The organism is Enterococcus sp. DIV0682, assembly GCF_051712685.1.
Lineage (GTDB): Bacteria > Bacillota > Bacilli > Lactobacillales > Enterococcaceae > Enterococcus > Enterococcus faecalis.
The window spans coordinates 2,090,515-2,148,185 of sequence record NZ_JBIOPK010000001.1; the positions used below are offsets into that span (position 1 = coordinate 2,090,515).

Genomic DNA, 57,671 nt, shown 5'->3' on the forward strand with positions numbered 1-57,671 from the left:
CTTAATTACCGATGAGCGGATTATCGAACAAGCAGCTAACGATGCCAAAAATGGGCATACAAAATATACCGCTTCTGATGGTAGCGAGGCATTCATTGAGGCGGTCATTCAGTTTTATCAGTCACATTATCAATTATCTTTTCAACCGAATCAAGTCCGGGCCACAGTTGGCGCTCTGCACGGAATGTACCTTGCCTTACAAGTGATTCTAAATCCTGGAGATGAAGTGATTATTCATGAACCTTATTTCTCTCCTTATAAAGACCAAGTTCTTTTAGCAGATGGCGTTCCGGTCTTTTTGCCAACCTATGAAGAAGATGGTTTCCAAATTGATGTAGCTCTTTTGAAAGAAAAAATCACGCCTAAAACCAAAGCGATTATTCTTAATTCACCGAATAACCCGACAGGCGCTGTTTTCTCTGAAGAAACTTTCAGAGAAATTGCACAGGTAGCGATTGAACACAACTTATACATTCTTTCAGATGAAGTTTATGAAGCCTTTTGTTTCCAAGAAACGTTTACTCCCATGGCTACGTTTGCTCCAGAAAATACTATCACTTTTGGTAGCTTTTCAAAGGCCTTTGCAATGACTGGTTGGCGTATTGGTTATATGATTGCCCCAGACTATATTAACGAAGTAGCCAAATTAATTAATGAAGGCGTTACGTATTCTGCGCCTACGTTGTCACAGCAAGCAGGAATCTATGCGTTACAACATTTTGACGAATTTGTAGACCCAATCGTTGAAGTGTTCCAAACACGTTTAGAGTATGTGGCCCAACGAGTAGCAAAGATCCCTTTCCTTTCGCTTCATCCAGTCAAAGGAAGTATTTACGCCTTCATTAATATTCAAAAAACTGGACTAACTTCCGTCCCTTTTGTGGAAAAGCTTTTAAAAGAGACACAGGTATTAGTGATTCCTGGAAAAGCATTTGGTGAAACAACGGGCGATGAGTACATTCGCTTAGCCGCAACACAAAATTTAGATTTATTAAAGGAAGCGTTCGATCGAATTGAAAGAATGACCTTTGAATAAAAAAGCTTCTGCATTAGCTAATAATCATAGCTAATGCAGAAGCTTTTTAGATTTCTTCTATCAATTCAATCGCTTGCCCACCAACATGCGGTGGAATCGACATAGTCATCGGTGGCAAGCCCACGACTGTGAAACGGACTTTGGTTCCTTTTTTCAAGTGAGACAGTGGGATACTTTCCTCTAACTGTTCAACAAGTATGTTTAAAATTACCCCATGAGAAAATAAGGGAACAATGGATTCTGGATCACTTTCTGCTTGGATATTTTCTAAATGTAATCGCATTGACAATGGCTGCGTCTCATTTAACACACCAGCCTCTGCTAATTTCCCTGTAAAAACAGCAATTTTTTCAGTCATTTGTTTGCCTCCTTTTTAAACATCATATTGAAGAGAATTAATTCCATCCCCTAAAAATTCTGAAGCGTTGTTAAATTCGGCAGGATCATATTTGGTATAGGAAATTTGTAATGTCAAAGTAATATTCCTTAAGGTTTCAGAATGGGCAAATTTCTCTTGAGCTTGTTGTTTGAATTCTTTTCTAGTGGTGTATCCGTCATCCCCATCGCGGAAAATTAATAACGCCCAAGTCGGCGGTGTGCCGTCGATAAAGTATGGTAAGAAGCGATCATCCGTTGTCTCTTTAATCGCCGCTGTCACGATTTGTAGCAATTCATTCTTTTGTTCAGGACTTAATAAGTTACGAATACTTTCCCAATAGGCCACTCGGATCACGACTAAATATAACGGCGCTTCATAACGTGTAGAAATGTCAGAAAATAAATCGAATCCTTCTTCATACATTTTTGCTGTTCTTAAATTAGTTACTGCATCTAACGCATTTAACCGTGAAGTTTCTTTACGTAAGCGAATATTTTCTTCTTCAATCGTACGAATTTGATAAGTCACTGCATAGATTGTTAAACAGTAGAGCGGCGGCATGATTAGCCAAAATAATGAGCCATAGCTAAACAAATCATGATAGACATACTGATATACAACATAGGTCAATTGTAGAAAAATAAATATAAGCGAAAATGTTAACCCCGCTGTAATTCCTACAAAATAGGTAACAATAATTAAGATAACTGAAATTAATAGACAACTTAAGTCCACAAAGAAATCATTCGTTCCTAAGGCCATAAAGATGGTTGTGCCGACAACCAAAACAATTCCTACCAACAAAGTTAAATCCAAAAGCAAGGTCACTCGTTTTTGATTCACTCTATTCCCCACCTTTCAAATTCTTCTTCACGATGAAGAACGCACTTAATCCAATAATGGTCATACCAATTAAGAAGACAAATAGATAAATCATTAATTTATGATTATTGACAATTCGTTTACCTAATGATTCGTTGCTAACGTTGCTTACACGTTTTTTGAAACGATAATCATAGCGACGATAGTTCGGATCGACCACAATGGCATCTCCTTTGTACATAGAAGTATTCTTCTCTGTGTTCACTTGTGTAGAGGCTAAAAAGACACCTTGTGATTTAGCTCCTGTTAAGATTAACGCCGCGGCTTTCGCATTATATGGAGAAAACATTAACTGCGCCGTACCGATTTGTTTACCATAATCTTTTTCGATACTCAGTTTCTCGTTTGAAACAAAACGTGTGAAGTCCTTATCATAATGGAAATATAACTGATCGTTTAACTTACGAATCATCGGATTATCCTTAGGCGTACCAAAAATAATCAAGTTATGATTTTCTAATGCCGCATTTTTAGGCGCTTTTTTATAATACGTAATCTCACCGACATTACTTTCGGCATAATTACCAATTAAGTTAAATAAATTGGTCAACACTTTAAAATAGTTGTCGTCCATTTTTTCTGGTAATAAAATCGCTAAATCAGCAAAAGAACGGCTTCTGATAAAAATGTTCGGATAGTTGTTAAATAATATGTCATTCAGTTCTTCTGTTTGAATAAACGCATTCGAATTATTTTCAATAAAGGCCCATGGAGTCTGACCATTTCGCAAAACTTCTGGTGATTTAACATTCAAATCAAAAGCAACTTTTAAAACAAAACTATCAGCAATTTCTAAGTTCTTTGGAAATTCGAGATTTAATTCATCACCGTTCGCACGAGCAGCGGTTAATTTCTTGCTGCCAATTGGTTTATCATTGGCATAGACCGTCACTAAAGAAGAATCAAAATCTAAGTTTTCAGCGTATTTAAAATGTAAATGCACGCGACTTCCATTGGCATTGTTTCGATCCACTGGTAAATTGACAAAGTACGTTTGTTCTTGGTGATAGGCCCCTTCTAGTTTGTCCCCCGTTGAGGTTAATGGATAATTTCCATCAAATTCTAAAGTTGAACTAAACGTATCGGTATTCTCATCAACTGTTGTCTCTTCTTTATCTGTTTGGGTCATTAATTCATAATTGGCTAAATAACGTCCCGCACGAACAAGTAAGTCCTCATCTTTAGAAGTAGCTACTAAAACATGCTTATCTGGTTGATTGAAAAATTTTAAGACAGCCTGGTCCTCCACGCGTTTGCTATCAATTTGACTTTTATACTGATCTGGTAATTTATCATAGCTGGCAATAATCAACTGATAGGGTGCTGACTGTTCTTTGTTCAAAGAAGCCATTGGCAACAATTCTTCTGAGGTAGTAATCAAACGAGCAGCACCAGCTAACGCATGGGTCGCTGCAGCTAATTCTTTTTCCGATGCATTTTCTGGTGTCAAAATAACACTGTGTTTATTCGCAATCGTGTCTGCTCCCACAAAATGATTATAAAAAGAATGAATCGTATTCTCTGGTAATTGTAAATCGTATTGGAAGTTTACGTTAGATCCTTCATACATCGTTAACCAATTTGCTGGAGTTTCAATTAAATTATACATGTCGTTTCCTGCCTGATTAATAATTTGGCCTTCAACAGTCAATGTATTTGTCTCTTTAATCAGTTCCAAAGGGATTTCAATCGTCTTTTGTTGAATACCAGTCGTATTTTCAGGACGTCAAGAATAAAACTTCACACCATTAACTGCCACAGTTAAATCTGAGGTCTGATTATTTTTTAATTGTGTGATTTGGTAGGTCATATTGAATGATGCTTTTTTTACGTCCCAATAATCAATTTTTGTAAAATACATGGTGCTACGGACAGAAGTACCTGTTAAAGAGATTGTTTTATTTTGAAAAGGTTGTGTAAAGGTATGGTTGTCTTGTTCTTTGTTTTCGGCGTATACGGTCGGACTTGCGACACCAATCAGAATTGCCAGAAAGAACAACCCTATTAAAGTGACTGTTTTTTGTTTCATTGCACGTTTCCTCCTTATTTAAATCGTTCAGTTTTGTACCATTTTGTTTGTGTTTGTTTATGAAAAACATTTTCTTTAATATACATCACCATGCCATAAGCGGCGACTACTAGCCACATCTGACTGTATGTAATATACATCAAGGCAATAATTAAGATATTCTCTAAAGTCATTTCGCCTTTTTCGGTCGTAATACTGACAAAAGTACTGAAAATAAATAACAAAATCGCTAACAACCATAAGGAATTGCTAAATCCTTGCAGGGTCGTTGTTAAGTAACCAGACATTGATAAAACTAACATGATGTCTGACAAAACGAGCGATGTCATTAAGAGAAAATAAATGGACAAGAAATATAAAATATCAAAACGGATCCGACTCGCTTTAGGATTAAACAATAATTTAGCATTTTTAACAATGACATAAATATTGCCTTTGACCCATCGCGTCCGTTGTCGGAACCAAACTGACAAAGTTTGTGGCTCTTGCTCCCACGTCACTGCTTTTGGTTGAAACTTAATTTTATAGCCCATCATATAGATGCGGAAACTGATTTCTGTATCTTCGGCTAACGCTTTGTCATCCCAGCCGCCAATGGCTTCAATAATACTACGACGAACAATGAAATTTGTGCCAGGAATCGTGCATAACTTAAATAATTGAAAACGACCGGCTTGTGCCATCCATTGAAAGGCCAGTGTCTCGATATTAATAAAGCGTGTCAACAAGCTTGCATTGCGATTTCTCGTTCTAAATTTACCAATAACCGCGCCGTATTCCTCACTAGCGATTAACTCTCCAACTAAATAACGGAGTGCATTCGGTTCAGGTGTATTGTCCGCATCATAAATGGCAATCACGTCCCCCTTGGCTTGCTTGAAACCAATGTTTAAGGCATTAGACTTACCTTTCCCACCTGTTATATTGTCTGTATTAATAATCTGCAAATTTCGATTAACCGCCTTTTTTTGGACGTTAGCTAAAAGCTCAGCACTATTATCACTTGAGTTGTCATTAATCACAATAATTTCATAGCGATCTTGCGGATAATTAAAATTCAATAACGCTTCAACTGTCCGCACAATGACAATTCCTTCATTATGGGCCGGCACCATAATTGAAACAAACGGCGCGTCTTCGTCCTCTACAGGTGGTGGTGCGACAGGATCTGTTTTTAAATAATAAACATAGCCAAAAATAACTAAGAGAATATTTACAATTAGTAGACTCCAAATAATGATAGTTGCTGTTAACATTACAATGTCAGCAATGGTCATTTGTCTTCCTCCTTATTAATATATTTCGACCGATAATTCTTTCGTCCAATCATAAACAAAATAATCAGGATGATTAAAGTCAGTGTCACAACGCCAATCAAAATATTGTTTGTGATACTGAAAAAGAATGAAAATAACCCTGTAAATCGTTGTTTTTCAACTGTTGAGCCCCCTGTATCAGCCAAACCATTGACAATTTGATTGTTTAAGAAGAACCGATTATTCCGAAATTCGATTTTCTGCGTTTGTGTTTGAACAGTGAAATGTTGATCCGCTTCTGAAACACTAAACACTATTGGTGCTTCCTTGACTTCTTGAATTAGATGATCCACTTCTTTTTTAGAATTTGGAAATGAAAAACTAATGGTGGTCGGCATTGGAAATCGATAGTCATTCGGATTATCTTTATCCGTCCATTCAATCCCCGATAAATAATCATACGGTAAATCAAACAAAGCATTCTTATAAGTGATTGATTCTCCCGTTTGGTTCCGATAAAAAACGCGTTCAATCGGCGGATTTTCTCTTAGAATCACTGTATCACTAATTGCTAGACCATCCTCTTGGTATTGAAGGTCTTGATTCCAGTATCCTGGAGCAGAAATGCCTACTGGATAGACATGTCTGTCGACCAATAAACTAATCTGCTGCTCCATCAATTGTTTCAAGGCACGTTGGTCATTTAAATCAACATTGTTAACGACCGGTGTTTCTAAGAAAATAACCCCCGTCGAAGCAAACGCACGTAACGCATTCGTAAATAGTTTATAAGGTAAAATCGTATTGTTTTGTGAAACGCTCGTACTGGATAAAATATAAGGATACGTGGTTTTAACTAATTCTTCTTGCAAATAGGTTGCCACAGACATATCTCTTAACGGGTTAAAATCAGAAATCGTCAAAAACGGCCGTGACATTTTTTCACTTTCCAGCCATTGACTAATTACGTCCAAGCTTTCTAAAAAAACAGCGCCTTTGCGTTCAAACATTGGGAGAAAAGCATGCCCATTCTCAATTACACCAAATGGATATTCTTCTGGTGCTAATTCTTGTGTTTTTAATCGACCAACTGTCTGACCTTGCGTATTTTCCAGCACAACTGATTGATCTTGAAAAGGCAATACTTGAGAAAAGCGGTTTTTTTCATCTTCTAACCGATATTGACGATGACTTAATTCTTTCCATGTACCGCTAAAATATTGTTTTTCATCGTCACGCATGTTTCGACCAATGTGTAATTGTTTACCTTTAAAATGAACTCGATCTGCTAGAAAATCAGAGGCAATAACGCCGGCTTGTTCAGGCCAATTCACCATAGAAATCAAACTGTCATAGCCATCATTTAGCAATTCGCCAGGTACATAATCTGATACCGCCACACTCTGAACTTCTACTCCAAAACTCGTCAACACTCGTTGTAAAGCATCCACATCATTTTCTTTTTTTCCAGCAATATTCAAGCTGTCATAGACAAGTAAGACATGTTTACTTGGTGCAGCCAGCGCCGGTTTAGCAAAGCCGCAAAAAACGAAAAAGAGTAAGAAACACACCCAGCCAATAAGATATTGTTTATTTTTCAATTCCCTCTACCTCCCCAATGACTTGTGGTGTTGTATCTTGCCACATTCGTTTACCAATAATATCAGAAACAATTTGTAACAAGAGAAAATCTAAAAATACTGAGACTAAAAACAAATGACGTACTAAGTCACTATCCCCATCAATAATAATTGTTGAAATGAAAACAACTAATAAATTTAGATAAATTCCTGTCATTAAAAAGAAGCGAAAAACTAATCTGGGTTCGTTTCTCTTGAGTCCTCTGTATAAACCAACGCCATATAAACCAAACAGAATCACGCCTAATAATAGATAGAAAGCAAAGTTTTTAGGGAAAAAACTGGCTTTAATACGGTTATACACCATAAAAAATTTAGATTGTTCCAGCGGTGCACGCCCCGTTGTTTTCTCAAAATTCCCCACATTATTAGGCTTTACTAAGTAAACATTTGGGACCGCTGAATTCAGTCCTTGCCATAATTCAGATGGATAATTTAAATAATTCAATAACACCCATCCAAAACTCGTTTTATCAAAAAAATCTTTTTTCATTTGTTCAGAAGTTGGTGATACAGGACTGTATTCTTCAAAGTAGGAACGTCCCTTTTGCAACCCATATTGCGGGTTGATTCCGCCCTCTGACATCCGTTTATCTGGAACCTTACTATCCTTCATTACACCGCGCGTCATACTGTGGTAGACATCACGTTCATAGATATCGTTAGGAACGATAAAAGCTGCTAACGTTGTAAAACCAATCAACGCAATTAAAAAGGCCGTCATTGACAATCGTTGGTAACGTTGTGACAAGTAGACAAAAAATCCTAATCCAGCAATAATTACGCCAATAATCAGCAAATATTCTTGGCGTGTTGTTCCTATTAAAAGTACTACTGCTTGTGCCAAGATAACCAAAACTATTCTTCTGAGCCAAGTTCGTGGTTTCGTCACCCGATAAAAATAGACTGAAAATGCTAAGACACTCACAGAAAGTAAAAAACTCGTCGCTTCTGTATAAAAGGAATTAAAATAAATCGTATAGGAGGTATCCCCCAAGATGAAAATAACCAACAAGGAGATAAGATAACTTTTTTTCAAAGATACGCCTTCGGTTAAGCCTCGTACCAGAATATAAATTGACACTAAAAAACAACTAAGATAAACGAAACCTAAGAAACGAATATCGAAAAGTGTTTGACTATAAAAAAGTTTATTAAGCCAAATGGCAACGGTAATGAAAAATTGTTGAGTGGAAACAAAGTGCGTCGTTGTTTCATTAAAATAACGCATAATTGAAAAGTCCTTAACAAAATAGGCCACATTGTCGTAGCTATCACCATTGACACGATAAAGACTATTTGAATTTAACACACGAAAATACTCGCCATTATCTCCCAAGCCATTAATCGGATAAACAAATAACAAAATGCTTGTCACTAACCCAATCCCTAAAACGGCCAAAAGACTTGGAGAAATATAACGACTCAACCATTTAAAAGCCGAGTTCATGTGTTTTTTGATCTTTTCCATGCTTTCACCTCATCTAGAAATCATAGGCCAAAAGAGCCATTAAGTTATTATAGGAATAGACTTGTTTCGTAACTTTATCACCAAATCCTCCATAAATCGGACTGCTTGAATCCATAATTTGAAAATTATTAAGTACTGTAATTGCCGCACGATACAACTCTTTGTCATTTTCGGCAACACCAATTAAAGCCGCTATCGCATAACTAGCTGCAGATTGATTTTTATCCACGGGCGATCCATTTAAATCATACGAGTTAAAAAGCGTCCCTTGCTGAACTTGTTTTCGCACAAAATCAATACTAGTCTGCTTCGCCATACCCACTTCACTTAAATGAACAATCGTTAATAAAGATTCAATAATATTAAGTGTTCCGTTGTTTTCGTATTTATTTGTTTGATGATTAAACTTCGTTTGATAAAGAGGTAAATCATCAGAAATATAGCCATCGTCTATTAATTGGTAATGATACTTCAAGTAGTCTGCTGAAATCCCAAATTCTTTGTATAAATAACCCAGCGTAATTAAGTCAATATAAAACAAAGAAGTTTCTGAAGACTGTTGTTTTGATTTACTATCGTAAAAATCAATTAGAATATTATCTTTCATAGAGGTTTCCATAAAACTCTTGCCTAATTTTTTAATTTCTTGATCGTACTGATCTGTTTTAAAATGCCCCCCTGCTTCAATTAATGAACGAATGATCCGTAAATCATCAATCGAGGCATTGACATTGTATTTATTGCCTTGCTCGTCAATTCGGTAACTAAATTGGACGCCGTCGTAAAAGGTGTCTTTCGTCTGCTTGTAAAAATTATCAAAACGTCCCTGCGTATCAAAAGCTAAATTACGCAAATATAGACCCGAAGACTCACTTAGCAACTCATGTCCTGTGGCGACATCTTTGCGTTCAGCATCTGGTAAATAATTGGTTAAAAAGCCGCCGTCTGTTTTGAGCCGGGTTTCAATAAAAAACTTCAACAAATCTTTGCGCTCAGCTGTTTCTTTTGTGTGAAATTCATGTTTTGTTAAAAAATGTTGTTTGTCTGTCGACATTAAGCGTTGAATTTTTGGATTCACTTTTTCCACCTCTACTTTATAGGATTTTTCTCTAAACAAAAGAAAATATCCTCCCAGAAGCACCACGAATACCCCAATAAAAATCCAAAGTTTTCTCTTCATTGTTACGCCTCTTTTCCTCACTTCTTTATTGTCAGTGTACACAAAAGTACTTGTTTTTGCGAAACTTACGCTACCTCTTCAAGCGCAAGAAAAAAAGCAATCCATAAAAATAAAAGGATTGCTTTAACCGTTTCGTCGATCATTTCCTGTCATCGTAATCTCTTTTGACAGATAACGCACACGTTCCATAATTCGTCTGGCTTTTAGCGGCTCTTGTTCTCCTCGTTGCGTCACGGTTAAATGCTCTTCTAAAGCTTTTAAATCTAGATTGGAAGAGAAAAAAGTAACTAATTGTTCTTGCATTCGGTATTGCAAGATTACGCTTAAAACGTCGTCACGAATCCAACTAGTCATGGATTCCGCACCAATGTCATCAATCATTAATATAGGGGATTTTTTTACTGCATCGAGCTTTTCACCAACTTGATCGCGACCAATGGCTTGCTTCATTTCTACTGTAAATGTTGGAAAATGAACAATTGTCGTAGTAAATCCACGTTCTGCTAAAGCATTAGCCATCGCACCTAATAAGAAAGATTTTCCTACACCGAAGGGGCCTTGTAAATAGAGCCCTTTATGAAATTCTTTTGGTGTCGCAGGATATTCTCTTAAAAATTGCATTGCTTCTGCTAACGCTTTGGCTCGACCTTGAGAAGATGGATCGAAATCTCGTAAATTTGCTTCTCGGACATCTTTTGGCATGTCCATTGCCCTTACTCGATTACGAATTTCTTCTTCCTTCTGACGGGCGATTAAATCAGCCGTTGGGACATATGTTACATCAATGTAATGAAAATTCAACATTAATCTTGGCTCATAGCCGGGGGCAATCATTGCCGGATCGTTTAATTGAAATTTCTTTTTTTCTTGAACAAATTCATACAGCTTAGCATAACTTTTACGAATATCTTCATCGGTTAAACGCTCTCGGTTTGCTTGTATAAAGGCTTGAACATCTTGATCTTTCAATACTTCGTTAACTAGCTCTTCATATCGTTCATTGATGTCACGCTTCTGGATAATTTTTGACATTTCTTTTCCTACGTCTTCCATCATTGGTCACCTCCTTGGTTTAAAAATTCTTGAATTTGTCGATCTAACTCGGCTTGTTCTTCTGGGGAAAGTTTTGTTTCATCGTTTGGCTGATCGGCCCATTCTGGCAATCGCTCTTGTCGAACAGTTTGGCGTTTCCCTGAATAATTTTGTTGTCGCTGTTTTTGTTTGTTTTGGCTTTGTTTAGCCAATTCTCTGACATGTTCAATTGCTTTTTCTGGTGAATGAATGCCACTTTGTCCCCATTCATTCGCAATTCGATTCACATACTCCGCTTTTAAAGTCGGTTGTTGTTGAATATTGTAAACATAGTTAATCAAAATATTAATCACACTAGTCGGTAAGCCTGATTTAGCAACCAAATATTTCACTAATGAACGTTCTTGTGGTGTCGTATAGCCGCCTCGACTATTTTTTAAAGCTTCTAAATATTGAATAGGCGGATTCTTTTCACTATCCATAATCATTTGAATATCCAGTTCAGAAAAACCATTCATTTTTAATGCGTTATATCGATACGTTTGTTGCTCTTCCACCGTCAATTGTACTTGCTTGTTTGTCACTATGTTTGTTGGTTGTGGTTTTTTATCAGGATCAAACGCTTGATGAATCGTTCGCACTAATTCCTTAGGCAAAATTCGACTTGTATAATAGTCAAATGATTTCGAAGCAAAGTCTACCATATCTAACTCATTGATGCCATATAATTGATGAAAAACATAGACTTCTTCTTGAAAACTAGCCTCATCTTCAGGCAATTGTAAACCTAAGCGGTGCAAACCTTCCACAAAATAGTGCCAATCAAAAGAATCTGTTGATACAGAAATTTTCTTCGCTTTTTCTTGTTGAGAAAAAGTTTCTTGAATCGTTGTCAATCGGTTCGCTTCGGAAACAATTTGTTCTTCTTTAAAGGCATAAACCTCTTGAAAGCTAGCGGAAACATTTTGATAGCCCTCTGTTTTGGTAGGATGCGGTTGGAACTTTTGCACTAATTGATCAAATTTCCGTTGTCCAACCCGATTAAATAACACTAAAGCTAACACTTCATCTTTAAAAAAACGAGCGGCTGTTTCAGGTGCTTTTAAATAATATAAATAACAATCTCCTAATTCCCGATCTGTTTTTTTATACGTTTCTAGCAACCCAATGCCTTCTAATTTGTAGCAAGCTTCTTCTAATTGTTGACAACTCAAGTCCAGCAAACTAATTAAATCTGCATGAAACAGCGAGCCATTCTCCTCTGAGTCTGTTGTTTCAGATAACAAAAGCCAATATAAACTAAACGCATTGGCGCCGACAATTGGTTGATATAAAAAGGTTAAAACCTCTTTCTCTTGATCAGAAAGCGGTGAATCAATAACCGCTTGAAAAATATTTTTTGGTTGGATTCTTTGCCGATTTCCTTTCAAAGAAAGACCTCCTTTTTAATTTTCTGAGTCAGGAGAAGAAGATTTTGCTTTGTCGACAATGTCCTGTAACTCTTTCAAAAACACGCTCATATCTTTGAATTGTCGATAAACACTCGCAAAGCGGATGTAGGCAATTTCATCTAGATTGACTAAATCTTCCATCACATATTCACCGATAAGCGTTGTAGAGACTTCATTTTCCCCTAAACTACGCACTCGATTTTCAACATTATCGACAATTTGAACCATTTGTTCCATAGCAACAGGTCTTTTTTCCGCAGAGCGAATGAGCCCACGCAAAATTTTATCACGATTAAATTCTTCACGATCCCCATTTTTCTTGATTACAAGTAATGGCGCCGCTTCAATTCTTTCAAATGTAGTGAACCGATAACTGCAATTTTCACATTCACGACGACGGCGAATTGCACGTCCATCATCTGCTTGACGGCTATCAATAACACGGGAATTATTATGATGACATCTTGGACAACGCATAACGTTCACCTCTTCTATTCTGTATAATTTTTGTTGCCTATATTATAACATGAAATTGCGCTATTACTAGGTCTTTAGAACTGGTTCTTAGTTGAATCTTTGCCATTCTTTAATAAAAACAAAGACTTTCACTGTTTTTTCTGAAATTTTCAAAACATTTTACGCCATTTAAAAAATATTCACTTCTTTCCAGTTTGTTTCTCTAGCCACTTCTTCACTTGCTGTTCCGTTTCTTCTCTAGTTCCTTGGTTATCAAACACGATATCTGCTCGTTCTTTTTTCATTTCAATCGGCCATTGGCTAGCAATTCGTTGTTGCGCTTCTTCTTCTGTTAATTGGTTTCGGGCCATCAGACGCTCTTTTTGAATCTTTTCTGGTACATATACCACAGCAACTTGATCCATGATCGCCTCATAATGAGCTTCATAAAGCAGAGGAATATCAACAATAACCAGGGCGGCTTTCTTTTTAGCTTCTTCAATTTGACGTAAAATTTCTTTTCTTAAAAAAGGTTTCAGCGTTTCATTTAACAGCTCTCTTTTTTGAGGACTAGCGAAAATTAATTGTCCTAACTTTTTCCGATCCAATTCACCAGTTGTTAATACTATTTCTGGTCCGAAAGTTTCAACGATTGCGGCTAAGGCTGGTTGCCCTTTTGCAACAATTTCTCGGGCGATAATGTCGCCGTCAACAATTGGATAACCCGCTTTTTTAAAAAGAGCAACAACCGTACTTTTACCTGTCGCAATCCCTCCTGTAATGCCTAAAACTTTTGTCATTTCAATCGACGACCTTTCAATTGTTGGCATTGTGGACAATAATGCGTACCACGTTGTGCCACTTTTGTTTTAACAATTGGCGTACCACAACGATTGCAAGGTAAGCCTGTTTGCCCATAGACATTCAACGCTACTTGAAAAGTCCCTGCTTCTCCTAACGCGTTTAGATAGGTGCGAATGGTGGTTCCACCTGCTTCAACAGCGCGTGCCAAGACGTCAATGATTGCTTGATACAACGTAGCAACTTCCGCAGGTTTTAAGGAATCTGCTGGTTGTTCTGGATGGATTTGCGCTTGCCAAAGTGCTTCATCTACGTAAATATTCCCCAAGCCCGTCACTAGCTTTTGATCTAACAGTAATGGCTTAATTGCCTTATGATGCTTTTTCAATCCTTGTTGAAAAGCAGCTAATTGAAAAACGTCTGGTGTTGGCTCTGGGCCCAAAGCTAAAATCCCTTTATATTGATGACCTTGATTCTTAGGAACCAATGTCATACGGCCAAATTTCCGTACATCTAAATAACGTAATTGCGTGCCATCTGTAAAAGTAAACATTACATGGGTATGTTTGGCAATTTCATCATCAGCCTGATGAAACTCATATTTTCCTTCCATCCGTAAGTGAGAAATCATATCATTATCAGACAATTTAAAAATCAGAAATTTTCCTCTTCGCTCAATCCCTTCAATCGTTTGACCAGCTAATTGACCTTGAAATACATCAACTTCTGGTGATTCAATAATTCTTGGCCAAAAAACAATGACTTCTTGAATGGTTTTTCCTACAACAAGTTTTTCAAGTCCTTTTCGCACTGTTTCTACTTCTGGTAATTCTGGCATTATTTTTGCTCCTTTATATAAAGAGGTCTGAACGCTTAGATATCAACGTCCAGATCCTACTTATCCTTATTTTATTCATCGTTCTTAATGGGTAAGCTATTATTTTGCTTCATACCATGTTTTTCCCCAACTGCTATCGGTGATAAGTGGCACATGTAAGGAAACTGCGTGCTCCATCACTTCTTTGACGAGTTGATTTAATTGTTCTAATTCTGATTCTGGTACTTCAAAAACTAATTCATCGTGCACTTGTAATAACATTGTCGCTTGTAATTTTTCTTCTTTTAAACGACGCGCCATTTCAATCATCGCAATTTTTAAAATATCTGCGGCACTTCCCTGAATCGGTGTATTAATCGCTGTACGTTCAGCGAACGAACGTAGATTAAAGTTTCTTGAATTAATATCACTTAAATAACGACGGCGATGATACAATGTTTCCACATAGCCTTTGTCTTTGGCATCGCGGACTATCTCTTCCATATACTGCTTCACGCCTGGATATTTTTCAAAATAGGTGTCAATATATTGTTGTGCTTGCTTCCTAGTAATGCCTAAGTTTTGGGACAAGCCATAATCACTGATACCATAGACAATTCCAAAATTCACTGCTTTAGCTTGACGACGCATGTTAGGTGTGACATCTTCTGCTTTTTCAACACCGAAAACTCGCATTGCAGTGCTGGCATGGATATCTTGTCCTTCCACAAACGCTTCTTTTAAATGCTCATCATTAGAAATATGCGCGAGCACACGTAACTCAATTTGAGAGTAATCAGAAGAGAAAATCAACCAATTATCCTCTCTTGGTACGAAGGCTTCTCTAATTTTTCGGCCTTCTTCTAAACGGATAGGAATGTTTTGTAAATTAGGATCTACTGAGCTTAGTCGTCCTGTTTGTGTCAGTGTTTGTACATACCGAGTATGAATTTTATTATCTGGCTGAATTACTTTTAAGAGTCCTTCAACATAGGTTGATTGAATTTTGGCAATTTGACGATAAGTTAAAATATCTGCTACAATTGGTGCTTGTTCTTTTAGTTGTTCTAAAACATCCACCGCTGTTGAATAACCAGTTTTCGTCTTTTTGATCACAGGTAAGCCCATTTTTTCAAATAAAATAACGCCTAATTGTTTAGGTGAATTCAAATTAAATTCTTCGCCAGCTTCTGCATAGATTTTTTCTTCGATTTCTTTCAAGCGTTCTGAAAATTCTACTTGCATTTCTTTTAAGCGCGTGGCATCAACACGGATCCCAGTTATTTCCATATCGCCTAAAATACGAGAAAGTGGTAATTCCATTTTATAGAATAAATCAGCTTGATTCTTTTCTGTTAATTCGCTATCTAATTTGCTTGTTAAAAATTGAATTGCTTTAATCTTACGTGCTAAATGACCAAAGAAAACTTCTTCGTCCTCTGGCAAGCCTTTTTTGGCCCCTTTTCCATAAATCGCTTCATCAGATTGAATCGCATCATATCCGTAATGTTGTGCTACACCTTCAATATCAGCGTTATTGTCATTGGTATCAAGTAAATAAGCAGCCAATAAAACATCAAAGGCAATCCCTGTCATTTTTCCTACATAGCGATTTAGTGCAACGTACGTCCGTTTTGCATCGTAGACATTTTTTTTACGTGTCTCATCCATCAACCAATCGATAAATGGCTGACTTTCAAAAACAGCTAAATTATTCGTGGTATAAATCTTCTTGTTGTTGCCCCAAGCAAGGCCGACAATCGGTGACGTATGATAGTTATCTTCCATCATCTCAACATAAAGAGCCATATCGTCTGTAAACATTTCATTGGTTAACTGATCTTCAACTACTTCAAATAAAATATCTTCCATTTCAACAGGTTCTTCTGTAATGTCCAACTTAGCTAAAAATTGTTTAAAATCCATTTCTTTATAAAAAGGAACCAATTTTTCTAAGTTTTTCCCTTCATATGCCAAGTCTTCCACATTGACTTCGACTGGTGCATTGACTTCAATTGTCGCTAAGCGTTTAGAAAGAAAGGCTTGCTCTTTATCATTAATCAAGTTTTCTTTCATTTTGCTTTTTTTCATTTCATCGATATTCTCATAAACCCCTTCAACTGAGCCATATTGTTTTAACAGCTTAATCGCAGTTTTCTCACCGATTTTCGTTACACCTGGAATGTTATCCGACGTGTCGCCAGCCAACCCTTTCATATCAATAATTTGCTTAGGCGTTAACCCATCATATTTTTCAGCAATATGCTCAGGCGTATATGATTCAATATCGCTAACTCCTTTAACAGTGATATCTACTTTGACAGTGTCCGTCGCTAATTGCGTCAAATCTCGGTCCCCTGATAACACAACAACATCAAATTCATCTTTATCAACTTTGTTGGCTAATGTACCAATAATATCATCTGCTTCATAGTTAGGTAGTTCATAATATTTTACGCCTAAACCTTCTAAAAGTTCACGAATATACGGCATTTGTTCTTTAAATTCCCCCGGTGTTTTTGAACGTCCGGCTTTATATTCTGAATAAAATTCTGTTCTGAATGTGGTTTTCCCTGCATCAAAAGCGACTAAAACATGAGTAGGCATTTCTTTTTGCATTACATTTTCAAACATATTGTTAAACGCATAAATAGCATTTGTATGCAAGCCGTTCTTATTTTTGAATCGTTCTAATGAGTTATGTAGCGCAAAAAATGCACGAAAGGCTACACTGTTTCCATCAACGAGTAATAATTTTTTTTTGGTCATTTTTTTCCCCTCATCTTTAGCAAACTAGTTTCCTTTCTATTTTAACAAAAAACTACAGAATTTGCAGTAGACGGCGATTGCAGAATGAAAGAAAAAGGTATTTGACATAGTTCCTTAGTGACAACTATATCAAATACCAAAATCAATCAGCAATACAGGCTGGATCTTCACAAGTATGAAAATCTTTTTACGGCAAAACATTTCCCGCTGCACGATAAATATCGTACCAATCTTCGCGACTAATCACAATGTCTGCTGCTTTAGCAATTTCTTCAATTCTACCAAGATTCATACTTCCTGCGATGACCTGCATATTAGCAGGGTGGCGCAGAATCCAGCTGCTGGCTAAACCAGTTGGCGTTGTTTGATATTTTTCAGCCAATTCGCTTAATTTTTGATTTAACTCAGGGAATTTTTCATTTCCAATAAAGACACCTTCAAAATAACCATATTGGTACGGTGACCATGCTTGAATAGTCATTTGTTTCAACCGTGAATAATCTAAAATACCATGATCATAATCAATGCTTCCTGATATTTCCATATTTGTTTGTAAGCCTTGATCCACCATGCCAGTATGCTTGATGCCAAATTGTAATTGATTGGCTAATAATGGTTGTTTAACAGCTGTTTTTAAAAGTTCAATTTGTCCTGGCGTTTGGTTACTTACACCAAAATAGCGAACTTTCCCTTGTTTTTCTAATAAATGAAAAGCCTCAGCTACTTCTTCTGGTTCCACTAAAGTATCTGGACGATGCAATAATAATGCATCGACTGAATCTACACCTAAACGCTGTAAACTCCCTTCGACCGCTTCTAAAATATGAGCTTTTGAAAAGTCAAAAAAGCCTTGACGAATCCCACATTTTGTTTGTATAAAAATATCTTCACGACGAATGGTACTTTCTTTTAAGGCCTTACCAAAAATGGTTTCGCAGTCGCCGCCACCATAAATGTCGGCGTGATCAAAAAATGTAATGCCATGATCATAAGCAGTTTCAATTACCTGTTGAGGATTTTCAGCACCATTTAAGCGCATACATCCTAAGATAACCGAAGAAACTGTTTCGTCACTTGTACCAAATTGCAGTTGTTTCATTTTAATATCCTCCTCATCCATTCCTCTTACTTCTTCATTTTAACACTATTTAGACAAAATTGGACTTCTTACGATAGATTCGCTTCGACTTTTTCAAAAAAAGCAGGAGATAATTCCTCTGGCAAATAAACAACTGTCTCAGAAGAAAGCGCTACGTTCATCTGAAACAAATGATTGACAATTAAGAGATGTGCTTGGTGAAGTTGATGCGTTGGTTTTCCATGAATAATTGTAATATTCTTTTTTTCACTGAAATAGCTTTTTATAGATTGTCCCAACGCTTGTTCCTTTTCTGGAGGAAAGTCCGTCAATAGGCAAATAATATATTTTTTTTCATATAAAATCGGGTTAAATAAATCTAGGATGTGATAAAAATAGCAACTCGTCAATTCCCGTTCTTTTACTGAAGTAAAGACTGGATATAGGCGCTTTAAAAGCCTAATTAGTTTTTGTAATCTGTGCCAAGTTTGATGATAACGTACAGCGAGTGTTTGTTCCTGTTTATGAGCTGGCAACCATGCTTGTCCGTCTAATAAACTATTCATATGCGTACTTAAAAATCGACATAAATGAATTTCTTGATAATTAAAATGATGTTGTGTAAAATTTCTCCTAATTTCTTTCATAATAAAAATAGCTGTTTTTAAGCATAAACTTTCTATTTTCATTTGCTCATGAATAAAATACTTTCGCGCTCTCTTGCCAAAACAACCACCAAAATGTGCTTCAAGAATCACAAATAACGCTTTTTGTTCTTTAAGAGACATAAAAGAAGTGCTCAACACTTCCAGACGAAATAAATAAAAAAAAGCACTTGTTTGTTGAAATAAATTAGCATTTGGCACTGAAATTTCATGCCCGCCTCTATATCGTTTCTCCCAAATATAAATTAGCCAACTAAGATGATTCTGTTGTGCTACATTTAAATCCAACTCAAAAAAGGTAATGATTTTCCGAGTCATTTCTCTGTTTTCTTCCAGACAGCTTTCTTGAAAAAACAAATAAAAACAAAGGATTAACTGTCGAATTTGCCATTCATTGCCAGTTAAATCGTAATGTTTTTGACGTACAATAATATCAAAATTAACTAGCCAACGTCGAATATTAGAAAGTTTCTTCCGAAGAGTTGATTCCTGTAATCCCAATACCTGGGTCAATTGCGCATAATTGATTCGCTCTTCAATTAGACAACGTAAAATATAAAATTCGGGAATAAAATAACAAAATTTTTGTCTAAATCGAGCCAAGCCACAAACGCATAATTCACGATATTTTACAATTCCTTTGGTCGTTGTATAAATCTTACAAAGCCCTTCTATCTTATACGTTTCCTGCTTTTTTTCAAAACGTTGAATGTAACAATGGATGGTTTTGTCGCTCACCTTTAGTTTTTCTGCAGCCATCAAAACAGAAAATGTCTGCTCTTGTTGCAGTAAATCCAACAATTCCAACATATTTTTATGTTCAAAAGACAATAATTCCTTGAAATCCATATATCGTCCCCTTTCACTCCCTTGTTATAAGAATACGTCAAATAAGGCAAAAATTTTTTTAAGAAGAAAAAAATAGAGAACAAAAAGTATTGATTACTTTCCGCTCTCTACAATTATATCGAATTATTTTTTTGAAATATGCAGTGTCATAGCATTTGCTGCTACAATAATTGTACTTAATGACATCAAGACAGCACCTACAGCTGGATTTAAAACAATCCCAATTGGTGCAAGAACCCCAGCCGCTAAAGGAATGGCGACAATATTGTACCCAGCTCCCCACCAAAGATTTTGGATCATTTTACGTCGTGTTTGTTTGGCTAAATCTAAGAACCTTAAAATATCTTTAGGATCACTATCCGTCAGTACAACATCTGCCGAATCAATCGCTACATCTGTACCAGCGCCTATCGCAATGCCGATTGAAGCACGGGCTAAACTTGGTGCATCGTTAATACCGTCTCCTACCATCATGACCTGATGCCCCTCAGTAAGATACTGTTGCACAATTTTTTCTTTATCTTCTGGTAAGAGCTCTGCGTAGTATTCCTTCATTCCTAAATAATTAGCAACTGCACTGGCAGCTGTTTGATTATCCCCTGTTAACATGACTGGCGTAATTCCTTGCGCTTGTAACTCTGCAATAAATGTTTTAGCTTCTGGTTTGACTTTATCTCCTAAAGCAAGCAGTGCGACTAATTGACCAGCGATGATTAAATAGCTCAAGGTATTTCCTTGCTCTTGATAGTTTGTTTTAATTGTTTCATCGAAGGTTAACTGTAACCGTGCAACTTCTTTTTCATTGACTATTTTGACTTCTTGGTTTTGAACAGTAGCAACCAGTCCTACGCCTGATAAAGCTTGCAGATTATGGGCTTCATAAGGTTGAACGGCTTGTTTATTTAAATAGTTCATGATTCCAATTGCCAACGGATGATTTGCATTTTTTTCCAATGCCCCAATATATTTAAGTGCTTCTTCTCTAGTAAACTGCTTACTCATTAATTCTAAGCCAGTAACTGTAAATTGTCCTTCTGTTAAAGTTCCAGTTTTATCCAGCAACACATATTCAACCTTATTGGCTTGTTCTAATGCATTCCGATTTTTTAAAAGTAAGCCATTTTTAGCAGCAATGGAGGTACTTCTAGCAATCACTAAAGGAATTGCTAAGCCTAACGCATGGGGACAGGCAATAATAAAAACTGTAACCATTCGTTCAAATGCTAGAGACAAATCTTTCGTTACGAGTAACCAACCGATAAATGCTAACACACCTACGAATAAGGCAATATAGAATAACCACTTGGCTACACGGTCTGAAATGGATTCTAGTTTTGATTTTTCCGACTGCGCTTGTTTAACCATCTCCATAACTTTTGACAGGTAACTATTTTCACCCGTGCCAGTTACCGAAATTTCAATCATTCCGTTGCCATTGACAGCTCCACCAATCACGGAGTCGCCAATGTTTTTTTCTACTGTTTTTGATTCCCCTGTAACCATCGATTCGTCGACTGTTGTGCTTCCTTTCAAAATTTTACCGTCTGTCGGAATTTTATCTCCCGAACGAACAATCAAGCGATCGCCTTCTTGAACATCTTGCAAAGGAATTTCTTCTTCCCCATGTTCAGTCATTCGCTTGACTGTGTCAGGCAACAGTTCAGCCATTTTTTTCAAGGCATCACCAGCATTAGAAATAGCATTCATTTCAATCCAATGGCCTAAAAGCATAATAACAATCAGAGTGGCTAATTCCCAGAAAAAGTCCATCACGTGGGCCTGATTCGTAAAATGATTCATGTAAAACGCATATAGGCTGTAAAAATATGATACCGAAATCCCCATCGCAATTAACGTCATCATTGCTGGACTCTTTTGCTGTAATTCCATTTTAGCGCCACTTAAAAATGGTTGTCCACCATAAAAAAATAGCACAGTTGCTAAAATTAAGACCAACCAATCAGAACCTGGAAAAGTAAATTGAAAAGGTAATTGAAAACCCATCATTGGTGAAAGAACAATAATCGGAATAGCTAAAATCAATGACAGCCAGAATTTTTGTTTAAAATTCCCCATATGCATTGAATGGTCCATTCCCTTCATTCCTTCATGTTGGTGTGACATAGCCATTTGTTCATGCGCCATATCATGATTCATGTGATTCATTTTATCGTGGGACATTGTTGGCTGTTTTTCCTGATGTTGTTCATGATTATGTTTTGCTGACATATGATCCCTTCTCTTCTTAAGTATTTTCATCTTAAGCATAGCACAAGATGAAAATTGTTAGAAATAATTACTTTTTTTAGTTTAGAAAAAAAAAGAGCCGAATTTTGCGTATGTATATTTTAAGAACACCTTATCCTCATATTTATTACAAAAGGAGTGTTTCAATGAAAATTACTACAAAGCAAGTCGGGGCGCGCATGCGTGAAGCTCGAAAAAAGAAGAAGTACACTTTACGTTATTTAGCCAATAAAATTGGTCTATCTAGTGGAAGTACAATTAGTAACTGGGAATTAGGTTTGAATTTACCCAATAAACGATACTTAAAAAAAATCGCTAAAGCCTGTGACACAACAGTAGATTGGCTACTTTATGGTGATTTCGATCGATTTGTGCGCCAGCTATTAAAAGAAAATTTTCAAAATAAACAACTACTAAAACCACCTTTTTTTACTCAGTTGATGGTACGTTTATCTGAAGAACAGCTATCCTATCACGATTCATTAAAAATTATGATTCAAGCGCAAAAGTTACAGCAGTCCTTTTATGCTTTTCCTTTAACAGTAGAAGCCCCCTCTCATTCCCAAGAGAGTATTTCTATTTATGAACCAACAACTGCAGAAGAACAGTCTGACCAATCTTATTATCATCCGTTTATTTTGTCAGAACTCCATGAATTATTTACACATTCTCAAAATCCAGAATTGGATTATTCTCTGATTATCGCTTTTCTTCCTTTGTTAAAAGTAGATCAATTAACTGAACCTCAAAAAGAAGTCTTACTGGCCATCTTTAAGCGGATGAATTCCTTTAAAGACCAAACGCTTTTAAATGAATTCTTTGTGGAATTACAGTATTTACTCTGATTCTACAAAAAAGATTGAGCCATGTATCTCAAGGACTTAGGCTCAATCTTTTAGTTAAATTTCTTCTATTTATGAACGATTCTTTCGTTCGACTAAGTGCGTTTTCCGTTGTGGGCCAATGATTAAAGGAACGGATTCATATTTGACTTCACTGTATTCCAAGCCAAACCAACTTTCAGGAGAGGTAGTTAAGTTTTTGATAGCTAATTTTGCCTGCATAATTTGTCGATCCCATTTTTTCAGTTCAGAAACGTTAGATAATTCTTCTTGAATTAATACAAATTGGAAATCGCCAACTTCTCTCCCTGGCGTTAATGAATAACGTTGTGGCTGTTTTGGCAAGCGGCCTGTTTTCATCAAGTCATGAACAATTTGTCTTAAATATACATTCACTTCTTGAGAAATATGGAAGCCTAAATATAGCTGAACTTGCACAATAAAATCAGTCCCTAACATATCAACAGAATACTCTTGAGTAAAGGGTTCATCTGTTACCTGAACATTAACAAACCAATAAACATTCGCTCGTTTTGGCTGTTTGTCCAAAATCGAATAAATAATATTACGATTAATTTCGCCGTCCACTCGATCGGAGGTTAAAAAGACCACGTTGGTTTGATACATTGGTACAGATGTATCTTCTTTCAAAGCTTTAAGTTGTGGTACATATTTTTCCAACGACACTTGTTCCGCCGTTGCTTCTTTAATCTCGTTGCCGCGTTCCCAAATAATCATGATGCATAACAAGAAGACTGCCATTCCCACAGCAACATATCCACCATGGAAAAACTTCGCAGCACTTGAAAAGAAAAAGACAACTTCAATGGCAGCAAAGAACAAGGAAATTAGATACGCAGACCAAGCTGGAATTTTATCCAAAAGATAAAACAACAATAAAATGGTTGTCATCAACATCGTAATCGTAATCGATAGACCATACGCAGCTTCCATGTGTGTCGATGTTCTAAAAGCCAGCACGATTGCTGAACAAGCTAACCATAAAATTAAATTCACCGCTGGAATATACATTTGACCGATATTACTCCCAGGATAAATAATTTTAAGTCTTGGTAATAACTTCAATTTAATCGCTTCAGAAACTAAAGTATACGAACCTGATATTAACGCTTGCGAAGCAATCACTGCGGCGATTGTTGCAAAAACAACGCCAAATACAAGAATACCTCGTGGAATCATTTGGAAAAATGGGTTAATTTCAGCTAATGCCTGCATTTCAGGGTTTTCTTTGACCGTTAACAACCACGCAGCTTGCCCTAAATAATTAAGAATCAAACAAATCTTAATATACGGCCAGCTAATGCGGATATTCATTTTTCCTACATGCCCTAAATCAGAATATAAAGCTTCAGCACCAGTTGTAGCCAAGAAAATATTCCCTAAAATAAATAGACCTAATTTATTTTCTGGACTGACTAGTAATTGCAAAGCATAATATGGATTTAATGCACGAATAACCGTCCAATCTTGGCTAAAATTCATTAAACCAATGATGCCTAAAAAAGTAAACCACAAGAACATAATCGGCCCAAAAGCTTTCCCGACCAATTCTGTTCCAAATCGTTGAACAGAAAAAAGAATTAAAATAATCGTCAACGTAATAACCACTATAATCGTTTGGTCATTGCCAAAACGTTCAAAAAATGCTGGAATCCCCCGTAAGCCTTCAATCGCTGTCGTCACTGTCACAGCCGGGGTCAAAACGCCATCAGCCAGTAAAGCGGCGCCGCCAATCATTGCGGGAATAATCAAATACTTACTTTTTTTACGAACCAATGTATAAAGAGAGAAAATCCCACCTTCTCCATGGTTATCAGCATTTAAAGCAATAACAACATATTTAATCGTGGTTAAGATAGTCAATGTCCAAAAAATTAACGAGACCGAACCTAAAATAAACGATTCAGAAACCCGTGCCAAGCCACCATTATCTCCTACAATGGCTTTCATTACATATAAAGGGCTCGTTCCAATATCTCCATAGACAACGCCCATGGCAACTAAGATCCCTGCCATCGTAAATTTCCGACGATCAAACCCCTCTGCTTTGTGTAACACAATACTTTCCTCCTACAAAAGAAATGACTTCGTTTAGTTTAACCAACAGCTCCATAAAAACTTTTAAAACTCTTTATTATATAACGTTTTATATATCTTTTTCATTAGTCAAAAAGCGCTTTTTGACTAACGATGCTACTCACTATAATACGTTTTAAATCGTTTAGCAAGTCTTTTTATTAGAGAATGTTCATCTTAGATAAGAAACCCACCTATTTTGAAAAAAGGAAAATCAAAAATAAGTGGGGCAGCAGTCGAAACGACTGCTGCCCCACTTGCTAACTATTAAGATAATTTTCTGAACAAAAGTAGCTTCTTTTATTCCTGTTAAATTTAAATCACTTCTTCTTCCTCTTCAACTTCAGAGAAATGGAACTTAATCATTTCATTGACGAAAATTGGCACAAAGGATAGGAAAATTGCTAACATCCAATGATTTAAACTAATATGCACTAATCCAAATAGTTCTTGTGTGAATGGTAATAAAGCAATGGTTGTGGTAATTAGTAATGCTAAAACGACCATTTCAAAGAGCGACTTGTTGCTTGATAATTTTACACGGAAAACAGAGTTCGCACTACGAACATTAAAGACATGTAAGATAGAGGAATAAGCTAAGATTAAAAATGCCACTGTTTGTCCAACTTCATAGCTGTTTGAAACATAGGCTGAAACACCTGGTACAAAAGCACCTAGGTAAAAACCAAACAAAGTAATGACTGTGAACACTGCTGCATTAATCCCAATCTTTTGCCATAAGCCTCGTGCAAAAATCCCTTCGTTTTTAGGGATTGGTGCCTCATCCATAATTCCTTTTTCCGCTGGTTCTTTTCCTAATGCAAAACCAGGTAACCCATCTGCGACCACGTTAACAAACAACAGTTGAACTGCAGTAAATGGTGCACCCCAACCAAGTAACATGGCAATTAAAACAATAAAAATCTCAGAAATATTACAGCTTAACAAGAAGTTAATGGCTTTACGAATATTTCGGTACACGGCACGTCCTTGTGCAACCGCATCAACAATAGTTGCAAAGTTATCGTCCGTCAAAATCATATCTGAAGCGCCTTGGGCCACATCTGTTCCAGTAATCCCCATTGCGCAACCGACATCACTAGCTTTCAAGGCTGGCGCATCATTCACGCCATCTCCGGTCATTGCTACAACAGCGCCAGAACGTTGCCATGATTGAACAATTCGAATTTTATCTTCAGGGGTTACACGTGCATAAACGGATAAATCTTTAACACGTTTATCTAATTCTTCATCACTCATTTTTTTCAGTTCTGAACCAGATAAGGCTTCACTTTTATCTTTTAAAATTCCTAATTCTTTAGCAATTGCACTGGCTGTTACCACGTGATCACCAGTAATCATGACTGTTTTAATTCCAGCTTTTTTCGCACGAGCAATGGCGCCCTTACTTTCTGGACGTGGTGGATCAATCATGCCAATTAAGCCTAACAAGCGAAGATTTTTTTCTAAAGCCTCTGATGTAATTTCCTTGGGTGGTTCATCATATACGGCATAACCGACAGCAATAACTCGTAACGCTCGTTTTCCGAAACGATCATTAACAATAGCCGCTTGATCGACATCTCCGAAACCAAAACGTGGTAGTAACACATCAAAGGCTCCTTTAGTAATTGAGATGTACTTTTTCCCCCATTGATGGACCGTAGTCATCATTTTTCGTTCTGAATCAAAGGGAATTTCACCAATACGAGGATATTTTTCTTCAAGTTCTTCTTTAGTATGATAATTTTCTTCGACAGCACGAACAATTGCCGCTTCTGTCGGATTCCCTGTAACAGTTAGTTCATCGCCTTCTTTTTCCACAATGACATCTGTACATAAAGCAGCCATTTTCAATACTTCCATGGCTTCATCGGTCATGGCATCTTCCGTATCCGTTACTTCATCACCACGATGCCATACTCGGCGGACGCGCATTTTATTTTGTGTCAGTGTTCCTGTCTTATCAGAACAGATAACATTCGCAGTTCCTAGCGTTTCTACTGCTGGCAATCGACGAATAATCGCATGTTTCTTAGCCATTTTTTGAACACCATATGCTAAGGTTAACGTTACAATCACGGTTAGTGTTTCTGGTACAGCTGCCACCGCTAAGGAAACGGCTGTCATAAACATTTCAAGAAGCGGTTCTCCTTGCAGTTCACCAATAATGAAAACAATTGCCGCAGCCCCTAAGGCTAACAAACTAATACGTTTGCCTAATTGATTCAAGCGTTTTTGTAATGGTGTTTTTTGCTGATCGCTGTTATTCAGTAACCCAGCAATTTTACCCATTTCCGTATTCATTCCTGTTGCAGTTACTACTGCTCGTCCGCGGCCATTCACAACGGTACAGCCTTTGAAAATCATATTTATTTGATCTCCTAAGCCATCATCGTCATGCCCCACGTATGTAGGATCTTTTTCAACAGGTTCACTTTCACCTGTTAGTGCTGACTCTTCTACGCGCATTTGAGAAGCTTGAATAAGTCGTGCATCGGCTGTAATCATTGAACCAGCTTCAAGAACTAGAACATCTCCTACTACTAGTTCTTCAGCATCGACTTCGATTACCTTGCCATCTCGTAAGACTGCACTACTTTGCTTGTTCATGTCTTGTAAAGCCGCCAGAGATTTTTCAGCATTTCCTTCTTGAACAATGGCCAAAACAGCATTGATAATCACAATTGCAATAATTAAGATTCCTTCAAAATATTCGCCATGTTCTGTTACGATTGCTGTATAAAACGAAATTGCCGCAGCAACTAATAAAATAATCGTCGTAAAATCAGATAAACTGTGAATGAATTTCTTTAACACAGAATCCTTCTTAGCCTCTTCAAATTGATTGCGGCCATTTTCTTTCAGCCGTTGTTGGGCCTCTTGTTGTGTTAAACCAGTTTCAGTATTGACTGAAACTTCTTTTGTGACAGTATCGACAGTTTGCTTGTAAGCTTCCATCCTATTCCCCCTCTAATTTTTTCTTCCTATATAATAGTGTCTCTATTAAATATAACATGATTTTTTTTGAACACGCAACTTTTTTCATCTTTGGCTTAGCGTTCTCTCATATGTCCAGAAAAAACTGGTATTTTCGTTGTTGCTACAGCAATGTTTCTATTTGATTATGGGAATTTTATGAAAAAAGAAACGAATTCAGCCAAAAAGCAATGGACATTTTTTTCATTTTGTCTGATAAAAAATAGTTTATTTCTATATATTCAACACAAAAACAACAAAAAATACAATGTTATTTAGTTCGCACAATTATTTATTTTACATGTTATAAAATAACCAGAAAAATATTATATTTAATCTTATTAATAAGTGTTATAACTTGCAAACGCTTCCAAAAGGTGCTATTCTTTAAGTGTAAGGAGGACATGCAAATCAATTGGTTGAAGATTTTCTCAGTAGATAAAAATCGGTAAACTCAAAGTTGTTAGAATTGCAAGATTCACCTGTAAACAATACGTGTAGAGTAATTGTTAGTGATAACTCGTATCGGAAAATAGGGAAAGGTTATAGAAGGATGGAGTTTCTATAAAGCATTTACCCTATCTGTTATCACCTAACGCAAGTTATCCACCATCCAAGCGTCGAAACTGTATGAAAACAAGGTTTTAGTTTCACCACATCACGTTCACCTTTTGCTTTACATGTATCGCGAAATGTAAACACTTATTCAACCAATTGATGTCTTCCCGTTAACAAGGCCGAGCTTAAATTTAAGCTCGGTTTTTTCTTTTAGGCAATAAAATATATTTGTATCAAATAATCATATGTGTTATATTCAAGGTGCACATTCTATTTTATCTTCTTTTAAAGGAGGGAATGCTATGCGAAAAAAGAAAAAATCTTCGTTTGAAAGTTCAATTCATGTTTATCGTGCTATGGCTCGTATGACCCAGCAAGATTTGGCCAATCGAGTCGGTGTCTCTCGACAAACAATTATTCAACTGGAACGAAACAAGTACAATCCTTCATTACTTCTTGCGCATGACATCGCGAACGTCTTTGGCGTAACCATTGATGATGTGTTCACCTTCAAAGAAACACTGAATGACGATGTAGAACAAGAAGCCTAAACAGTATAAGCTGTACTTAACAAGACAATTTTTCTGATTGTACTTGGAGTTGCCGAGGTACAACTTAGTACCGGCAATACGAAGAAAGCACTTCTTCGTATTGTTGTTTCAATAATTAATCTTTTCTTACATAAAAAAAGAACGGCGCAACCTTGGTTGCGTCGTTCTTTTTATTCTAAGATTGTCTACTAAGCATTTTTGCTCTAGTAGCGTTTTGGTTTCTAACTTTATTATTTACAGGGGAAGAAAAAATAAAGCACACCTTTACTGTGATTCCAAAAATCACGTGTTTATCATAATATATTTTTGTTTCAATCCCAAGTATTCTGCTCACAAAGTGTCGCTTATTTAATAAACATTGCATCGCCAAAACTAAAGAAACGATATTTTTCCTCAATTGCATGTTGGTAAGCAGCCAATGTTAAGTCTTTTCCTGCAAAGGCACTCACAAGCATCACTAACGTAGATTTTGGCAAATGAAAGTTCGTTGAAAAAGCCTCTACGACTTTAAATTGATACCCTGGTGTGATAAAAATATCGGTCCAGCCACTGTCAGCCTGGATTTCACCATTAAATTTTGTGCCAATTGTTTCCAACGTACGAATAGAAGTTGTTCCAACCGCAACAATCCGACCGCCTGCTTGGCGTACTTCATTTAGTTGCTTAGCCGCTTCTTCAGTTAAACGATAGAATTCGCTATGCATATGATGTTCTTCTATATTATCAACGCTCACGGGACGGAATGTTCCTAAACCGACATGTAAAGTTAAATAAACGAGATGAACACCTTTTGCTTTGATCTCTTCTAATAGTTCTTTTGTAAAATGCAAACCCGCTGTTGGTGCTGCAGCTGAACCATTTTCTTCAGCATAAACCGTTTGATAACGATCTGGGTCATCTAGACGTTCTTTGATATATGGCGGCAATGGCATTTCTCCTAACGATTCTAAAATTTCTAAGAAAATACCATCATATTTAAATTCAATGATTCGACCACCATGTTCCAACTCTTCTTTAACCACCGCTTTTAGGCGACCATCGCCAAATTGAATTTCCGTGCCGACTTTTGCACGTTTCGCGGGTTTAATCAAGGTTTCCCATGTATCGCCTTCTGTATTTGTTAAAAGTAAAACTTCCAAATGACCGCCTGTTTCAGGTTTTTCTCCATATAAACGGGCCGGCAGTACCCGGGTATTATTCATGACTAATGCATCCCCAGGCTGTAATTCATCAAGAATATCATGGAAATGTTTATCCTCCATGTCCCCTGTTTCTTTATTTACAACTAATAATCGTGAACTAGCGCGATCTTTTAGTGGGGTTTGAGCAATTAATTCTTCTGGTAAATCAAAATCAAAATCTTCTGTACTTAGCATTTCCGTCACTCTTTCTACTAGTTTTTATCTTGGTTATTCTAACACTTTTTCTTGTTTCTGGCTATGTCAGCCTTCTGAATCAAACTAAATAGTTGTCAAAAAATGTCAGAAGCACTATACTTACTTTAAGTAAGTATACATAGTTATTTAGAGGAGGAACTCAAAATGCATGCTCAATTTCATCATGTTTCACTATTAGCGCGTCATGGTCAAGAAAACCAATCATTCTATACAAAATTGTTAGGCTTACGCTTTGTCAAAAATACCGTAAATCAAGACAACAATCGCATGCCTCATTATTTTTATGGCGATTATCAAGGCACACCGGGAAGCTTAGTAACTTTTTTTATCGTGCCCTTATTAGGCAACCGCTATGAAGAAAAAAATTATTTAGCCACGATTGGCTTAAAAATTCCCCAAAACAGCCTTTCCTTTTGGGAACAACGTTTAACAGAAAACAAAATTCCATTTAACAAAAAAGAAAAGAGCCTACATTTCAGTGATCCAGATGATACGCATATTATCCTGACAGAAGTTCCTGAAAATCCATTAAAAGAAACACTCGTTGTTTCTAACGACATTCCAGCAGCGGTTCAAATTATCGGTTTGGCCTCTACTGAATTTCATGTGCCAGATTCTGAAAAAACCTTGGCCTTTTTTGAAACATTTCTTGGTTGGCAAGCAGTTGGCAATACGATTATTTTAAGTGAGACGGAAAGCTTTTCTGTTCATCAAACAACGTCGGATAAAACAAGCCGAATGGGGCGTGGCAGTATGGATCATATTGCTTTTTCTGTGGCTGATGATGAAGCATTACAAGAACTACACACTCGCGCTTTAGCACAAGGCTGGGAGATTGAAATGTATGTAAGTCGTGGATATTTTAAAAGTTTATACATTCGTGAACCAGGCGGGAATCGGGTTGAATTTGCTACTTTGACTCCTGGTTTTACATTGGATGAGCCTCTGGAACATTTAGGGGAAACGTTGGCTTTACCGCCTTTTTTAGAACCAAAACGGACTGCAATCGAAGCCAACCTCTACAAAGACATGTAACCAACGCTTTAGAAAACAACGGAAGACGGACGTAATAATCGGTGACAAAATTACGTCCGTCTCTCTTCCCCTATGTTTGAATGTTTGAACAAGAGAATAAAAAATGACCTTCAGATTTTTCTGAACGTCATTGCACATTCCATAAAAAGCATCCTTCGTTCTTCCACTTCTTACTTCTTAAAAAAACTGGTAATTTTTTCAAAAATTCAGTAAAATAAAAGTGATCAATGGTTTCCATTGATTGAACGGGCAACTTGATGGTCCACTTGCACAGGTGACTATTCAAGGCTTCGTGATTTAGTTGCCGCTAAATCATGAAGCGCCTTTTTTTATTTTATTCCCTTGTTCTCTTTCCATTCTAATGAAAAACTCAGCTCCCGTCAACTTGCTACAAAGGACACTTTTCTTTGTTATAGCGGCTTTTTCCCCTTCTCAGAACACTCTTTTTAACATCTTGTTTCGTTCAGACAACTTTTACTAAACAATAGTTGTCTTTTCTTTTTTTTAGAACGAATTAAAAAATTTTTACCGCCTTCTTTTTCCCATTAAAAATAGATTACATTTGTCGAAATCGCATTTTTATAGCATACTAGTAATAAGATACATTTTCAAAATATTTAGTTGAGGTGAGTAAGTTGATAGAATTTCAGCATGTATCAAAATTTTATAAAGGCGGAAAAGTCGCCGTTGATGACATTAATTTGTCTTTCGATAAAGGTGAATTTATCTGCTTCATCGGAACAAGTGGTAGTGGAAAAACAACATCAATGCGGATGCTTAACCGCATGACCGACCCTTCAAAAGGAAAAATTTTAATTGATGGCCAAGATATTCAAAAAATCAATCCTGTAGAGCTACGTCGCCAAATTGGCTATGTCATTCAAAATATCGGCTTGATGCCTCACATGACCATTCGTGAAAATATCGTTTTAGTGCCTAAATTATTAAAAGTACCTGTGGAAGAACGCAATAAGATAGCCGAAAAAATGATTGATTTGGTTGAGTTACCACGAGAAATGTTGGACCGCTATCCCAATGAACTTTCTGGGGGACAACAACAAAGAATCGGCGTTGTGCGGGCTTTAGCTGCCAATCAAGATATTATTCTAATGGATGAACCTTTTGGTGCTTTAGATCCTATCACCCGTGATTCATTACAAGATTTAGTGAAAGATTTGCAAGAACGTTTAGGAAAAACTATCGTCTTTGTTACTCATGATATGGATGAAGCGTTGAAATTAGCAAATAAAATTGCCATTATGAGCGAAGGCAAAGTAATTCAATTTGACACACCAGATAATATTTTACGTCATCCAGCCAATGAATTTGTAGAAGAACTCATCGGAGAAGATCGCTTATTACAAGCCAAACCTGATTTCACCACTGTTGATGAAGTCATGTTAAATTCAGCTATTACTATCACGCCGGAAAAATCTTTACAAGAAGCGATTAAATTGATGCGTGAAAAACGGGTTGATACCTTATTAGTTGTTGATAATTCCCATGTGCTTAAAGGCTTTATCGATGTTGAAACATTAGATCAGCAACGTGGCAAAGCTTCTAGTGTTGGTGATATCTTGAATAAAGATGTCTTCTTTGTTCAAAAAACCGCTCTTTTACGTGATGCTTTACAAAGAATCTTAAAACGTGGCTTAAAATATGTACCAGTCGTTGATGAACAAAAACGAGTGGTGGGCATCTTAACACGTGCTTCCCTTGTTGACATTGTTTATGATGTTATCTGGGGCGATGAAACAACGATTAGTGAAGCTGTAGAAGCAAAACAAAGCGAGTCCGAAACTGATAAAGAGGAGGCGTAAGCAATGAGTAGCTTCTTTCAAGAATATGGATCAGAAATGATTTCAAAAAGTATTGAACATATTTATATTTCATTCTTTGCACTTTTATTAGGGGTCGCTATCGCTGTGCCCGTTGGCGTTTGGTTAACACGTTTGCCCAAAGTAGCCAATATTGTCATTGGTTTAACAAGTGCCTTACAAACGGTTCCTTCGTTAGCTTTATTAGCTTTGATGATTCCAATTTTTGGTGTCGGTAAAACACCCGCTATTATCGCGCTATTCATCTATTCCCTTTTACCTATTTTAAGAAACACGTATATCGGAATGAAAAATGTCGATGAAAATTACCGAGATGTTGCTAAAGGCATGGGCATGACCAATTTACAGTCTATTTTTAGTGTTGAATTACCCATTGCCATGCCAACAATTATGGCCGGCATTCGTTTAGCCGCTGTCTATGTCATTGCTTGGGCTACACTGGCTTCTTATATTGGTGCAGGTGGTCTTGGTGATATGATTTTCAGTGGATTAAATAACTATCAGCCAGAATTAATCTTTGGCGGGACTATTCCAGTAACTATTTTAGCACTTTTAGCAGATGTTCTTCTTGGATTATTAGAAAATCGTTTAACGCCAAAAGCTTTAAGGGAGGGCGAATAATGATGAAAAAGAAACTCAAGTTAAGCTTACTCTTCTTAAGCAGTTTACTTTTATTGGCAGGTTGTTCTTTACCTGGTCTCGCTTCAACTTCTGATGATAACACTGTTGCCATTACAGGTGGGATTACTTCAGAAGCGCAGATTTTAGGGAGCATTGTAGCGGATATGGTTGAGCATTACACAGATAAAAAAACAAATGTGATTAACAACTTAGCCACTACTACCATCAATCACCAAGCAATGATAAACGGAGATGCCTCAATTTCTGCTGCTCGTTATACTGGTACTGACGTGACTACTACGCTTGGTTTGCCAGCGGAAAAAGACCCTAAAAAAGCATTCAATCTAGTTCAATCAGAATTTGAAAAACGTTATCAACAAACTTGGTTCCCTTCATATGGATTTGAAAATACTTATGTATTCTTAGTTACAAAAGAAACGGCTGAGAAATACAATTTAAAAACAGTCAGTGATTTAGGGAAAGTCGCAGACAAATTAGTTGCTGGTGTCGATACTGCGTGGATCACACGTGAAGGCGACGGTTATGAAGGCTTTAAAAAGGAATACAACTTCCAATTTAAATCTATTTTACCAATGCAAATTGGCTTGGTGTACGATGCAGTCAACGCTGGAAAAATGGACGTCATCTTAGGTTACTCAACAGATGGCCGGATTGGTAGTTACGATTTAGTCATGTTAAAAGATGACAAGCGCTTCTTCCCGCCTTATGATGCCGCTCCTGTGGTTAGTGACAAATTATTAAAAGAAACGCCGGAAATTAAAGATGTCTTAAATCGCTTAGATGGTAAAATTTCTACCAAAAAAATGCAAGAATTGAACTATCAAGCAGATAATGATTTAATTGAACCTGCAGTCGTAGCCGAACGTTTCTTAAAAGAAAATAACTATTTTGAGGGGGAGTAACAGATGAATAATATGAATTTATTCCAACAATTTATCTACTATTTCCAACAAAATGGCGGCTACGTCTTTCAACAATTTTTACGTCACTTTTTAATTTCGATTTATGGCGTAATCTTTGCTGCAATTGTCGGGATTCCTATCGGGATTATGATTTCACGTAAACGTAGCTTAGCCAACTGGATTATCCGTTTAGCGAACATTATCCAAACAGTACCAGCTTTGGCAATGCTTTCGATTTTAATGTTGGGGATGGGCTTAGGTGTCAACACGGTGGTTGTAACAGTCTTCCTTTATTCTCTCCTACCAATTATCAAGAATACGTACACTGGCATGATTCAAGTGGATCGCAATATTTTAGATGTTGGTAAAGGAATGGGTATGACAAAAGTACAACTTCTTTATATGGTCGAGTTACCTTTATCTGTTTCAGTAATCATGGCAGGTATTCGAAATGCGTTAGTCGTCGCAATCGGGATTACTGCGATTGGTGCTTTCGTTGGTGCTGGTGGTTTAGGGGATATTATTATTCGTGGAACCAATGCCACAGATGGTGCTTCTATCATTTTAGTCGGTGCCTTACCAACGGCCTTTATGGCGATTATCACAGATTGGGTTCTAGGGATTATTGAACGGCGTTTAGACCCAGCTAGCAAACATTCCAATTAATAAAAAATGCAGAGCAGATCCAACATTGTTTCTTTTCAATGGGATCTGTTCTTTTATCTAGGAGATTAATAATGTCTAACTATACTATTATCGATTTAAACCAACAACCACACTTAATTCCGTCAGCTGCTCAATGGTTTAGCCAAAAGTGGCAAATCCCCGCTGAAGCGTATCAAGCAAGTATGCAGGAAATGCTAACTAGCGAAAACCACGTACCACATTGGTGGGTCTGCTTGAATAAACAGCAGGACATCGTTGCAGGCGTGGGCGTAATTGATAATGACTTCCACAATCGTGCAGACCTTACGCCAAACCTTTGTGCATTGTATGTCGAACCAACATTTCGTCACCAAGGCTTAGCAGGAATTCTTTTAACAACAGTTGGTGATTTTCTTGCTAATTCTGGATTTAAAAAGCTTTATTTGCTCACAGACCATACTACTTTTTATGAAAGATATAACTGGGAATTTTTGACAATGGTAACCACTGAAGAGCAGTCTTGCGCTAGAATTTATCAAAAACAATTACGTCAATAAAAAAATCTGCCATCAAAAGTGAACTGACCCAATAAACTGAGACAAAATAAAAAAGCACCTCTTGTTGAATTCACGTTAAAATGAATTTAACTAGGAGGTGCTTTTTCAATGGGAAATCGAGTTTCTTATCCGATTCACATCAAAGAAATGGCTATACAGATGAAAAAAGAGAATATTCCTGTAAAAATAATTATGGCAGAATTAGGAATTAAAAACAAAACACAAATTGAAACATGGTGGCGTTGGTACCGTAATGGCGAGAATCATCGTCTGGTTCAACCCGTTGGAAAACAATATGCTTATGGAAAAGGTCCAGAAATTCTATCAAATGAACAACAGCTTAGAAATGAAAATAACTATTTAAAAATGCATATTGAGGTGCTAAAAAAGTACAAAGAATTGGAAAGGACGTGGAGCCAGAAATATTTGTAGAATTAGTTAAAAGAATGAAAGGAAAAATAACCATTACTGCATTGTGTCAACTTTTCGGCGTTTCGCGAGCTACTTATTATCGTTGGACTCATCGAAAAGACTTGGGAAAGTTAACACCTCTTGAAGAAGCTGTTCGTCGACTTTGCTTCCAACATAAGTTTCGATATGGCTATCGAAAGATTACTGCGTTGATTAATCAGGAATACAAAGTAAACAAAAACACCGTACAAAAGATTATGCAGAAATATCATTGGAATTGTCGCGTGAAAATGAAGAAACGCAGTAAAGTGGGACAACCTTACACGGTTGTCGAGAACAAGCTAAATAGACAATTTTCTTCAGACGCTCCTTTAAAGAAATTGGTAACAGATATTACTTATCTGCCTTTTGGTCAAAAGCAATTGTATTTGTCTTCAATTATGGATTTATACAATGGTGAAATTATTGCCTATACCATCGGTGATAAGCAAGATACGGCTTTTGTTCTGGATACACTTGATCAATTGCCCCAAACAACGGATTGTCTATTGCATAGTGATCAGGGCTCTGTTTATACTTCTTTTGACTACCAGAATCAAATAAAAACAAAAGGCATTACCATGAGTATGTCCCGCAAAGGGACACCTTCAGATAATGCCTGCATCGAATCGTTTCATGCCTCACTAAAGTCTGAAACGTTCTACTTAGATGGGCTCACAAATGAACCTACATCTATTGTAATAGAAATTGTAAAAAAATACATTACTTATTATAATGAAAGTCGAATTCAACAAAAACTAGACTACCAATCGCCGATAGATTATCGGAAATCAGCAGTCTAGGAAAATGCTTTTTTATTCCTGTCTCACAATCTTAGGTCAGTTCCAAAGATGGCAGACTTTTTTATTTATTTTTTCAAGTGATAACTATAGGTAGCCACAATAATATTTTCCCGCCACGCTAAACGAATCCGCAAGCGTAAACTTGTTTGGTTATGCAAAATATTTTGCCAACGTTTATTTGGTACAAATTGTGGTACTAAAACTGTTGTACTGTAGTTATGCTTCGTGGCATTTTTACTAACCAAATCAACATAACGTAAGATAGGGTTTTGCAGTGAACGATACGAAGAGTGGACAATTGATAGACGAACGTCTGGGAAGTGTTTTTTAAACTCTTCCTGAATTTCTTTTTCCTTCTCAACGTTTTCATCCATTGAGACATGCATGGCAACAACATAATCACCAATGGAACGCGCATAGTTCAAGGCGCCGACATTTGCCTTGGTTACGTTCCCTACTAAAACAATAACTGTATTCCCGTCAAACTCATGCAACTGTGCCCCATCTTCTAAACGTAGCTGTTCCGCCACATTTTTATAGTGAGTGTTGACCCGATAAAATGCATAAATCAACACTGGCATAATAATAAAGAACGGCCAGATGTCCCCTAATCGATAAATAAACAAAATGGCGATAATCGCGAAAGAGATAAAGGCGCCGACAATATTAGCAATTGATTTTGGCAACCAATTTTTAGTTTCTTTTCGCCATTTTACAACCATCCCCGATTGAGACAAAGCAAACGGAATAAACACACCAATTGAATACAATGGGATTAAACGTTCTGTGGAACCTTGGAAAATCAATAATAAAACAATGGAACCAGCAGCTAAAGTTAAAATACCGTTTGAATAGCCTAAACGGTCGCCACGATCCATATACATATGCGGCATAAACTTATCTTTGGCTAAGTTATAAGCCAAAACTGGAAAGGCTGAGAATCCTGTGTTAGCGGCAACCGCTAAAATTAAGGCTGTCGCAAACTGTAATAAATAATATAAAATATTTTGACCAAAGACCGCTTTCCCAATTTGTGAAAGAACTGTCACTTCTTCTTTTGGCACAATCCCATACCAATAGTTAATAAACGTAATCCCCACGAAGAAGAACCCTAAAATCGTTGCCATTAACGCTAACGTCCCAGCAGCATTTTTTGCTCGTGGTTTCTTAAAGAATGGCACTGCATTACTGATTGCTTCAACCCCTGTTAAGGAAGAAGAACCAGATGAAAACGCCCGTAAAACTAAGGCAATAGAAATTCCTGGAACCACGGCTCCTGGTAAAGCTGTCGCATTCAATGGCTGTGCGCCAGTCACAATTTTAAATAGCCCAACAACAATCAGTAAGGTAATAATTGCGATAAAACTATACACTGGCAACATTAAGAACGAAGCAGATTCTCGCAGGCCTCTCAAGTTCATTAAGGTAATCAATATCACAATCCCAATAGAAATTGCTACTTGATGACCATATAACGCCGGAATCGCCGATATAATCGCCTCTGCGCCCGCTGAAACTGAAACGGCTACTGTTAGCATATAATCGACTAACAACGAACCACCAGCCAATAAACCGGCATTTCTGCCGAGGTTTTCACTACTAACAACGTATGCGCCGCCGCCATGCGGATACGCATGAATAATTTGTCGGTACGACAATGTTAAAGAAATAAGTAAAATAATAACAAATGCAGCAATTGGCAATGAATACCAAATCGCAGCCGCCGACAAAGTAACCAGAACCACCACTATTTGTTCTGTACCATACGCAATGGATGAAAGTGCATCAGAAGATAACAACGCAAGCGCTGCAAATCTGCTTAATTTATGTTCATCATTTTCGGCTGATTTCAATGGTTTCCCAATGAACAGTCGTTTTAAATCCGCCATTTTTTTCTACTCCTTTTCTCTAGAGTGACCCGCTCACTTTTTTCATTATTTTTTATCAAACAAATCCATATGCTACGCTTCTCACAATGAAAAGTCAATTGATTTTTGTTACTGAAAAAGATAAAAAAATCACCATCTTTTTTTAATCAGACACTCATTTAAAGTCCCCCGCTTCCTTTATCTTATCAAGAGAATCCAGATAACAAAAGGATTTGCATTCTCTAAACAAAAAAGCGAGAGCTAAAAGTCTATTTGACCTTTTGGCTCTCGCTTAAAAACTTAGTTAATTATTCCCTTTTATTGTAACAAGTACGTATGATCGAAGGTAATTTCCACTTTATAACGACCAATTTTTTCATAAACTTGCCGCTGAATTTCCACACCCAGTTCAAATTCAGATAATTTTGATTCTGTAGGCAAAACCAAGTCGAACAAAATCTTCGGCTCTTCGCCATGGGTAACTAAACGGATATCATGAACTTTTAAAGACGCATCAAAAGAACGAATAATCTTTTTGATTGTTTGATGAACAAATTGTTGTGTTGGGTCATACAAATTCACTGGATCAATATGACAAACAAGATTAACATCCAATTCTTCTTTAAACTTCTCTTCAATCGCATCGATTGTCTGATGGGCTTTATTTAAATCCCAGCGATCATCAATTTCAATGTGAACAGACGCAAACGTTTGGCTAGGACCATAATTATGAATCAGTAAATCGTGATACCCTACAATTGTTTCCATTTTTGATAAGACATTCTTCATTTCATCAATTTCTGTTTGGCTCGGACGCATGCCCATCAACTCATTAATAAATTCGCGAATTAACTGCAAGCCACTATAAATAATATATGCAGCAATTAAAAAACCAATATATCCATCAATTCGCAAACCAGTGATGCCTTCAATAAATGCAGAAACCAAAACAGCTAATGTAGTATAAACATCATTAAAGCTATCCTTAGCAGAAGCAACTAATGCTTGAGAATCAATTTTTGCTGATACTTTTTTGTAAAACAGCCCTTGCCAAATTTTAATCCCAATTGATAAAGCTAAAACAGCAAATAAAATGGGTGTCACCTTGATTGATTCTGGATGCAGGATGCGATCCACGGAGGTCGTTAGAAACTCAAACCCAATAAACGTAATCACTAATGATACAAGCATTCCACTAATATATTCAAAACGTTCATGGCCATAGGGATGTTCTTTATCCGCTGGCTTACCAGCAATATAAAAACCGACTAATGTTAAAACTGAAGAAATAGTATCGGACAAACTATTAATGGCATCTGCCATGATTGAAACACTACCTGAAAGCAAGCCAATCATAAATTTACTAACGAATAAAAATAAATTAGAAACAAGCCCAATCCGACCGGCAAAAGCACCGAATGCTGTTCGTTTTTCCAATTTACGACGTTCAATTTTTTTCTCATATCGTTGAAGCAATGCTTGAATCATTTTACAACCCCTACCCACTTTTTATTTCTTAAAAAAATACTATAAAACCTTTTTATACATTTGTACACAAAAAACCTCACTTTCTGAGGGAGATTTTATTATTTAGCATTGCCAAAAAGTCAAAAGCAAGAGCCCCCAAAACTTCTTTGTTAGGGTTGCCTTGAAAATAAAGAAAAACAAAAAGCCGAAAACGCTAGAGACGTTTTCAGCTTTTTGTTTTTTTAATGGAATAAATGGCTCTTTTGTGCTAAAGCCGCAAATTTTTTCGATCTGTGTTCCAGATGTGGATAAAGAATTGCACCGCCAATACTAAAGACGACTGAAATCCCCACCATAATCCAAATGGCAAACCAAGCATTTGGCCAGTAAATGCCTCCTGCTGATTCCCTTAGCAAGTTCACGGCATGCGTAAACGGCAAGAACGGATTAATCATTTGGAAGAATTTACCTGAGACTTGAATTGGGTAGTTCCCACCCCCACCAGAGATGGATAGTACCAAGATTATTATCGCAATTCCTTTCCCTACATTGCCAAAGAGAGCAACAAGCACATAAACCATTATCATAAACGTAATGGCAATCAATACCGCAAACCAGACGCTATACGCTGGATTACGAACATCTACGCCTAACGCAAAGTAATTACCTAAGGTTACAATCAGTGCTTGACCAATCCCCATGACAATGAAAGTAAACATCCGTGCTGAAAATTGTTCCCGTTTAGAGAAGCGTTTTTTATCTTTTCCTTCAAGATAAACATCCGTTGTCGCAACACTTGAGAATAACACAGCGCCAACCCATAAACACAAAGCTGTATAGAATGGGGTACTTGCCGAACCATTATTAGCAATCGGATAAACAGCATGTTCTTTGACTTCAACTGGTTGTGTAAAGAAGTCACTTTCTTTATTGGCATCTAATTTTAGTAATTTAAGAATTTCGCCTAAGTCAACTTCTTTTTCACCTTTACGGATTGCATTCGCTGCTTTGTGTAATCCTGTTTTGATATTTGGCCAATCATTAATAATTAGTTCGTTGGCTTTGTCTAAGGCCGCTTCAACATCTGGCATTTTCTCATTGACTGTTTTCAAGGTATTCGTTAAATCTTTTCGGATACCTGGATAGTCATTTTGCATAAAGGCTGCCGCTTTGCTGACTTTTTCTTGAATGACTGGTAAATCGTTTTTATACAAATCAGCACCACGATTAATGCCATTGACAATGGTTTCCATATTGCCATTCAACATCGTATTCGCATCATGAATTTCTTGTTTAATTGCTGGCATTTCAGCTTGATATTTTTCTAATAAAGAAATCGCATTAGTGACCGTTTGACTTGTTGAGCTCAATAACCCTTCAAAGTCAATTTGTTGCGCTTTGTTTAGTTGACCTTGAGCGTTTTGGATGGTACTAGTTAGTTTGTTTAAAATGGTTGAAACGGTATTACTAATTTCATCTGGATGAATCTTTGCTGCAGTATCCTGTACTTGTTTCGCTTGATCTTGAATTATTGTTAAGTCATCATTTGTTACTGCGTTGACGTCAATACCATCAACTACCGTTTTCAAGTCTGAAATAATTTGATTTAGCTCATTCAATTTATCAATTGAATCTTGCAATGCAGTACTTCCAGTTGCTTCTTGTAGTTGCGTAAACAATTGAATTAATTGCAGAATATTCTCATGCTGTCTCGCTAAATTTTCAGATATTTGTTGTTTAATTTGCTCTCTTTCTTCCACTGGCAAACGTTTATCCTTCAGTTGCTCTAATCCGATATTTATACCAGAACTAATTGTTTCAATTGCCTTGACAATCGTCGCAACACTCCGCGTAATGTCAGGTAAAGCCTTTTCCAATTTATTAGCGCCATCTAATGTGACATTCCCTAAATCATTGGCTTGATTACCTAGTTTACGAATATCTGGTAACGCCGTTTGAACTTGTTGAATGATTTCTAATCCTTGTTTTGCTTCTTGGATTCCTTCGCTCATTGTTTGTTCCACAGAAGCAAAGTCTTCATCAATCATAGCAATTTGTCGGCCAGCGTTTTGAATTTCTGGAATTTTTTCTTGTAACGTCAAAATAACACTAGCTTGTTCTTTGATGCTTGGCATTTTGCCATTTAGCTCAACAATCTTCTCTCCTAAAGCATCAACTTCAGGTAAATATTTCATCGCATCGTTGGCTTTCGCTAATTTTTCTTTTAGCTCAGGCATCTTACCATGTAAGTCAGTGACTTGTTTCGCGTACGTGTCAATGGTTCCAATGTTGGCATCTGTATCTAAAATCATGCTCTTAACTTTTTGAATGCTGACCATGTTTTTATCAATATCATAGCCAATATCATTGAATGTTTTGATTAACGTACTACTTGCCGTTTTAATGAATTCTTCCGAAATTTGTGACTGAATGGAAGAAGCGCCTTTTGACGTAATTTTCGGTGCAATTGCATTAATTTTTTCGTTAATTGAGTATTCAATTTTAGGTTTATTGATATCACCAGAAGTAAAACTTAGCAAATCTTTGGAAAAATCTTTAGGTAAATAAATCCCGGCAAAATATTTTCCTGATTGGACTCCTTTGTCTAATTCCTTTTTCGAATCAACAAAACGCCAACCTAATTGCTTGTTTTTCTTCAAGTTTTTCAAGACTTCATCACCAATATTGACCGATTTATCTTGAAAAGTTGCTGTTTGGTCATCACTATAGACCGCTATTGGTAACTCTCCTGTATTTGAATACGGATCCCATAGTGCTTTAATGTTAAACCATGCATATAATGATGGAATAATCATTAAGGCAACAATCAAAAATGTTGCTACTGGGTTTTTAAAAATTCTTTTCCAATCTAAAATAAATAGTTCCCATGTATTTTTTATATGTTTCATAAAATCACCTGCTTTTTTTTGTGCCTGAATAACTTTAGCATAAAATACAAGAGAATAACAAACAAAAGCTTGAATGTTACGACACATTTTTAAAATGTCGTAAGTTCAAGCTAAGATTGTTTATTTCATATTTTTAGAAAATTCCGAAACGACTTGTTTAACTTCATCAATGGCTTCTGGTTTTAAATAAGCCAAAAGTTTTGGTGCTTTTGTCATCAAGTACATTTTATCTAATTTGCCTGTTTGTTGGCGTTCAAACATTTCTGCAAGTAGCGCTTGCATTTTTTCTTTTTTATCTTCTTTTGTTCGATCTAGTATGAACGTTAAGAATTGTTCTTGTCCTTCTTTCATTCCCTATCCCTCCTTACAAACAGATTCTTTTCTATTATAAAACTTCTTTTTTAGAAAGGATAGTCCTTTTTTTAGGATCTATGATTTTGTGTACAGACTTAGCATGTCTTTTTTGGCGGATAAAGGTAAGCCGAGTCCCTCTTTTAAATAGCCCTCTACCGAACCAAATTCTTTTTCAATCGCCTGTAAAGCGGTCGCTAAGTACTCTTTTTTCACATAAAGCAGCGTTTCTAATTGTTGAATTTCTGCTGGAGGCGTTCCATTTGCTTGATATTGCGCAATAATTTGCTCGTTAGCAGCTTTTCTTTGCTCGTTCGTCTTTAAATAATCTTCTAAAATATAAGAATGTTCCACACCTAAAGCACTTAATATCAAGGCTGCGCCGATTCCTGTTCGATCTTTTCCTGCGAAACAATGAAATAAAATAGCTTCCTGTGGATAACTTAAAAAGTTTTCAAAAAATGTTTGGTAACCTTTGCGCCCCGAATTGGAAAGAACCATTTCTTTATAAGCCATGTCCATTGCTGCATCGGGTGAACCAACCGTTTTAAGCATTCCTTCTAATGAAGCGGTCTGCGCCTGAATATCGGCCAAAATGTCTATATGTAAATAGTTGGTTCCTTGAATTGAATCATCTGGTCGTTCTTGCGTTTCTGCTGCACTTCTAAAATCATAGATTCGTTTAATTTGATAGTCCTCTACCAGTTTCTGTTGATCCGCTTGTGCAATATTGACGAGTTCACCACTCCGAAAAAAATGCCCTGTCTTGACGGATGTGCCTTGTTGCGTTGGAAATCCTCCGATATCTCTAAAATTCACTACGCTGTTCATATTCTGTCGCTCCTTCATTTTAATTATTTTGTTGTCATTTAAATACTTTGTTTTTTCTTTTTATTTCTTTTTCTCAATGATAATAAAAAACACTTCAAAAAACAATCTTTTTATCAGTTGTTTATTGCCATTTTATCATAGATGCAGTATTCTTAAAAGAGAGGTGAGCAACGATGTTAAAACGAGATTTTTTAGAAAAACCGTATGATTATATGAATGATATTCTATTGTTCCTATATAATAATAAAGGCCAAGCGACACGAAATGAATTAGTAGATTTTTTCAATATTAGTTTACCAACATTGAATGAATATCTTTCTTTTTTAGAACAATTTTTGAAAGAAGAGCAACTCCAAGAAAGCCTCACCATGACTGTACTAGGTGATACCCTTTATCTAAATAAAGCGCCAAACTTTTCCATGAAAGCAATGATCATGTTGTTCTTGAATAAATCTATTAAGTTTCACATGGTTCAGCAACTCTTTCATAAAAATAAAATAAATGGCGGGTATTTTCAACAGAATTATGCCATCAGCTCTGCTACCTATTATCGAAAAATTGTTGAATTAAATGACTTACTCAATGAGTTTAATTTATGTATCAAACGAGGAAAACTTATCGGCGAAGAAAAACAAATTCGCTTTTTCTTTTTTAATTTTTTCTGGTTTATCTTTGAAGAAAAAACAGATTTAGAAAAAGAACTGGCCAATCAATACCTAGGATTAATCGAGATATTACAAGAAATCCCCAGAATTACCTTTGACCATACAGAAATTCTTCAAATTAAGCTTTGGATGAAAATTTCTTTTCGTCGTATGGTTTTAGAACCTCTGCCAACGATTAGTCCGCATGATGCGCAACTCGATCGACCTTTATTTGAAGAAATTAATTTATCTATACATACATATATGAAAAGAATCGACCGTCCATATACAATCAACGAAGCCTATATGTTTTATGACTTTTTCTGTTCCATGCATAATTATTCTGCGAATGCTGCTTTCGCCTTTCGTTTAGCAAAACAACAACGAATCGAAAAAACGTATCTTAACGAAATGAACCGAGTTATTTTAACGTATCTTAAAGCACATGGTTATCTATCTCATTACGTACTGCCTATTCGATTACTTTATATTGAAAATTTACTTTTTCAATTACATGCGCAACTCTACTATTTTTCTGGATTTATTTTACCCTTTGATTATTGGACAATTCAGTCACTTTTGAAAGTCTTACGTCATCCTTTTAGTGAAAGTGAAGTTTACGAATTAGTGGAAATCGCTACAACGAACTTTGCCACAGAAGCCACTATTTCTAAATACCAAAATCAATTTACTGAAATTAATTATACGCTTATTTTGAATCACATTGCTGAATTAAATGAAAAAAAAATAACGATTGGTGTTTATCACTCACTGAGCAGTGCCTATAGCGAGTTGGTAGCACAAAAAATACAACAGAGTATCGCTGGAAAATATCCGCTGAAAATTGAGCCTTACAACGCAGAAAACCATTATGATTTGCTTTTAATGAATACCAATAATGAACAGCTCGTTGCCCAGTATGACCATTACTATATTTTTTCGGATATTAGTAATCGTTATGACCTGCAATCAATTGAAAAAATCATTCAATTGTTATTGGGCAAATAATCTCTAAAAAGAAAAGCTTAAGTGCCCTACTCTTAAATGGCTGACTTAAGCTTTTTATTTTACTTTCCCTATTTCCTTAAACGGCGCCATTTTAAACACCACGATTCCTTCAATCGCTTGTATCTCGACAAAGCCGAACGTACGACTATCACTTGAATGCGTACGATTGTCCCCTAAGACAAAGTAATGACCAGCTGGAATCTTCTGAAACAGGCGAAGTTGGGCTGCCGCTTCTTCTGATAAGTCAAAACGACTGGCATTCTCAGGCAGTGCCTCATTATCACTTGCTGTAGGTCCTTCCGAAAGATAAAGTTTTGTCTCGTTTACCCAAATTTGATCACCAGGAACCCCGATAATTCGCTTGACGTACGTACCTGTGCTAGCCAACGGTGCTTTAAATGCAATCACATCGTACCTTGTTACTTGCTTCGTCCGTTGTACTAAGACTCGTTCCCCTGCGTTAAGTGTCGGCTTCATGGATTGCCCAGCAATTGGGTAGCTAGATGTCTTTAACACAAAAAAGAACACAAAAATGGCGAAAAGAATAGCTGGCATAAAAAATTTAACGACTTGGATGCGTTGTTTCTTTTGGTAGGCTTGCCGCTTTTTTTTAATCTCTTCAGCAGTCATTTTTCTTTTCGGTCCTCTTATTGATTGATGGTTATCTGTTTGCTCAAGCAAATATTCCGTTGCTTTGTTAGTCTTTTGCTTTTTTAGCTGATATGTCGCAGGCAACTTTTGCTTCAAGAAGGCGCGCTTAATGTGGCGAATTGTTCGCATAACGGGCTTTATCCATTCTTTCATCGTTTTCTTAAAAGGAAAAGCTTCTTAAATAAACTTTTCCTTTCTTGCTCCTTTTTTCTATTTAACTAATTGCGTTCCTTTTTTAATATAGCTACTACGTAACTGGTTTTCCTTCATAAACTGATTCAATGGTTTCTGCGCATCTTGTGCCAGCTCCCAAATACTTTGATTTACTTCTACAAGATATTCGCTCTTCTCTGTTACTATGTTTTTCCTGATAAGCGGTTGCCTTAGCGACTGCTCTTCCTTTGAGACAGCAGCAGCCTGTAATCGTTCTGCAGAGCCACTTAGTGTAACAGCTAAAAAAAGGACCCCAAGACAATGTAGTTTCCTTGCTCCCGTTAACTTTTTACTGACCATTTTATTAATAGTTATCTTGTTCAAGACGTGTCAGTTTAGTTAAGCGTTCCTCTAATTCGCGATAAATCTCAAGTACTTCTACTTTTGATGCTTCGACTTCATTCGAAATACTTTTCGCTCGATTACCAATATTTAACATTTCTAATTCTGCAGAATTGATTAGGTGTTTTGCTTCTACTTTCGCTTCATTAACAATCCGATTGGCTTCTTTTTTGGCAGAAACCATCACTTCGCCAATTTCTTGTTGCGATTTTAAAGCCTCTTCTTGTAATTGCTGATTTTTCATTAATAAATCGTTAATTTGCTGTTTTGCGCGTAGCAGTTCTGTTAACTGCTCACTACTCGGTTCAATATTTTTTGAAACGGCTTGTAGTGTCTTCAATTCTTTTTGAACTTGTTCTAAATTGTCTTCTTTGGCCTCTACTTCTTTTCTTAGAGCAGCTAATTCTCCTTGGTAAACTTGCTTTTCAGCAAGATGTTTGTCATTGACACCTTGTAGTCGACCTAGTTTTACTTCTGCTTCATTTTTTTGTTGTAAACTATTTTGAAGCTCATTCTTTAGCTCCTCCATGCGCTGTTTCACAATCACTTCTTGTTGGGCAGCCTCTTGTAAGGCTTGTTTTTCGGCTTCTACTTTTTGTAATTGTACAGTTAGTTTTTCAATTTGTTCCTGCAATGCTTGTTGAGTCGTTGTACTTTCTTCTAATTCTGTCGTTAACGTTTCTACTTGCTTTTCCATTCCTGTAATATCCCCTTTTTTCTCCAACTTTCCTTTTTCTTCTGCTAACTGGTTGTGTAATGTCTGGATATGTTGTTGCTGTTCAGCCGATTCTTTTTCTAATTCTGCCACTTGCTGCGTTAATTCACTTTCTAAACGTTCCATTTGATTATGTACAGTGGTTAATTGTTTTTCTGCATTTTGCAGATTTGTTTGAAGAGCAGTAGCCTCTGTCGTGGTTTCACTGTTCGTTTCCAGTTGCTCTTCCAATTCAAAAATTTCATGTTCTTTTTGATTTAGTGTTTCAAGTAATGCCTGATTTTTTTCTTCTAATGCTTGTTTTTCCGTTTCTTGTTGGTTCTTTAATTGCTCATTTTCTTCTTGAAGTTTTTTAAAGGCTGTTTCTTTTTTCTGATAGTAGGCGAGCCTTTCTCTTAACGTCGCCATTTCTTTTTCCTGTTGTTCTGGTTTGATTCCGCTAATTATTTTTTCTGGTTCGAATCCTGGCTGAAAAAAGACTTCTTTTTCAAGCGTATCATCCGAAATATCTTTAATTTTTTTGATTAAACGTCTTTTTGTCATATATATGTCCTTTCTCTCGTCCTTTTAACTAATCACGACAGGCTCCAAATTTGTTTCAAGCGTCTCACGAGCATACGTATCAATGGATTTGACAAGGGTTTGCTCTTGATCTCGATAAGTAAAATTAAAATCAATCATGGTAATTTCTTTGACTGAATTCAATGCTGAAATAAGTGCTACAATATTGTCTTGGCCTGTTTGAAATTCATGGTAACTTAAGCCAACTGAAAAAACAGACAGTGTCAAGGTTTGTGTTTTTTCACTTCTAATCATTGTGATACTCGTCTCTCCGAGGTAAGGACGCCATTCACGCGCTAATTGTAATTCATAATTCGTCAAGACAGCGGCCGATTCTGCCGAAACAGCTTGCTTCCAGGGAAACTGATTTAAGGCTGTTTTTTTAATCGCTTGTTTTTTTATTTTGTCACCTTGAGTAGCTTGGCCCTGTGCCAAACGCTCGATCCGTTGTTCCATGCGGATATTTCGTTGATTTAATTGATAATATGTATAAACAATTCCTAACAATAATACGCTAAGTAGACAAACACTAAACAATAAATAAATCATTAAACGACTATTTTTCTGATACTTATAGAAATTTATTTTCCTCTTTAATATCCGGTCCTCTGAATCCAGTTTTTCGACAAGTAATCGCAAATACAATTGATAGCTTACAAATAAAAATAAGCAACTACTCATTAAAAGTACAACAATCATCATACAAATATAATCTCCTTTATGTCATCGCTCGACAATCAAAACTTGTAAAATCACCTGTTACGCTCTTTAAAAACTCTATATAGTATTGATTGTAACATTCCGTTTGAGCCTTGCCAACAACTTTATTTAAAATAAGATGATAAAAATTTGAATTTTATATTTATATTTTAATTTTTTAAATACAAAACAAAAAAACAAGAGAGATGCCACTTGGCTATCTCTCTCGCTTTTACTCAAACTATGTTTAACGAACCGAACTAGATCAGTCGCTTTTAAAAAAATCCAATTAGTCTTTGTTGATTTCATAGTAGCTATCGTTCTTTATGTAGCTGAATTTGCTTTTGCTGGGGCTGAATCGCTACTAAGTCCAACACTGATGCCTAAGGCACGATCAACTTCTTCCATAATATCAAGTCTCAAATGACAAACTTTTTCTTTCAAGCGACCCTTATCGATTGTTCGAATCTGCTCTAAAAGAATCACTGAATCTTTTTCAATGCCCGTTTCATCAGAATTAATCCCGATATGTGTTGGCAATTTTGGCTTTGCCATTTTGGCTGTGATCGCCGCAACGATAATCGTTGGGCTAAAATGATTACCTAAGTTATTTTGGACAACAAGGACAGGTCTGACGCCACCTTGTTCCGAGCCCACTACTGGGGAAAGGTCTGCAAAATAAATATCTCCGCGTTTGACCATAGTGGAACCTCCTATCTAGTTATATTCTCTGGGGATTCTTTGTGAGAAAGTACATGCAACTTCATAATGAATGGTTTCTAATTTTTCGGCTACCATTTGTAACGTATTTTCTTCATTGCCATCTTTTCCAACTAATGTAACGACTGAGCCGACAGGAACTTCTTCTGCTAAACGAATCATACATTGATCCATACACACTCGTCCGACGATTTCGCAACGCTTACCATTCACGAGCACTGTAAATCCTTGGAGATGACGCAACCAGCCATCTGCATAGCCGATTGGCACTGTCCCAATCCATTCTTCAGCTTCAGTTACGTAGGTTTCGCCATAGCCAATCCCTTCACCAGTCGCTAAGCGTTTTACATGGATGAGTTCACTGGTCAACCGTAAGGCCGGCTTTAACGCATAGCTTGGGGCCAGCTTATTACCTGAAGGGTTCAATCCATACATGGCTACTCCATAGCGAATCATGTTTCCTGGCACATCAGGATGCCATAACGCTGTCGCACTATTGCTAACATGGACATACCGTGGTAACTCTTCTAAAACTGCTAGAACAGCCTTAAAACGCCCTGCTTGTTTTTCAAAATAGCTTGTATCGATTTCATCAGCTGTTGAAAAATGAGTAAAAATCCCTTCCCATAAAAATTCTTTGTGGGATTGAACAAACCGCACTGCTTGCTTAGTCTCTTCTGGGGTTAAAAAGCCAATCCGTCCCATGCCAGTATCGACTTTTAAGTGAACACGTAATGGCGTGTTACTCTCAGGCGTTAGTTGTTGAAGAGCAGCTTCTAACCATTCTTGTGTAGCTACCGTTACAGATAAATCATATTGAATCAACAAAGGCACATAAGCTAAGTCTACCACACTCAAAATTAAAATGGGGTCCTGAACACCTGCTTCTCTCAATTCAATTGCTTCATCCAATAAGGCGACACAAAAACCTGTCGCGCCACCTTTTTTCGCCGCTTTAGCGGATTCCACGGCGCCATGCCCATAGCCGTTCGCTTTCACAACCGCAAATAAAGCAGTTCCTTCTGGCAAACGTTGACATTCATTTTGGACATTTTCAGTAATTGCTTGCGTATCGATATGTAACCGTGTAGGACGATGCCATCCAACGACCATTGTACATCCTTCTTTCTTCGTTGCTTCTATTATTCGCTTTCTAAAACAATTTGTGCAATCGCCATAGTATCTGTGTGCGTAATCGAGACAAACACTTTACCATTATGGGGCGAGTTTGCTACGTACGGTGCACCTGTTTTTTCAGTCAGTACCTCAATATCTTGTAAACCAACCTTGCCAATCCCTGTGCCCCATGCTTTAGAAAACGCTTCTTTACAAGCAAAACGACCAGCTAAAAATTCTATTTGACGTTTTGTAGATAACTTTTCAAAAAGGGTCAATTCGTTAGGTGTTAAAACCCGTTGAATAAACGATCCTTGTTTTTCAACAATCGGTTTTATCCGACTTAATTCTACTGCGTCAATACCAATTCCCTTTATCATTTTCCGCCTTACTTCCTATTTAATATAGTTACTCCGAATTACCTTTCATTTTAACAAAATTTCAAAATTTTTCCACTGATTCGCTAAAAAAATAAAGAATGTTTTACAAGATCCTCACACAAATTGAAGTACCATACGTTTTCTTCCTATTTACATTTTTATAAAATTTTTCTGAATTTTTATAAAAGTAAGACAACAACTAAGAAGTATCGGAAAAAAATCAGGAAACTAAGCGGATGTTCTAATATTTTATAGCAAATTTTGGCTACTTATGGGAGAATAAAAAGAAAAAGGAGAAAAACGTATGACTTTAACTTCTCGGCAAAAAAAGTTACTTCGTTGCGCCCTGTTTATTTTTACTTTGTTGCTCTACATATTTCCAATCTTCTTTAAAAATCCCAGCCTATTTTTTCTCTTGCAACTGGTTTGGATTATAACCATTCATTTGCTACAACAAAAACTGAAACTCTTCAATCTAACTTCCTCGTTGAAAACTTGGATAATTTTGGCGTTTTTCTTTTTCTATATCATTTTGATGCCTTTTTTACTTTTTTTAAGTTTTTCTATTTAACGATTATCTACCAAAAAAGAGCGAGTGTTCCGTTCATAGACGGAACACTCGCTCTTTTGATTATTTAGCGTTTTCGCGAATGACGAAACCACGTTTTTTATCGTTATGACGTTTGCCGCCACGTTGATCTTTATTTTTGCGGTCGCTATTTTTGTAATTACGGTCGCCATCTTTATGGTTTTTGTTGCCACGATAGCTGCCACCTTTACCATTGCCACCACGGTTGCGATTACGGTTGTTCCCACCGCCACCACCACGGCCATTTTTGTTAAAGCCTTTTTTATTTGAAGGCAATGGACGTTCTGGGGTAATTTTTACAGGAACCGCATCTGCTGGATCTTTCGCTACTGTTTTTAATAATAACGCAGCTAAGTCTGTCGCTGAATATTTTTCTAATAACGCTTCAGCAGATTCTAGATATTTGTCTAAACCATTTTCTTCTAGATCACTTTCGATGGTTTCAACAGCTGCACTTAATTGTCCTTTAAATGCTTCTTTTTCGGTTGGTGGACGTAATGGTGTCATCCGTTTTTTCGTTAGGTTTTCGATGACATGTAAGTAACCCATTTCGTTTGGTGTTACAAACGTCACAGACATACCGCCTTTACCAGCACGACCTGTCCGACCAATACGGTGAACATAACTTTCTGGATCTTGTGGAATATCGTAGTTATAGACATGGGTGACACCTGAAATATCTAACCCACGTGCTGCTACATCTGTTGCCACTAAGATATCTAAGTTACCATTTTTGAATGAACGTAAAACGCTCATCCGTTTTTGTTGTGATAGGTCGCCATGGATGCCTTCTGCTTTGTAACCACGCGCTTCTAACCCGCGGGCAAGTTCATCAACACGGCGTTTTGTCCGACCAAAGACAATGGTCAATTCTGGGGTTTGCACGTCTAGTAAACGTGTCATAATGTCAAATTTTTCAAAGTCTTTTGAACGTACATAATATTGATCAATTAAATCAGCCGTCATTTCTTTGGCTTTAATCTTCACATGTTCTGGTTGTTTCATGAATTTCACGCCAATATTCTTGATTGCTGGCGGCATAGTTGCTGAAAATAGAAGTGTTTGACGTTGTTCTGGCACTTGTGAGATGATTTTTTCAATGTCTTCCAAGAAGCCCATATTTAACATTTCATCTGCTTCGTCTAAAACTAATGTTTCAACAGTTTCTAATTTCAAGGTACGACGGTTAATATGGTCTAGTAAACGTCCTGGTGTACCTACAACGATATGTGGACGATCTTTTAGTCCACGGATTTGGCGACCGATATCAGCCCCACCGTAAACGGCTTGGACGCGAATCTTTTTATCGCGGCCTAAACGGAATAACTCTTCTTGTGTTTGGATAGCCAACTCACGGGTTGGTGCAATGACTAATCCTTGAATAACGCGGTTGTCTGCGTCAATTTTGTTAAGCATTGGTAAGCCAAAAGCAGCGGTTTTCCCTGTTCCTGTTTGTGCTTGTCCGATTACGTCTTTTCCTGCTAACGCTAACGGAATTGTTTCTGATTGAATAGGGGTTGCTTCCTCGAAGCCTGCGCGTTCTACCGCTGATAATAATTCTGGCGCTAAACCAAGTTCTTTAAATTTCAAATGATATCCTCCTAGATTTTGTTTCGGAAAGAACGATTTCTTCCTAGTTTCAGGTGTCTTCACTTTCAGTTGTTAAAAAGAAATCCATTATAGTGTGCCAACTATTTCTTCTTTCCTGATTTCACCGAAAAATTCACCTTATGGCATTAGAAAAGCCAAACGTGGTCGTTCAGCTTCACATTTATTATTAAACATAGAAATAGATCTATTTTATTTACTACGATTCAATTTTTCTCGTCATCTTCCGGCAATAGGTCATTCTATCATAGAATCCCATTTTCAGCAAGTTTTATGAAACTTATTTACTTTTCCAAAAGTGCATCGATGACTTCACGAAGTCCCATCCCGTTACTTCCCTTTAAAACCACCATGTCTTCTGGCTGTAAAACTTTTTTGACAGCTTCAATCAACTCATTTTTTTCTTCTTTTTTAAAAGAATGAATGTTAGCTGGTGCATAGGTTTCTTGCAATTTATCAGCTAAATAAGCCATTTCAGAACCATATAAAAAGACTTCTTCAATCGCATCTGGGGCTAAATGCTGCGCCATTGCTTGATGCATGGCAGCAGAATCAGGACCTAATTCCAGCATGTCTCCTAAAACAGCAATTCGTTTTCCTACTTTGGACATTTTGCTAAAACTGTCCAGAACAAGACCCATAGCTGTCGGATTGGCATTGTACACGTCACTTAAAATTTCGGCACCATTCGCTGCTTTCAGCCATTCTGTCCGATTCTTTGTTAGTTCCGCTGTAGCCAACCCTTTTTGAATCTCACTATCCGTTAATTGGAAATACCGACCAATGCCAATTGCGATTAATGCATTGGTGACATTATAGGTTCCTGGCACTGGAATCGTAAACGTCATTTGTGTATCACTGATTTTGAATGAGGTTTGCTCTTTGGCTTCATTTGTGACGATTCCTTGAAGTTGACTTTCCTGGCTAAAACCAAAAGTAATCACTTGTTGCGTGACTTTTTCCACCAATGGTTCTAGCAAAGGTTCATCGCTTGGCACAAATAAACTACCGTCTTTGGCTAAACCATCTACGATTTCCATTTTTGCTTGTGCAATGCCTGCTCGTGAGCCTAAATTTTCCACATGGGCTTCGCCAATCATTGTGATGGCGGCAACTTCTGGCTGAGCCAGATTGGAAAGGAAAGAAATTTCCTGAGCGTGATCCATACCCATTTCTAAAATCAGTTTTTCTGTTTCATCAGGCATGTGTAAAATAGTATAGGGTAAGCCAATTTGATTATTGTAATTGCCTTGCGTTTTGTAAGTCACAAACTTTTCAGATAACACAGCAGCAATCAAATCTTTAGTGGTGGTTTTTCCATTACTGCCAGTCACAGCGATGACATTCGGTTGCATTTTATTTAAATAATAGGTAGCTAATTTTTGCATAGCAACCAGTGGATCAGTAACATGCAAAACAGGCAATTGTTGCGGTGCATCGACTAAATCCTGTCCCCAAAAAGCGGCTTGACAGCCATTAGCCATGGCACTCTCAATAAAACGATGACCATCATTTTCACCTTGTAAAGGAACAAAGAGATTTCCTTTCACAATTTTACGACTATCAAATTCAATGCCTGTTAAAGGAAAATCAGGCCATTGTTGCCAATCATTACTGGCTTCAACCGCTTGCGCTACTTCCCAGAAGGTTAATTTCATTATGTTTTGCTCCTCTGACACAGGGACTGGGACATGCCAAAGTCTTGTCATGTCCCAGTCTTGTGTGATTTTTTCTTCTTAGTTATTATAAAATTCTTGGCGTTGTTTAAAACGATTCAAAGCTAACTGAATCAGTTCCTCAATTAAATCACTGTATTTCAAGCCCATATTTTCCCACAGTAAAGGATACATACTAAAGTCAGTAAAACCAGGCATGGTGTTCAATTCATTCAGGAATAATTCGTTTTTGCTTGTTAAGAAGAAATCACAGCGACTTAAGCCACTTCCATCTAACATAATATACGCTTTTTTAGCGTATTCTTGCGCTTGATGGGCTACTTCTTCTGGAACATGCGCTGGGATTTGCATTTCAATCGTGTTATTGATGTATTTTGCATCATAATCATAGAAAGCGACATCTTTCACCACTTCACCAGGTAAAGTCGTACGGACATCTTCATTTCCTAAAATGGCTACTTCAATTTCACGTGCTTCAATCCCTTGTTCAACAATTGCTCGGGCATCATAACGGAAAGCTTCTTCCAATGCTTCTTGCAATTCTTCACGATTTTCCGCTTTGCTAATTCCGACACTAGAACCCATATTGGCAGGTTTAACAAAGACCGGATAGATTAAAGAACCTTCACATTTTTCAAAGACTTCTTTTGGATTTCCTTTCCAGTCACTTCTTAAAACTGGCACGAATGGTACTTGTGGAATGCCAACAGTTTGTAAAAGATATTTCGTCATGATTTTGTCCATTGCGTTAGCACTAGCTAAGACACCTGCGCCCACATAAGGCATATTAATGGTTTCCATGAATCCTTGAATTGTTCCATCTTCGCCATTTGGCCCATGTAAAACAGGGAAAACAATCGCTTCTTCTTCATAAATTTCCGAAGGACTGATTCGTTTTCCTGAAAATTCGCCTGTTTCTTCAGGTGTTTGTGCCCAAGTTAAATGTAAAACTTCTTTATTTTGTGGTCGTTCAGATAAAAGAGGGCCTTTTACCCATTGACCGTCTTTACTAATAAAGACTAACTGTACTTGATAATATTTATAATAGATTGCATTTAAAACGGAATATGCAGACAAAACAGACACATCGTGCTCTTCACTTCTGCCGCCATACAACAAAATAATCTTCAAATGCTTGTCCTCCTAGTTTCTTTCCTGTCTTTTAGAAAAAATTATTTTTCAAATTATCCTTACTTATTTTAGCATAAAACCCAGTTTCATAATAGAAGCAAATTTAGTGAAGGCAAAATTCTTTGCTTGCCTTTTCCTTGCTAAAGACTCCGTTCCACCAGCTCAATAAGGGCTTGTTTAAACGTTATTCTATCTTGGTCTGTAAAAGGTTTAGGTCCTTTCGTTCGGCCACCTTTTCGCCGAATTTGGCCACTAAAATAGCGTTGTTCTAACAATCCATCAATATTTTCTTTCGTATATTGATAACCCAGTTGATGTAAAACTGACACTCCCTTTGGCAAGACCAAGGAAGCTAAGCCATAATCTTGTGTAATTAAAAGATCCCCTTTTTTTGTTAACTGCACAATTTTAAAATCAGCAGCATCCGCTCCTTTATCAACATACACAAAAGAGACATTTTCTGGATAATCTTTTAAGGAATAATGATCTACACTAGTAACAATCACCACATCCAAAGCTTTCTCTACAGCGACTTCAATAACCGTCTCTTTCACAGGTGAACCATCGCCATCGACAAAAATTTTCATTCATTTCCCTCGATTCTTCCTTGCTCTAACCATTTGGGATGACGTTGAAAGTAGTGTTGTAATTCGTCAAAAACGACTTCTTTAACCACTTCATATAACTCTGTATTTCTTAAAATGGTTTTCGTTGCATCCGTGTAGCGGGGCTTTGGTATCGTAATGGCTAAAACAAAATCAAATTCTGCTAAAAAACTATCTGCTGTCACAGATAATGAGTAATGTTGCTCCTCTAAAAATTGATTAAAGGCGGCCACTACGCCAGCAAGAAAACCCT

At 36.9% G+C, this 57,671-nt stretch carries 47 protein-coding genes and 1 pseudogene (2 of these 48 only partly in view); 12 read left to right on the forward strand and 36 right to left on the reverse strand.

The window, feature by feature from the left end:
• Positions 1 to 1,036: the 3' portion of a pyridoxal phosphate-dependent aminotransferase gene (locus tag IGK96_RS10065; protein ID WP_002355768.1), read on the forward strand. It extends 119 nt beyond the left edge of the window; the window shows 1,036 of its 1,155 coding nt (coding positions 120–1,155); its start codon lies off the left edge, out of view; it ends in the stop codon at positions 1,034 to 1,036.
• A 46-nt stretch (positions 1,037 to 1,082) separates the two neighbouring features.
• Here IGK96_RS10065 and IGK96_RS10070 read toward each other — a convergent pair whose 3' ends face one another.
• The 16 genes and pseudogenes from IGK96_RS10070 to IGK96_RS10145 form a co-directional block, all read right to left on the reverse strand.
• Positions 1,083 to 1,394 (reverse strand): hypothetical protein, encoded by a 312-nt coding sequence (locus tag IGK96_RS10070; protein WP_002366283.1) that lies wholly within the window; start codon positions 1,392 to 1,394, stop codon positions 1,083 to 1,085.
• A 15-nt stretch (positions 1,395 to 1,409) separates the two neighbouring features.
• A complete protein-coding gene (locus IGK96_RS10075) occupies positions 1,410 to 2,270 on the reverse strand; it encodes a diguanylate cyclase (RefSeq protein WP_438756101.1) in 861 nt (286 codons plus the stop codon).
• Positions 2,260 to 4,326, reverse strand: a pseudogene (locus tag IGK96_RS10080) (cellulose biosynthesis cyclic di-GMP-binding regulatory protein BcsB). Before IGK96_RS10080 ends, IGK96_RS10075 begins: the two are co-directional and overlap by 11 nt.
• Positions 4,327 to 4,340: 14 nt before the next feature.
• On the reverse strand, positions 4,341 to 5,603 hold the full coding sequence (locus IGK96_RS10085; protein ID WP_002355764.1) for a glycosyltransferase: 1,263 nt from the start codon (positions 5,601 to 5,603) through the stop codon (positions 4,341 to 4,343).
• Positions 5,600 to 7,183 (reverse strand): hypothetical protein, encoded by a 1,584-nt coding sequence (locus IGK96_RS10090; protein ID WP_010713830.1) that lies wholly within the window; start codon positions 7,181 to 7,183, stop codon positions 5,600 to 5,602. The genes IGK96_RS10085 and IGK96_RS10090 overlap by 4 nt, the downstream gene beginning before the upstream one ends.
• Complete coding sequence (wsfD, locus tag IGK96_RS10095) at positions 7,173 to 8,693, reverse strand: glycan biosynthesis hexose transferase WsfD (protein ID WP_085443325.1); 1,521 nt, start codon at positions 8,691 to 8,693, stop codon at positions 7,173 to 7,175. The genes IGK96_RS10090 and wsfD overlap by 11 nt, the downstream gene beginning before the upstream one ends.
• 13 nt (positions 8,694 to 8,706) lie before the next feature.
• Positions 8,707 to 9,915, reverse strand: coding sequence for a hypothetical protein (locus tag IGK96_RS10100; RefSeq protein WP_162780855.1), 1,209 nt, complete (start codon positions 9,913 to 9,915; stop codon positions 8,707 to 8,709).
• Positions 9,916 to 9,996: 81 nt separating this feature from the next.
• Positions 9,997 to 10,926: a primosomal protein DnaI gene (gene dnaI, locus IGK96_RS10105; protein WP_002355760.1), complete on the reverse strand. Its 930-nt coding sequence runs from the start codon at positions 10,924 to 10,926 to the stop codon at positions 9,997 to 9,999.
• Positions 10,926 to 12,335, reverse strand: coding sequence for a replication initiation and membrane attachment family protein (locus IGK96_RS10110; RefSeq protein WP_010713833.1), 1,410 nt, complete (start codon positions 12,333 to 12,335; stop codon positions 10,926 to 10,928). The genes dnaI and IGK96_RS10110 overlap by 1 nt, the downstream gene beginning before the upstream one ends.
• Before the next feature lie 15 nt (positions 12,336 to 12,350).
• The gene (gene nrdR, locus IGK96_RS10115; RefSeq protein WP_002381296.1) at positions 12,351 to 12,833 is read right to left on the reverse strand and encodes a transcriptional regulator NrdR; all 483 of its coding nucleotides are present in this window, start codon (positions 12,831 to 12,833) and stop codon (positions 12,351 to 12,353) included.
• Positions 12,834 to 13,012: 179 nt separating this feature from the next.
• Positions 13,013 to 13,612 (reverse strand): dephospho-CoA kinase, encoded by a 600-nt coding sequence (gene coaE / locus IGK96_RS10120; RefSeq protein WP_010713834.1) that lies wholly within the window; start codon positions 13,610 to 13,612, stop codon positions 13,013 to 13,015.
• The gene (gene mutM / locus IGK96_RS10125; RefSeq protein WP_010713835.1) at positions 13,609 to 14,451 is read right to left on the reverse strand and encodes a DNA-formamidopyrimidine glycosylase; all 843 of its coding nucleotides are present in this window, start codon (positions 14,449 to 14,451) and stop codon (positions 13,609 to 13,611) included. Before mutM ends, coaE begins: the two co-directional genes overlap by 4 nt.
• Before the next feature lie 99 nt (positions 14,452 to 14,550).
• A complete protein-coding gene (gene polA / locus IGK96_RS10130) occupies positions 14,551 to 17,199 on the reverse strand; it encodes a DNA polymerase I (RefSeq protein ID WP_002355755.1) in 2,649 nt (882 codons plus the stop codon).
• Positions 17,200 to 17,386: 187 nt separating this feature from the next.
• The gene (locus tag IGK96_RS10135) at positions 17,387 to 18,298 is read right to left on the reverse strand and encodes an aldo/keto reductase (protein WP_002355754.1); all 912 of its coding nucleotides are present in this window, start codon (positions 18,296 to 18,298) and stop codon (positions 17,387 to 17,389) included.
• A 68-nt stretch (positions 18,299 to 18,366) separates the two neighbouring features.
• The gene (locus IGK96_RS10140; protein WP_010775661.1) at positions 18,367 to 19,791 is read right to left on the reverse strand and encodes a helix-turn-helix domain-containing protein; all 1,425 of its coding nucleotides are present in this window, start codon (positions 19,789 to 19,791) and stop codon (positions 18,367 to 18,369) included.
• Positions 19,792 to 19,914: 123 nt separating this feature from the next.
• Entirely contained in the window at positions 19,915 to 22,059 is a 2,145-nt protein-coding gene (locus IGK96_RS10145) for a heavy metal translocating P-type ATPase (RefSeq protein WP_002361337.1), read from the reverse strand.
• A gap of 125 nt (positions 22,060 to 22,184) precedes the next feature.
• Between IGK96_RS10145 and IGK96_RS10150 the strand changes: the two genes are divergently transcribed.
• The gene (locus IGK96_RS10150) at positions 22,185 to 22,883 is read left to right on the forward strand and encodes a helix-turn-helix domain-containing protein (protein WP_002396538.1); all 699 of its coding nucleotides are present in this window, start codon (positions 22,185 to 22,187) and stop codon (positions 22,881 to 22,883) included.
• A gap of 69 nt (positions 22,884 to 22,952) precedes the next feature.
• On the opposite strand, the gene IGK96_RS10155 is transcribed toward IGK96_RS10150, so the two are convergent.
• Together IGK96_RS10155 and IGK96_RS10160 are read right to left on the reverse strand one after the other, a co-directional pair.
• Entirely contained in the window at positions 22,953 to 24,959 is a 2,007-nt protein-coding gene (locus IGK96_RS10155; protein ID WP_002381294.1) for a KUP/HAK/KT family potassium transporter, read from the reverse strand.
• 333 nt (positions 24,960 to 25,292) lie between these two features.
• Positions 25,293 to 27,938 carry a calcium-translocating P-type ATPase, PMCA-type gene (locus tag IGK96_RS10160; protein WP_002358801.1) on the reverse strand — a complete coding sequence of 882 codons (2,646 nt, stop codon included), beginning with the start codon at positions 27,936 to 27,938 and terminating at the stop codon, positions 25,293 to 25,295.
• 821 nt (positions 27,939 to 28,759) lie between these two features.
• Between IGK96_RS10160 and IGK96_RS10165 the strand changes: the two genes are divergently transcribed.
• A complete protein-coding gene (locus IGK96_RS10165; protein WP_002355748.1) occupies positions 28,760 to 29,065 on the forward strand; it encodes a helix-turn-helix transcriptional regulator in 306 nt (101 codons plus the stop codon).
• Between the two features lie 344 nt (positions 29,066 to 29,409).
• Here the strand turns inward: IGK96_RS10165 and queA are convergent, their stop codons facing one another.
• Positions 29,410 to 30,441, reverse strand: a complete 1,032-nt coding sequence (gene queA / locus IGK96_RS10170; protein ID WP_002355747.1) for a tRNA preQ1(34) S-adenosylmethionine ribosyltransferase-isomerase QueA — start codon at positions 30,439 to 30,441, stop codon at positions 29,410 to 29,412.
• A gap of 165 nt (positions 30,442 to 30,606) precedes the next feature.
• Here queA and IGK96_RS10175 point away from each other — a divergent pair, with 165 nt between their 5' ends.
• The 7 genes from IGK96_RS10175 to IGK96_RS10205 all read left to right on the forward strand — a co-directional run bounded on the left by IGK96_RS10175 (position 30,607) and on the right by IGK96_RS10205 (position 37,334).
• Entirely contained in the window at positions 30,607 to 31,497 is an 891-nt protein-coding gene (locus IGK96_RS10175; RefSeq protein ID WP_002355746.1) for a ring-cleaving dioxygenase, read from the forward strand.
• 626 nt (positions 31,498 to 32,123) lie between these two features.
• Positions 32,124 to 33,317, forward strand: a complete 1,194-nt coding sequence (locus IGK96_RS10180) for a betaine/proline/choline family ABC transporter ATP-binding protein (protein WP_002355745.1) — start codon at positions 32,124 to 32,126, stop codon at positions 33,315 to 33,317.
• Between the two features lie 3 nt (positions 33,318 to 33,320).
• Entirely contained in the window at positions 33,321 to 33,956 is a 636-nt protein-coding gene (locus IGK96_RS10185) for an ABC transporter permease (RefSeq protein ID WP_002355744.1), read from the forward strand.
• A gap of 2 nt (positions 33,957 to 33,958) precedes the next feature.
• Positions 33,959 to 34,879 carry an osmoprotectant ABC transporter substrate-binding protein gene (locus tag IGK96_RS10190; protein ID WP_033625275.1) on the forward strand — a complete coding sequence of 307 codons (921 nt, stop codon included), beginning with the start codon at positions 33,959 to 33,961 and terminating at the stop codon, positions 34,877 to 34,879.
• Positions 34,880 to 34,882: 3 nt separating this feature from the next.
• Positions 34,883 to 35,545, forward strand: a complete 663-nt coding sequence (locus IGK96_RS10195; RefSeq protein WP_002363261.1) for an ABC transporter permease — start codon at positions 34,883 to 34,885, stop codon at positions 35,543 to 35,545.
• 71 nt (positions 35,546 to 35,616) lie between these two features.
• Entirely contained in the window at positions 35,617 to 36,081 is a 465-nt protein-coding gene (locus tag IGK96_RS10200) for a GNAT family N-acetyltransferase (RefSeq protein ID WP_033624854.1), read from the forward strand.
• A gap of 108 nt (positions 36,082 to 36,189) precedes the next feature.
• Positions 36,190 to 37,334, forward strand: a protein-coding gene (locus IGK96_RS10205; RefSeq protein ID WP_096397480.1) for an IS3 family transposase whose coding sequence is annotated in 2 segments (ribosomal slippage) — positions 36,190 to 36,463 and positions 36,463 to 37,334 — 1,146 coding nt in all. Because the reading frame shifts where the segments join, the coding sequence is not laid out codon by codon here.
• A 65-nt stretch (positions 37,335 to 37,399) separates the two neighbouring features.
• Here IGK96_RS10205 and IGK96_RS10210 read toward each other — a convergent pair.
• From IGK96_RS10210 to IGK96_RS10230, 5 genes are all read right to left on the reverse strand, one after another.
• Positions 37,400 to 39,223 carry an APC family permease gene (locus IGK96_RS10210; RefSeq protein WP_002379167.1) on the reverse strand — a complete coding sequence of 608 codons (1,824 nt, stop codon included), beginning with the start codon at positions 39,221 to 39,223 and terminating at the stop codon, positions 37,400 to 37,402.
• Between the two features lie 297 nt (positions 39,224 to 39,520).
• A complete protein-coding gene (locus IGK96_RS10215; RefSeq protein ID WP_010828597.1) occupies positions 39,521 to 40,690 on the reverse strand; it encodes a cation diffusion facilitator family transporter in 1,170 nt (389 codons plus the stop codon).
• A 221-nt stretch (positions 40,691 to 40,911) separates the two neighbouring features.
• Complete coding sequence (locus tag IGK96_RS10220) at positions 40,912 to 43,578, reverse strand: YhgE/Pip domain-containing protein (protein ID WP_010828596.1); 2,667 nt, start codon at positions 43,576 to 43,578, stop codon at positions 40,912 to 40,914.
• A 120-nt stretch (positions 43,579 to 43,698) separates the two neighbouring features.
• Positions 43,699 to 43,929, reverse strand: coding sequence for a hypothetical protein (locus IGK96_RS10225; RefSeq protein ID WP_002355737.1), 231 nt, complete (start codon positions 43,927 to 43,929; stop codon positions 43,699 to 43,701).
• A 78-nt stretch (positions 43,930 to 44,007) separates the two neighbouring features.
• Positions 44,008 to 44,760 carry a tyrosine-protein phosphatase gene (locus tag IGK96_RS10230; RefSeq protein ID WP_002366263.1) on the reverse strand — a complete coding sequence of 251 codons (753 nt, stop codon included), beginning with the start codon at positions 44,758 to 44,760 and terminating at the stop codon, positions 44,008 to 44,010.
• Between the two features lie 173 nt (positions 44,761 to 44,933).
• Here IGK96_RS10230 and IGK96_RS10235 point away from each other — a divergent pair, with 173 nt between their 5' ends.
• Entirely contained in the window at positions 44,934 to 46,412 is a 1,479-nt protein-coding gene (locus IGK96_RS10235; RefSeq protein WP_085443124.1) for a helix-turn-helix domain-containing protein, read from the forward strand.
• Positions 46,413 to 46,466: 54 nt separating this feature from the next.
• On the opposite strand, the gene lepB is transcribed toward IGK96_RS10235, so the two are convergent.
• The 7 genes from lepB to acpS all read right to left on the reverse strand — a co-directional run bounded on the left by lepB (position 46,467) and on the right by acpS (position 51,809).
• Positions 46,467 to 47,216, reverse strand: coding sequence for a signal peptidase I (lepB, locus tag IGK96_RS10240; RefSeq protein WP_016618063.1), 750 nt, complete (start codon positions 47,214 to 47,216; stop codon positions 46,467 to 46,469).
• A 57-nt stretch (positions 47,217 to 47,273) separates the two neighbouring features.
• Positions 47,274 to 47,600: a hypothetical protein gene (locus IGK96_RS10245; protein WP_025192659.1), complete on the reverse strand. Its 327-nt coding sequence runs from the start codon at positions 47,598 to 47,600 to the stop codon at positions 47,274 to 47,276.
• Positions 47,581 to 48,876, reverse strand: coding sequence for a hypothetical protein (locus IGK96_RS10250; RefSeq protein WP_010775656.1), 1,296 nt, complete (start codon positions 48,874 to 48,876; stop codon positions 47,581 to 47,583). The genes IGK96_RS10245 and IGK96_RS10250 overlap by 20 nt, the downstream gene beginning before the upstream one ends.
• A 24-nt stretch (positions 48,877 to 48,900) precedes the next feature.
• Positions 48,901 to 49,596: a hypothetical protein gene (locus IGK96_RS10255; protein WP_085443125.1), complete on the reverse strand. Its 696-nt coding sequence runs from the start codon at positions 49,594 to 49,596 to the stop codon at positions 48,901 to 48,903.
• A gap of 321 nt (positions 49,597 to 49,917) precedes the next feature.
• On the reverse strand, positions 49,918 to 50,295 hold the full coding sequence (locus tag IGK96_RS10260) for a type II toxin-antitoxin system PemK/MazF family toxin (RefSeq protein WP_002355729.1): 378 nt from the start codon (positions 50,293 to 50,295) through the stop codon (positions 49,918 to 49,920).
• Positions 50,296 to 50,310: 15 nt separating this feature from the next.
• Positions 50,311 to 51,426, reverse strand: a complete 1,116-nt coding sequence (gene alr, locus IGK96_RS10265; RefSeq protein ID WP_010775654.1) for an alanine racemase — start codon at positions 51,424 to 51,426, stop codon at positions 50,311 to 50,313.
• 29 nt (positions 51,427 to 51,455) lie between these two features.
• On the reverse strand, positions 51,456 to 51,809 hold the full coding sequence (gene acpS / locus IGK96_RS10270) for a holo-ACP synthase (protein ID WP_002355727.1): 354 nt from the start codon (positions 51,807 to 51,809) through the stop codon (positions 51,456 to 51,458).
• Between the two features lie 304 nt (positions 51,810 to 52,113).
• On the opposite strand from acpS, the gene IGK96_RS10275 reads away from it, so the two are divergent.
• Positions 52,114 to 52,380, forward strand: a complete 267-nt coding sequence (locus IGK96_RS10275; RefSeq protein ID WP_016618066.1) for a hypothetical protein — start codon at positions 52,114 to 52,116, stop codon at positions 52,378 to 52,380.
• A gap of 60 nt (positions 52,381 to 52,440) precedes the next feature.
• Here the strand turns inward: IGK96_RS10275 and cshA are convergent, their stop codons facing one another.
• The 5 genes from cshA to IGK96_RS10300 form a co-directional block, all read right to left on the reverse strand.
• Entirely contained in the window at positions 52,441 to 53,988 is a 1,548-nt protein-coding gene (gene cshA, locus IGK96_RS10280; protein WP_002355724.1) for a degradosome RNA helicase CshA, read from the reverse strand.
• 302 nt (positions 53,989 to 54,290) lie between these two features.
• A complete protein-coding gene (locus tag IGK96_RS10285; RefSeq protein ID WP_002355722.1) occupies positions 54,291 to 55,664 on the reverse strand; it encodes a UDP-N-acetylmuramoyl-tripeptide--D-alanyl-D-alanine ligase in 1,374 nt (457 codons plus the stop codon).
• Between the two features lie 78 nt (positions 55,665 to 55,742).
• Positions 55,743 to 56,813, reverse strand: a complete 1,071-nt coding sequence (locus IGK96_RS10290) for a D-alanine--D-alanine ligase (RefSeq protein WP_002355721.1) — start codon at positions 56,811 to 56,813, stop codon at positions 55,743 to 55,745.
• 140 nt (positions 56,814 to 56,953) lie between these two features.
• Positions 56,954 to 57,400 (reverse strand): YaiI/YqxD family protein, encoded by a 447-nt coding sequence (locus tag IGK96_RS10295; RefSeq protein WP_085443127.1) that lies wholly within the window; start codon positions 57,398 to 57,400, stop codon positions 56,954 to 56,956.
• Positions 57,397 to 57,671, reverse strand: the end of a protein-coding gene (locus tag IGK96_RS10300) for a DNA topoisomerase II (RefSeq protein WP_085443128.1). 754 nt of this gene lie beyond the right edge of the window; the window shows 275 of its 1,029 coding nt (coding positions 755–1,029); its start codon lies beyond the right edge, outside the window — the gene reads right to left on this strand; its stop codon occupies positions 57,397 to 57,399. The genes IGK96_RS10295 and IGK96_RS10300 overlap by 4 nt, the downstream gene beginning before the upstream one ends.

Coding starts and splice junctions, on each gene's coding strand:
- IGK96_RS10175 (WP_002355746.1), top strand. CDS start 30,607: ATGCATGCTCAATTTCATCATGTTTCACTATTAGCGCGTCATGGTCAA.
- IGK96_RS10235 (WP_085443124.1), top strand. CDS start 44,934: ATGTTAAAACGAGATTTTTTAGAAAAACCGTATGATTATATGAATGAT.
- IGK96_RS10215 (WP_010828597.1), bottom strand. CDS start 40,690: ATGATTCAAGCATTGCTTCAACGATATGAGAAAAAAATTGAACGTCGT.
- IGK96_RS10165 (WP_002355748.1), top strand. CDS start 28,760: ATGTGTTATATTCAAGGTGCACATTCTATTTTATCTTCTTTTAAAGGA.
- IGK96_RS10275 (WP_016618066.1), top strand. CDS start 52,114: ATGACTTTAACTTCTCGGCAAAAAAAGTTACTTCGTTGCGCCCTGTTT.
- nrdR (WP_002381296.1), bottom strand. CDS start 12,833: ATGCGTTGTCCAAGATGTCATCATAATAATTCCCGTGTTATTGATAGC.
- lepB (WP_016618063.1), bottom strand. CDS start 47,216: ATGAAAGAATGGATAAAGCCCGTTATGCGAACAATTCGCCACATTAAG.
- IGK96_RS10070 (WP_002366283.1), bottom strand. CDS start 1,394: ATGACTGAAAAAATTGCTGTTTTTACAGGGAAATTAGCAGAGGCTGGT.
- mutM (WP_010713835.1), bottom strand. CDS start 14,451: ATGCCAGAATTACCAGAAGTAGAAACAGTGCGAAAAGGACTTGAAAAA.
- IGK96_RS10255 (WP_085443125.1), bottom strand. CDS start 49,596: ATGATGATTGTTGTACTTTTAATGAGTAGTTGCTTATTTTTATTTGTA.
- IGK96_RS10285 (WP_002355722.1), bottom strand. CDS start 55,664: ATGAAATTAACCTTCTGGGAAGTAGCGCAAGCGGTTGAAGCCAGTAAT.
- IGK96_RS10085 (WP_002355764.1), bottom strand. CDS start 5,603: ATGACCATTGCTGACATTGTAATGTTAACAGCAACTATCATTATTTGG.
- polA (WP_002355755.1), bottom strand. CDS start 17,199: ATGACCAAAAAAAAATTATTACTCGTTGATGGAAACAGTGTAGCCTTT.
- IGK96_RS10145 (WP_002361337.1), bottom strand. CDS start 22,059: ATGCTTAAGATGAAAATACTTAAGAAGAGAAGGGATCATATGTCAGCA.
- IGK96_RS10190 (WP_033625275.1), top strand. CDS start 33,959: ATGAAAAAGAAACTCAAGTTAAGCTTACTCTTCTTAAGCAGTTTACTT.
- coaE (WP_010713834.1), bottom strand. CDS start 13,612: ATGACAAAAGTTTTAGGCATTACAGGAGGGATTGCGACAGGTAAAAGT.
- IGK96_RS10200 (WP_033624854.1), top strand. CDS start 35,617: ATGTCTAACTATACTATTATCGATTTAAACCAACAACCACACTTAATT.
- IGK96_RS10260 (WP_002355729.1), bottom strand. CDS start 50,295: ATGGTCAAACGCGGAGATATTTATTTTGCAGACCTTTCCCCAGTAGTG.
- wsfD (WP_085443325.1), bottom strand. CDS start 8,693: ATGGAAAAGATCAAAAAACACATGAACTCGGCTTTTAAATGGTTGAGT.
- IGK96_RS10185 (WP_002355744.1), top strand. CDS start 33,321: ATGAGTAGCTTCTTTCAAGAATATGGATCAGAAATGATTTCAAAAAGT.
- dnaI (WP_002355760.1), bottom strand. CDS start 10,926: ATGGAAGACGTAGGAAAAGAAATGTCAAAAATTATCCAGAAGCGTGAC.
- IGK96_RS10230 (WP_002366263.1), bottom strand. CDS start 44,760: ATGAACAGCGTAGTGAATTTTAGAGATATCGGAGGATTTCCAACGCAA.
- IGK96_RS10150 (WP_002396538.1), top strand. CDS start 22,185: ATGAAAATTACTACAAAGCAAGTCGGGGCGCGCATGCGTGAAGCTCGA.
- IGK96_RS10295 (WP_085443127.1), bottom strand. CDS start 57,400: ATGAAAATTTTTGTCGATGGCGATGGTTCACCTGTGAAAGAGACGGTT.
- alr (WP_010775654.1), bottom strand. CDS start 51,426: ATGGTCGTTGGATGGCATCGTCCTACACGGTTACATATCGATACGCAA.
- queA (WP_002355747.1), bottom strand. CDS start 30,441: ATGCTAAGTACAGAAGATTTTGATTTTGATTTACCAGAAGAATTAATT.
- IGK96_RS10135 (WP_002355754.1), bottom strand. CDS start 18,298: ATGAAACAACTGCAATTTGGTACAAGTGACGAAACAGTTTCTTCGGTT.
- IGK96_RS10160 (WP_002358801.1), bottom strand. CDS start 27,938: ATGGAAGCTTACAAGCAAACTGTCGATACTGTCACAAAAGAAGTTTCA.
- IGK96_RS10225 (WP_002355737.1), bottom strand. CDS start 43,929: ATGAAAGAAGGACAAGAACAATTCTTAACGTTCATACTAGATCGAACA.
- IGK96_RS10195 (WP_002363261.1), top strand. CDS start 34,883: ATGAATAATATGAATTTATTCCAACAATTTATCTACTATTTCCAACAA.
- IGK96_RS10210 (WP_002379167.1), bottom strand. CDS start 39,223: ATGGCGGATTTAAAACGACTGTTCATTGGGAAACCATTGAAATCAGCC.
- IGK96_RS10220 (WP_010828596.1), bottom strand. CDS start 43,578: ATGAAACATATAAAAAATACATGGGAACTATTTATTTTAGATTGGAAA.
- IGK96_RS10140 (WP_010775661.1), bottom strand. CDS start 19,791: ATGGATTTCAAGGAATTATTGTCTTTTGAACATAAAAATATGTTGGAA.
- IGK96_RS10250 (WP_010775656.1), bottom strand. CDS start 48,876: ATGACAAAAAGACGTTTAATCAAAAAAATTAAAGATATTTCGGATGAT.
- acpS (WP_002355727.1), bottom strand. CDS start 51,809: ATGATAAAGGGAATTGGTATTGACGCAGTAGAATTAAGTCGGATAAAA.